Annotated in this window: 39 protein-coding genes and 1 pseudogene (1 of these 40 cut by a window edge); 18 read left to right on the top strand and 22 right to left on the bottom strand. The window is 64.0% G+C overall.

What is annotated here, in order from left to right; genetic code table 11:
* Nucleotides 1-124: 124 nt before the first annotated feature.
* Both BGP00_RS07445 and BGP00_RS07440 read left to right on the top strand, forming a co-directional pair.
* Nucleotides 125-880 (top strand): FCD domain-containing protein, encoded by a 756-nt coding sequence (locus BGP00_RS07445; protein ID WP_292693941.1) that lies wholly within the window; start codon nt 125-127, stop codon nt 878-880.
* A gap of 64 nt (nt 881-944) precedes the next feature.
* Nucleotides 945-2327, top strand: a complete 1383-nt coding sequence (locus tag BGP00_RS07440; RefSeq protein WP_292693944.1) for a glycoside hydrolase family 28 protein — start codon at nt 945-947, stop codon at nt 2325-2327.
* Here BGP00_RS07440 and BGP00_RS07435 read toward each other — a convergent pair.
* Nucleotides 2324-3106 (bottom strand): IclR family transcriptional regulator, encoded by a 783-nt coding sequence (locus BGP00_RS07435; protein ID WP_246870286.1) that lies wholly within the window; start codon nt 3104-3106, stop codon nt 2324-2326. The genes BGP00_RS07440 and BGP00_RS07435 overlap by 4 nt on opposite strands.
* A 257-nt stretch (nt 3107-3363) precedes the next feature.
* Here BGP00_RS07435 and BGP00_RS07430 point away from each other — a divergent pair, with 257 nt between their 5' ends.
* A complete protein-coding gene (locus BGP00_RS07430) occupies nt 3364-6294 on the top strand; it encodes a TonB-dependent receptor (RefSeq protein ID WP_246870285.1) in 2931 nt (976 codons plus the stop codon).
* Nucleotides 6295-6362: 68 nt separating this feature from the next.
* Here the strand turns inward: BGP00_RS07430 and BGP00_RS07425 are convergent, their stop codons facing one another.
* On the bottom strand, nt 6363-7583 hold the full coding sequence (locus BGP00_RS07425; protein WP_292693949.1) for a rhamnogalacturonan acetylesterase: 1221 nt from the start codon (nt 7581-7583) through the stop codon (nt 6363-6365).
* An 87-nt stretch (nt 7584-7670) separates the two neighbouring features.
* On the opposite strand from BGP00_RS07425, the gene BGP00_RS07420 reads away from it, so the two are divergent.
* From BGP00_RS07420 to BGP00_RS07400, 5 genes are all read left to right on the top strand, one after another.
* Nucleotides 7671-9215 (top strand): alpha-L-arabinofuranosidase C-terminal domain-containing protein, encoded by a 1545-nt coding sequence (locus tag BGP00_RS07420; protein WP_292693952.1) that lies wholly within the window; start codon nt 7671-7673, stop codon nt 9213-9215.
* Nucleotides 9212-10654, top strand: a complete 1443-nt coding sequence (locus BGP00_RS07415; protein WP_292693954.1) for a right-handed parallel beta-helix repeat-containing protein — start codon at nt 9212-9214, stop codon at nt 10652-10654. The genes BGP00_RS07420 and BGP00_RS07415 overlap by 4 nt, the downstream gene beginning before the upstream one ends.
* 85 nt (nt 10655-10739) lie before the next feature.
* Nucleotides 10740-11054 carry an L-rhamnose mutarotase gene (locus BGP00_RS07410; RefSeq protein WP_292693956.1) on the top strand — a complete coding sequence of 105 codons (315 nt, stop codon included), beginning with the start codon at nt 10740-10742 and terminating at the stop codon, nt 11052-11054.
* 11 nt (nt 11055-11065) lie between these two features.
* The gene (locus BGP00_RS07405) at nt 11066-14029 is read left to right on the top strand and encodes a beta-galactosidase (RefSeq protein WP_292693958.1); all 2964 of its coding nucleotides are present in this window, start codon (nt 11066-11068) and stop codon (nt 14027-14029) included.
* A gap of 69 nt (nt 14030-14098) precedes the next feature.
* The gene (locus BGP00_RS07400; protein ID WP_310015128.1) at nt 14099-15145 is read left to right on the top strand and encodes a glycoside hydrolase family 88 protein; all 1047 of its coding nucleotides are present in this window, start codon (nt 14099-14101) and stop codon (nt 15143-15145) included.
* Nucleotides 15146-15210: 65 nt separating this feature from the next.
* Here BGP00_RS07400 and BGP00_RS07395 read toward each other — a convergent pair whose 3' ends face one another.
* Nucleotides 15211-16011, bottom strand: a complete 801-nt coding sequence (locus BGP00_RS07395) for a rhamnogalacturonan acetylesterase (protein ID WP_292693964.1) — start codon at nt 16009-16011, stop codon at nt 15211-15213.
* Nucleotides 16008-17492, bottom strand: a complete 1485-nt coding sequence (locus tag BGP00_RS07390) for an MFS transporter (protein ID WP_292693967.1) — start codon at nt 17490-17492, stop codon at nt 16008-16010. The genes BGP00_RS07395 and BGP00_RS07390 overlap by 4 nt, the downstream gene beginning before the upstream one ends.
* Nucleotides 17493-17635: 143 nt before the next feature.
* Here BGP00_RS07390 and BGP00_RS07385 point away from each other — a divergent pair, with 143 nt between their 5' ends.
* Both BGP00_RS07385 and BGP00_RS07380 read left to right on the top strand, forming a co-directional pair.
* A complete protein-coding gene (locus BGP00_RS07385; protein ID WP_292693969.1) occupies nt 17636-18961 on the top strand; it encodes an oligogalacturonate lyase family protein in 1326 nt (441 codons plus the stop codon).
* A complete protein-coding gene (locus tag BGP00_RS07380; RefSeq protein ID WP_292693971.1) occupies nt 18958-20160 on the top strand; it encodes an SGNH/GDSL hydrolase family protein in 1203 nt (400 codons plus the stop codon). Before BGP00_RS07385 ends, BGP00_RS07380 begins: the two co-directional genes overlap by 4 nt.
* On the opposite strand, the gene BGP00_RS07375 is transcribed toward BGP00_RS07380, so the two are convergent.
* From BGP00_RS07375 to BGP00_RS07320, 12 genes are all read right to left on the bottom strand, one after another.
* Complete coding sequence (locus BGP00_RS07375) at nt 20136-21212, bottom strand: aldose epimerase family protein (RefSeq protein WP_292694003.1); 1077 nt, start codon at nt 21210-21212, stop codon at nt 20136-20138. The two genes, BGP00_RS07380 and BGP00_RS07375, sit on opposite strands and share 25 nt — an antisense overlap.
* A 38-nt stretch (nt 21213-21250) precedes the next feature.
* On the bottom strand, nt 21251-23926 hold the full coding sequence (locus BGP00_RS07370; RefSeq protein WP_292693973.1) for a Tat pathway signal sequence domain protein: 2676 nt from the start codon (nt 23924-23926) through the stop codon (nt 21251-21253).
* Nucleotides 23923-24552 (bottom strand): DUF6250 domain-containing protein, encoded by a 630-nt coding sequence (locus BGP00_RS07365; protein WP_292693976.1) that lies wholly within the window; start codon nt 24550-24552, stop codon nt 23923-23925. The genes BGP00_RS07370 and BGP00_RS07365 overlap by 4 nt, the downstream gene beginning before the upstream one ends.
* 17 nt (nt 24553-24569) lie before the next feature.
* Nucleotides 24570-27377: a TonB-dependent receptor gene (locus BGP00_RS07360; protein WP_292693979.1), complete on the bottom strand. Its 2808-nt coding sequence runs from the start codon at nt 27375-27377 to the stop codon at nt 24570-24572.
* Between the two features lie 308 nt (nt 27378-27685).
* Nucleotides 27686-28762 (bottom strand): CapA family protein, encoded by a 1077-nt coding sequence (locus BGP00_RS07355; RefSeq protein ID WP_292693982.1) that lies wholly within the window; start codon nt 28760-28762, stop codon nt 27686-27688.
* Complete coding sequence (locus BGP00_RS07350; protein ID WP_292693985.1) at nt 28759-29952, bottom strand: CoA transferase; 1194 nt, start codon at nt 29950-29952, stop codon at nt 28759-28761. Before BGP00_RS07350 ends, BGP00_RS07355 begins: the two co-directional genes overlap by 4 nt.
* Nucleotides 29949-31124, bottom strand: coding sequence for a CaiB/BaiF CoA-transferase family protein (locus BGP00_RS07345; RefSeq protein WP_292693986.1), 1176 nt, complete (start codon nt 31122-31124; stop codon nt 29949-29951). Before BGP00_RS07345 ends, BGP00_RS07350 begins: the two co-directional genes overlap by 4 nt.
* Nucleotides 31121-33421 (bottom strand): 2-hydroxyacyl-CoA dehydratase family protein, encoded by a 2301-nt coding sequence (locus BGP00_RS07340; RefSeq protein WP_292693987.1) that lies wholly within the window; start codon nt 33419-33421, stop codon nt 31121-31123. The genes BGP00_RS07345 and BGP00_RS07340 overlap by 4 nt, the downstream gene beginning before the upstream one ends.
* Nucleotides 33421-34659 (bottom strand): CaiB/BaiF CoA-transferase family protein, encoded by a 1239-nt coding sequence (locus BGP00_RS07335; protein ID WP_292693988.1) that lies wholly within the window; start codon nt 34657-34659, stop codon nt 33421-33423. Before BGP00_RS07335 ends, BGP00_RS07340 begins: the two co-directional genes overlap by 1 nt.
* A complete protein-coding gene (dctP, locus tag BGP00_RS07330) occupies nt 34652-35692 on the bottom strand; it encodes a TRAP transporter substrate-binding protein DctP (protein WP_292693990.1) in 1041 nt (346 codons plus the stop codon). Before dctP ends, BGP00_RS07335 begins: the two co-directional genes overlap by 8 nt.
* 4 nt (nt 35693-35696) lie before the next feature.
* Nucleotides 35697-37001, bottom strand: coding sequence for a TRAP transporter large permease (locus BGP00_RS07325; protein WP_292693992.1), 1305 nt, complete (start codon nt 36999-37001; stop codon nt 35697-35699).
* Complete coding sequence (locus BGP00_RS07320; protein WP_168604898.1) at nt 36998-37492, bottom strand: TRAP transporter small permease; 495 nt, start codon at nt 37490-37492, stop codon at nt 36998-37000. Before BGP00_RS07320 ends, BGP00_RS07325 begins: the two co-directional genes overlap by 4 nt.
* A 173-nt stretch (nt 37493-37665) precedes the next feature.
* Here BGP00_RS07320 and BGP00_RS07315 point away from each other — a divergent pair, with 173 nt between their 5' ends.
* From BGP00_RS07315 to BGP00_RS07300, 4 genes are all read left to right on the top strand, one after another.
* Complete coding sequence (locus tag BGP00_RS07315) at nt 37666-38130, top strand: MarR family transcriptional regulator (protein WP_168604897.1); 465 nt, start codon at nt 37666-37668, stop codon at nt 38128-38130.
* Nucleotides 38131-38359: 229 nt separating this feature from the next.
* Complete coding sequence (locus BGP00_RS07310; protein ID WP_292693995.1) at nt 38360-41008, top strand: TonB-dependent receptor; 2649 nt, start codon at nt 38360-38362, stop codon at nt 41006-41008.
* Nucleotides 41008-42765: a CocE/NonD family hydrolase gene (locus tag BGP00_RS07305; protein ID WP_292693996.1), complete on the top strand. Its 1758-nt coding sequence runs from the start codon at nt 41008-41010 to the stop codon at nt 42763-42765. Before BGP00_RS07310 ends, BGP00_RS07305 begins: the two co-directional genes overlap by 1 nt.
* 59 nt (nt 42766-42824) lie before the next feature.
* The gene (locus BGP00_RS07300) at nt 42825-45512 is read left to right on the top strand and encodes an alpha/beta hydrolase domain-containing protein (protein WP_292693998.1); all 2688 of its coding nucleotides are present in this window, start codon (nt 42825-42827) and stop codon (nt 45510-45512) included.
* A gap of 1 nt (nt 45513) precedes the next feature.
* Here the strand turns inward: BGP00_RS07300 and BGP00_RS07295 are convergent, their stop codons facing one another.
* Entirely contained in the window at nt 45514-46482 is a 969-nt protein-coding gene (locus BGP00_RS07295; RefSeq protein WP_292693999.1) for a hypothetical protein, read from the bottom strand.
* A gap of 192 nt (nt 46483-46674) precedes the next feature.
* Here BGP00_RS07295 and BGP00_RS07290 point away from each other — a divergent pair.
* From BGP00_RS07290 to BGP00_RS07280, 3 genes and pseudogenes are all read left to right on the top strand, one after another.
* Nucleotides 46675-47917 (top strand): annotated as a pseudogene (locus BGP00_RS07290) (aldehyde dehydrogenase family protein); the annotation flags it as partial.
* 95 nt (nt 47918-48012) lie between these two features.
* Entirely contained in the window at nt 48013-48555 is a 543-nt protein-coding gene (locus tag BGP00_RS07285) for a DUF3237 domain-containing protein (protein WP_292689720.1), read from the top strand.
* A complete protein-coding gene (locus tag BGP00_RS07280; protein ID WP_292689721.1) occupies nt 48542-49891 on the top strand; it encodes an MmgE/PrpD family protein in 1350 nt (449 codons plus the stop codon). Before BGP00_RS07285 ends, BGP00_RS07280 begins: the two co-directional genes overlap by 14 nt.
* Here the strand turns inward: BGP00_RS07280 and BGP00_RS07275 are convergent.
* Genes BGP00_RS07275 through BGP00_RS07255 form a run of 5 tightly spaced genes read right to left on the bottom strand, consistent with a single transcriptional unit; the run spans nt 49888 to nt 56833 of the window.
* The gene (locus tag BGP00_RS07275) at nt 49888-50655 is read right to left on the bottom strand and encodes a hypothetical protein (protein ID WP_292689722.1); all 768 of its coding nucleotides are present in this window, start codon (nt 50653-50655) and stop codon (nt 49888-49890) included. The two genes, BGP00_RS07280 and BGP00_RS07275, sit on opposite strands and share 4 nt — an antisense overlap.
* Nucleotides 50655-52154, bottom strand: coding sequence for a hypothetical protein (locus tag BGP00_RS07270; RefSeq protein WP_292689723.1), 1500 nt, complete (start codon nt 52152-52154; stop codon nt 50655-50657). The genes BGP00_RS07275 and BGP00_RS07270 overlap by 1 nt, the downstream gene beginning before the upstream one ends.
* Before the next feature lie 19 nt (nt 52155-52173).
* The gene (locus BGP00_RS07265; RefSeq protein WP_292689724.1) at nt 52174-54336 is read right to left on the bottom strand and encodes a TonB-dependent receptor; all 2163 of its coding nucleotides are present in this window, start codon (nt 54334-54336) and stop codon (nt 52174-52176) included.
* A gap of 53 nt (nt 54337-54389) precedes the next feature.
* Nucleotides 54390-55553, bottom strand: coding sequence for a Bcr/CflA family efflux MFS transporter (locus BGP00_RS07260; RefSeq protein WP_292689726.1), 1164 nt, complete (start codon nt 55551-55553; stop codon nt 54390-54392).
* On the bottom strand, nt 55550-56833 hold the full coding sequence (locus BGP00_RS07255) for an MFS transporter (protein ID WP_292689728.1): 1284 nt from the start codon (nt 56831-56833) through the stop codon (nt 55550-55552). The genes BGP00_RS07260 and BGP00_RS07255 overlap by 4 nt, the downstream gene beginning before the upstream one ends.
* A gap of 116 nt (nt 56834-56949) precedes the next feature.
* Between BGP00_RS07255 and BGP00_RS07250 the strand changes: the two genes are divergently transcribed.
* Nucleotides 56950-57671: the 5' portion of a LacI family DNA-binding transcriptional regulator gene (locus tag BGP00_RS07250; protein WP_168604886.1), read on the top strand. It continues 280 nt past the right edge of the window; only the first 722 of its 1002 coding nucleotides appear in the window; it begins with the start codon at nt 56950-56952; the stop codon falls past the right edge of the window.

The raw sequence follows: 57671 nt of genomic DNA, 5'->3' as shown, positions 1-57671 counted from the left end.
TTGGTCCTCACGGGGATCTGTTCCCGAATTGGTCTGCTTGTGCTAGAGAAGACTCTTGACCAATTTAAGTTGGCCTGTCAATTTCTAATTAAGCGGTAAGGCCATTTCGCGGAAGGTGACCTCAATGAACGATACCAGTCCCGCACAAGAGCGCCTCTATCAGGACCTTGCGCGGCGTTTGATGGATGAACTTGTCAGCGGCCGCTATGAAGTGGGCGACCGCCTGCCGGCCGAACGCGAATTGTCCGCGCAATTCAACGTCTCGCGCCCCACCGTGCGCGAGGCGGTGATCGCGCTGGAGGTACAGGGTCTGGTCGAGGTGCGCGTGGGTTCGGGCGCCTATGTGCGGCGCCTGCCCGGCAAGGGCGACATCCCCGGCTTCAACATTTCCGCCTTCGAACTGACCGAGGCGCGCCTGTTGTTTGAAGGCGAGGCCGCCGCTCTGGCCGCGACCACGATCACCGAGGAAGGTCTGGCAGAACTGGCCGCATTGGTCGAGGAGATCGAGAGCGAGAACAGCAATCCGCATGGCACGGAAAAGGCCGACCGCGCCTTCCACCTCGCCATCGCGCGGGCCACGCGCAACGCGGCCGTGGCCGAGGCGGTCGAGCGGCTCTGGTCCTTGCGCGCGGATTCGCCCGAAAGCGCGCTGCTGCACGAAAAGGCCCGCAGCGCCAACATCAAGCCCGTGGTCGAAGAGCACACCGCCGTGCTCGAAGCGCTGCGCGCCCGCGACCCCGCCGCCGCCCGCGCAGCCATGCGCAGCCACCTGGCCAGCGTCCTCGACAGCCTCCTCTTCGCCACCGAGGAAAAGGCCATCGCCGAAGCACGCCGCGCATCTCAAGCGCGCAGGGATCGATATACCAAAGCTACCAGTTGAGCGTTGCATTCGGGCGGGGTGATTGTACGATATATGGATAATAATTCCATATATCGGAGGATTCGTGACGCATCCCAACCGGCGTGAAGCCATCGCGGGGCTGGCCTTGGCGCCTTTGCTGACCGGGGCTGCGGCCCCCGCGCTGCGCATGGAGCAGGTGAGCATCAAGGCGCCGTTTCCGATGGAGCCGATTACGGTGCCGGATTTCACGTCGGCGCCGCGCTTTCCGATCACCCGTTTCGGCGCGCGGCCAGAGGATCGCCGCCGCAACACACGGGCCATAGCCCATGCCATTGCGGCGGCCAGCAAGGCGCGGGGCGGGCGTGTTGTCGTTCCCGCCGGGACGTGGGATGTGGGCGGCATCCGCCTGCTCAGCCATGTCGATCTGCATCTGGAGGAGGGGGCTGTGCTGCTCTTTTCGCCCGATCCGGCCGATTATCTGCCGCCGGTGCCCAGCAGTTGGGAGGGGGTGGAATGCATGAATTACGCCCCGCTGATCTATGCCTATGACTGCGAAAACATTGCCATCTCCGGGCACGGCAAGGTGCAGGCGCGCATGGATGTGTGGCAGCAATGGGCGGGGCGGCCCAAGGCGCATCTCGACGCTCTGATCGCGCTTTACCAGATGGCGCGCGCGGGCGTTCTGACCAATCAGCGCGACATGACCAAGGGCGAGGCCCATCTGCGCCCGCAATTCATCCAGTTCAACCGCTGCCGTCATGCGTTGATCGAGGATGTTTCGATTGAAAACAGTCCTTTCTGGACCGTCCATCTCTATCTCTCGCGCGATGTCGTGCTGCGCCGCGCCAATATCCGCGCGCGGGGGCATAACAATGACGGCTGCGACCCCGAAATGAGCCAGAACGTGTTGATCGAGGATTGCCGCTTCGACCAGGGCGACGATGCCGTCTCCGTCAAATCGGGGCGGGAGGATGATGCGTGGCGCCTGGCCACGCCTGCGCGCAACATTGTCGTGCGGCGATGCCATGTGCGCAATGGGCATCAGTTGATGGCCATCGGCAGCGAATTGTCGGGCGGGGTGGAGAATGTCTGGGTCGATCAATGCCGCGTGTTTCAGGAAGCACGGGGCGAAACCAACAGCGATTTCAACAATCTGCTCTATATCAAGACCAATGAGCGGCGCGGCGGATTTGTGCGCGGGATCCATATGACGAATATCGTCGCCGGGCCGATCAAGGGCGGGGTGCTCTCGATCGAGACCGATGTGCTTTATCAGTGGCGCACGCTGCTGCCCACCTATCAGCGCCGGTTGACGCCGATTGAGGGCGTGCATGTTTCGGGGATCAAGGTGGCGAGCGCTGGCTTTCGCGTGAACATCAAGGCCGAGCGCGAGGCGCCGGTGCGCGATGTTACGCTGTCCGACATTGCCATTGGCGGCGCGGCCGGGACCACGCTCGACAATGTTGCCGGTTTTTCCGAAGGTTAGGGCCGCCAGCCAATCGCCGCGCTGACATCGTCGGCGCATTGCTTGACCTTGTCGGCCAGCTCTCCGGCGATGTCATCGGTCAGATAATGGGCGGCGCTGGCGATGCTGATGGCAACGCAAATCGCGCCGCGCGCATTGCGTACCGGGGCGGCGATGGAGCGCACGCCATCGCCCAATTCGCTGTCATGGCGCACAAGGCCTTCTTCCTTGTATCCGCGCATCCGCTTCAGGAAATCGTCCAGATCGGCCTCGGTGCCGCTGTCGGAATGGGCCTGTTTCCAAAGCTTTTTCCAGCTCGCCTCGCTGTCATCCAGCATCAGCGCCTTGCCAAGGCCGGTCTCGGCGATCGGGCGGCGGTCGCCCGGCGCGGTGGCCACGCGCAGCCGCTGGCGCCCGGTCACGCGTTCGAGATGGCGCGACCAGTTGCCCTCGCGATTGCCGATGAAGACGCAAAAGCCGGTCTGGGCCGAAAGCGCCTCCATGCGGGGGCGGGCGATGCGGACATAATCGGTCTGCTCGCTGGCCAGTACGCCCAGTTGCAGCAGTTTGGGCCCCAGCGCAAAACCATCGGGCGTCACGGCCAGATAGTCGCGCGTACGCAGCGCATGGGCCAGACGATGCGCGGTGGTGCGGTTCATGCCCAGCTTGCGCGCCAGATCGACCGCGCGGATCGGCCCGTCGATCACCTCGTCCAGAATGTCGAGCGCGCGCATCAACGTTTGCGCACCCTTTACGGTGTTGCTGTCCGGGGTGGTTTCCTGGGTGTCGTCGTCGGCCATGGACTGCTTTTAGATCCTTTTGCCGCGAAAGCAATGGATGTGTGCGCAATGTGAAACGCCCGCGCGGTGTGTGCAAAATACAACAGGGGCGGATTTCCGTGAGAATTCACGCAACAATCCCGCAATGTGAAATTATCGTGCAATATATGCATTGACGTGCCCATATATCGGACTTATCCATCGCCCTAACGGGAAGCCCGGCGCTGCATCAGCGGCAAGCCGAGGCAAGGCCCGCAAATGGGATTATGGAGGGTACTTTGGGGCAGATTTCAGCAGCACAATTGCGTCTGGCGGCTTCGGGGCTGGCGATCATCGTGGCGGGGCTTGCCGCCGGGGCGCAGGCTCAGGCACCCGCGACGCCCGCGCCTGCCAAGGGCGACGAGCAGACGATCATCGTCACCGGGTTCCGTACCTCGCTGGCCGCTGCACTGAATGAAAAGCGCGCGTCGGCCGCCGCCATCGACACGATCAAGGCCGAGGACGTCGGCAAGTTTCCCGACTCAAACCTTGCCGAATCCATGCAGCGCGTGCCGGGCATCGCACTGGCCCGCGGCGATGGCGGCGAGGGCAAGAACATCTCGGTGCGCGGCCTCGGGCCGGGCTTCACCCGCGTCCGCCTGAACGGCATGGAAGGCACCGCGCAAACCGGCTCCTCCGACATTTACGGCGCGGGCAACACGGGTCGCAGCTTTGACTTCAACGTCTTCCCGACCGAAATCTTCTCCGAACTGGCCGTGCGCAAGACGCCCTCGGCCGATGTCGAGGAAGGCTCGCTGGGCGCGACGGTGGACCTGAAGGCCCCGCATCCGCTGGATTTCAAGAAGAGCTTTGTCGCCACCATTTCGGCCAAGGGCGTGTGGAACGAGGTGAGCAAAAAGCTTGATCCGCGCATCTCGGTGCTGTTGTCCAAGCAAAATGAGGAGGGCACTTTCGGCGTGCTCGCCACGGCCAGCTACAGCCATCGCAACATCCGCGAAGTGGGCTATTCGGCAGTCAACATTCTGCCCACCTATGTGAATGGCGGCTTCTGTTCGCCCATCGGCTATGCCCCGCAGAACCCGGCCACCAATGCGGCCAAGGGCACGGATGCGGCCAATTGCTCGACCGGCAATCCCCGCACAGGCAGCACGGCGGCCTATAATCTGATCCAGTCGATGACCGGCCCTTCGGGTCAGGCGGGCGGCGGCGTGTTCCTGCCGCGCATCCCGCGCTATCTCAATTCGCGCCAGGATGCCGAGCGCATGGGTGGCTCGCTGGCCCTGCAATGGAAGCCCGACGACAATACCGAAATCACCTTCGACGCGCTGTTCTCGCGTTATAAGGTCACGCGTTGGGACAATTACATCGATGCGCTCTCCTTTGCCCGCAATGCCAGCAACAACGGGCAGCCGATGACCTCGGTGGTCGATCTGTCGGTCAAGCCCAATGGTTCGCTGCTCTATGGCCTGTTCAACGGGGTGGACCTGCGCTCGGAAAGCCTGCGCGACAAATTCACCACCACTTTCGGTCAGGCCAATCTGAATATCCACCACAAGTTCACCGACCATCTGACCATCGACATTATGGCGGGCTATTCCAAGTCGATCTTTGACAATCCCGAGCGTCTGACGGTCAATCTGGACGCGATCGACACGCCCGGATTTGGCATTGATTTTCGTGGCGGCGGTTCGATCCCGGTCATGAAATATGGCATCGACGTGGCGAACCCTGCCAATTTCAATTATGCGCCCGGCCGCGCCGACGGCACTGTGCTGGGCAATTTCAACACGCGCAACTGGAAGGTGACGACCGACAATTATACGTTCGAGGCCAATTCCACCTATGAATTCAGCGACGCCTTCAAGATCAAGGGCGGGCTGCAATATCGCCAGAGCGCGTTCAGGAACCGCGTGCTGGGCGTGGCCCCGGCCAATCAGGCGACCACGGCGCTGCCCGCCGGGGCCTCGGTGGCCGATTTCACCTATCAGATCACGGGCCTCAACAATCTGCTGATCCCGGGCGCACTGCCCAGCTTCCTCGCCACCGATATTGACAAGTGGAAGCAGACGGTCGGCTTCAACAATTTCACCTTCTGCGGCGTGGAATGCGGCAATGGCTCGCCCGAAGTGCGCGAAGAGGAAAAGTCGGCCTTCCTGATGGGCCAGTTCAACCTGCCTGACACGCTGCCGATCCCGATCCGGGGCGACGTGGGCGTGCGCTTCGTCAACACGTCCCAGCACACGGTCGGCTATATTCCCACCACCGCTGCGGCTGGATCGGCCTATCCCACGGTGGCGATCCCGGCGATTGTCGATCGTTCGTACAGCGACTGGCTGCCCTCGGCCAATCTGGTGCTGGAATTCACGCCGCACCTGCTGGGCCGCCTTTCCGCCGCCAAGGTGATGAGCCGCCCCGAACTGGGCGTGCTGCCCTCGGGCGGGTCGGTCAATGCCGTCACGCGCACGGCCACCATCGGCAACCCCTATCTCGATCCGATCCGCGCGAGCACCTATGACGCTGCGCTGGAATGGTATTTCCGCCCCGGTTCGTTGCTCTCGGTTGCCTATTTCCACAAGGATATCAGCACCTATATCCAGTCGGTCAGCAGCCTTGTGCCCTATAACACGCTGGGCCTGCCCAATTCGCTGCTGACCGCGGCGGGCACGCAACCGACCGATCTGTTCACCGTGACGCGCTCGGTCAACACCAAGGGCGGACCGCTCAATGGGGTCGAGGTCAATCTGCAACTGCCCTTCACCTTCCTGCGCGGCTTTGCCAAGGACTTTGGCCTGCTGGCCAATTACACCCATGTCTCGTCCAAGGTGAATTACGTGCTGCAATCGAGCGGTGGCGCGGCCACGCTTTCGACCACGGCCAATCTGGTCAACATGTCGCCCGATACGGCCAGTGGGACGCTCTATTATGAAAACCGCAAGTTCAGCATTCGCGGCACGATCAACTATCGCGGCCCCTTCATCCGCCAGATCCCCTCGGGCGCGAATGACAGCGACATTCTGGGCAACAGCGCGACCACCTTTGTGGACGCTTCGTTCAGCTACAATCTGATGAAGGACATCAAGTTCACCATCGAAGGCCAGAACCTGACCGACGAGCATAACACGCTTTATATCGACAGCGGCCGTCAGGATCCTTTGTTCAACACCCGCACCGGCCGCACGATCACCGTGGGCGTCAACGCCAAGTTCTAACAGTTCCTCCCTACACGCTCCCCCGCGTGTTTCGGGGCCGCCGGACGAGGCATCCGGCGGCCCTTTTTTTAGTTCCCCAGCGGGCGTTGCGAAGAAACCAGCGCACTGGGCGGGATGGCGACATTTTCCGGGCGGGCCGGATCGAAAGGGGCCGAAGTGATATGCGGGGCCAGAGCAGGAATAGCGGCGCGGATGCCATCGGCGATGACGCGCGCGCTCATCCAGGCGCCCCAGGCATTATAATGCGTTTTATCGCGGCCTTCGTCATTGAACATCGCGGGCGCGCGATCCGGCTTCAGCGCTTCGTAAAGGGTGATGCTGGCGCGGTTGAGGTCGATCAGGGGGATGTGCATCTGCGCCGCCATCTCCCGCATCACCGCCGGATAATCGCCCAGCGAGGGGATGATCCGCCCGCGCGCATCAAAGTTGCGCCGCTCCGGACTGGTGACCAGTACCGGGTTGGCCCCGCGCCGCCGCGCCTCGGCGATATAGGCGTTGAGGTAGGCGCGATAGGTCGTGCCCGCCTCGGCATAGGTCTGGGGCCATTGCGCCTTCTGGTCATTATGGCCGAACTGGATGAACAGGTAATCGCCCGGTTTAATGAGGCTCAGCACCTTGTCCAGCCGCAGGTCGGCGAGGAAGGATTTGAGCGTCGCCCCGCTTTCGGCATAATTGGCCACCGCCACCGTATCATCCAGCATCAGCGGCAGGATCTGGCCCCAACTGGCCGTGGGTTCGCGCGGATGGTCGGCCACCATGGAATCGCCGACGAGGAAGATGGTCGGCCCCTGCGCGGGTTCAATCGTGACGGATCGCACGGCGGGCGTGCCGAGGAATTCCAGCGTCAGCCGGTCATCCCAATTGCGCTGAGATGCCTGATCGGGGCGCAGGCGGACGTGGTCGCCTCCCGGCGCATTTTCCGGCACCGCGCCAAGGCCCGCATTGTGAACATGGACAATAAAGCGCCGCGTCACGCTTTGCCCCCGCGCGGTTGCGGCGTTCAGCACCATCAGGCGGCGGTTCTCGGCCTTGACCGTCGTTTGGCCTGCGCTTTTGTCGCTGCCCAGATCGAGCGTGATGCGCCAATTGCCCTCGGGCAGAGGCAGGGAGAGGGCGCCATCGCTCTCATAGCCGCCGACACCGGGGGCATAGGGCGTGCCGGGCGCAATCGCGCTTTCCCCGCTGCGTGCCGGACCATCGAGGCGCCATACGCGCGCGGTTTGCGCGTGAGCCACAGGGGGCATCGCGCTGGCGCCCATTGCAGCCAGAAGCAGGGATAAACGTGCCATGGAACAAACATCTCCTAACCCATCTTGATTTTCTATATGTGAAATCTATTCTCACAATGTACGTAGCATAAAGGTCAGGGAGAGACCATGATTCGTCGATTGAGCCAACTTCTGGCATCCGCCGCCTTGTCGCTTTGCGCCGCGCCCCTGCTTCACGCCCAAACCCCCGCCGCCCTGCATGGCGAAGCGCCGGGGGCCACCATCGACCCGCGCATCTTCAGCCAGTTTGCCGAACATCTGGGTTATGGCATTTATGGCGGGATCTGGGTCGGGCCGGAATCGAAAATTCCCAATATCAAGGGCTATCGCCGCGATGTGGTCGAGGCGCTGCGGGCGCTGCATGTGCCGCTGGTGCGCTGGCCGGGCGGGTGCTTTGCTGACGAATATCATTGGCGCGACGGGATCGGCCCGCGCGCCAAGCGCCCGGTCAAGATCAACACCCATTGGGGCGGCGTGACCGAGCCCAACACATTCGGCACGCATGAATTCATGGACTTTGCCGAGCTGATCGGCGCGCAGGCCTATGTCTCGGGCAATGTGGGCAGCGCGCCTGCGGGCGAGATGGAGGAGTGGGTGCAATATATCACCGCTCCGCAAGGCACTCTGGCCGATGAACGCGCGCGCAACGGGCGCAAGGAGCCGTGGAAACTGCCCTATTTCGGCATCGGCAATGAGTTGTGGGGCTGCGGCGGCAATATGAGGGCGGACTATGCCGCCGATGTCACGCGCCGCTATGCCACTTTCGTCAAAGTCCCCTTTGGCACCAAAATCCAGAAGATCGCCAGCGGCGCCAATGGTCCCGATTACAACTGGACCGAGGTGATGATGCGCGAGGCCGGCCGGATGATCGATGGCATCGGCCTGCATTATTACACTGTGCCCGGCGACTGGAAGGGCAAGGGATCGGCCACGGATTTCAACGAAACCGACTATGCCCGCACCATGGCCAAGACTTGGAAGATGGAGGAACTGCTGACCAGGCACTCCGCCGTCATGGACAAATATGACCCGGCCAAGCGCGTCAATCTGGCGGTGGATGAATGGGGCATCTGGACCGATGTGGAGCCGGGCACCAATCCCGGTTTCCTCTATCAGCAGAACAGCCTGCGCGATGCCTTGCTGGCGGGGGTGAACATCAACCTGTTCATCCGCCATGCCGACCGCGTGCGCATGACCAACATTGCCCAGATGGTGAACGTCCTCCAGTCGATGATCCTGACCAAGGATGCGCAGATGGTGCTGACACCCACCTATCATGTGTTCGACATGTATCGCGGTTTTCAGGATGCGACGGCTCTGCCGCTTGATCTGCCCAAACTGTGGTACGGGCGCGATGAATGGGTGTCGCCCGCGCTGCATGGCGCGGCGGCGCGGGGCAAGGACGGCGTGGTGCATGTGGCCCTCGTCAACATTGATCCGGGCAAGGCGCAGCATCTGGAAATCGCGCTGTCCGGCGTCAAATCGACGGGCGTGACGGGCCGCATCCTGACTTCGGACCGGGTTCAGGATGTGAATGATTTTGCCAATGGCGCGCGGGTGCATCCGGTGGCGTTTACCGGGGCGAGCCTGCGTGAGGGCAAGTTGCTGGTCGATCTGCCCGCCAAATCGCTGGTCGTGCTGGACCTGCCGTGATCGCGGATCTGGGCGCTTTTGCCGATGGGCGCAGCCTTGCCCATGGCGCGATCAATGCCGCCATCGCCGCCGCGCATCAGCGTGGTGGCGGGGTGGTGGAATTGCCCGTCGGGCGCTTCCTGTGCTTCTCGATCCGTCTGCTTTCCGGCGTCCGGCTGCATCTGGGGCAGGGCGCAGTGATCGAGGCAGCGGACCCGACGCGCCACGGCGGCGCCTATGACCTGCCCGAGGACAATGGCCCGCAACTCTATCAGGATTTCGGCCACAGCCATTGGTGCAACAGCCTGATCTGGGCCATCGGCGCGCAGGATATCGCCATCACCGGCCCCGGCCGGATCGAGGGGCGGGGCCTGACCCGCAACGGCCCCGGCTCGCTCTGGCGCGCGCAGGCGGGTGAAAGGCCGCTCTCCATGGCGGCGATGAGCGAGGCCGAAGTCGGCGCGCTGGAGCAGAGCCATGCCGCGATGCGCGGGCTGGGCAACAAGGCGATCGGCCTGCGCGAATGCCGCAATGTCGAACTTTCGGGCTTTACCATTGCGGGGGGCGGGCATTTCGCCATCCTTGCCACCGGGTGCGAGGACATGGCGATCCGCCACCTGTCCATCGACACGGAGCGGGACGGGATCGACCTCGATTGCGCGCGCCGCTGCGTGGTCGAACATTGCCGGGTGAACAGCCCCAATGATGACGCCATCGTGGTGAAAACCAGCCTTGCCCTTGGGCGGCTGGCGTCATCGGAGGATATTGCGATACGCCATTGCACGGTCTCGGGCTATGACCTTTGCACGATGCTGGATGGCACGCGCGGGCGGACGCAGCAATTCGCCCCCGACCGCGACCGGGTGACCGGCCGCATCAAGATCGGCACCGAAACCAATGGCGACATTCGCCGTGTGACCATCGAGGATTGCCATTTCGAACGCAGCCGGGGATTGGCCATCGAATGCGTTGACGGCGCCACGGTCGAGGACATTACCGCCCGCCGCCTGACCATGCGCGAGGTGACTACTGCCCCGATCTTCCTGCGGCTGGGCGCCCGGCTGCGCGGGCCGGAGGGGACGCGGATCGGGGCGCTGCGCCGGGTGGAGATCAGCGATATTCGCGCCACCGGGATCGCCCATGAATTCCCCGCGATTGTGGCGGGCCTGCCCGGTCATCCGGTGCAGCAGGTGGCTTTGCGCGACATTGACCTGAGTTTCGATGGCGGCGGTACGGCGCAGGATGCCGCCCGCCAGCCTCCGCTGGTGCCCGATGCCTATCCCGAACCCAGCATGTTTGGCGTGCTGCCCGCATGGGCGCTGTGGATGCGCGATGTTCAGGATGTGACCGTCGAGCGTTTCGCCGCGCGCCATGCCGGGGATGATGCGCGACCCCCGGTGATTGTGCGTGATGCGCAGGGCCTGAATCTGCGGGAAATGCCGCATTGGCCGCCCGCCTGACCCATTTGGGCGATTGACGGCGATCCGTCCTGCGTGTATCACAATAAGCAACAAATGTGCATAATGCGGGATTTTGGAGAGGCCAGTGCAAAGGTTCGCATTCCGGATGCAATTGAAACCCGGCATGGTCGATGAATATCGCCGCCGCCATGACGAGATCTGGCCCGAGCTGGTCGATCTGCTGCGCCAGGCCGGGATCAGCGACTATTCGATCTTTCTGGATGAGGACACGCTGGCGCTCTTTGCGGTGCTGAGGCTTGCCGAGGAGAACAGGCGCGAGAGCTTGCCCAATGAGCCGGTGATGAAACTGTGGTGGGCCGCGATGGCGCCGCTGATGGAGGTCGAACCGGACAATCGCCCGCGCGAATGGCCGCTCATGCCGATGTTTCACATGGCCTGATGGGGGTGGCGATGCGTTCTCTTTTATTGGTTGGCGCGGCTCTGATCGCGGCCCCCGCTCTCGCGCAGGAAGCGCGTCCGACCGTCAATCTCAAGGCTCCGGTCAAGACATTCGGCCGCGTGTCCTTCGATGGCCGCTCGCTGATGATCGATGGGCAACGCACACCGATCTGGGCCGCCGAATTTCACCCCTATCGCCTGCCCAGCCCCGATCTGTGGCGCGATGTCCTGCAAAAGATCAAGGCCAGCGGGTTCAACACCGTCACCTTCTATTTCGACTGGGGTTATCACAGCCCCAAGCAAGGCGAGCTGGATTTCACCGGCATCCGCGACATGGAGCGCGCCATCACCATGGCCGGCGAGGAGGGGCTTTATGTCATCACCCGCGTTGGGCCCTATGTGAACGCGGAGCTGGCGCGGGGCGGCTTTCCCGGCTGGCTGAACAACCAGCGGGCGAGGGCGCGGACCGATGATCCGGAATATCTGAAGGCGGCGGATGAATGGCTCGCGGCCATCGACGGCATTGTTGCGCGCCATCAGATCAATGATGGCAAAGGCCCCGTCATCCTGCATCAGATCGAAAACGAACTTTCGCAGACCAGCCCGGCCCATCGCCGCTATATGGACCATCTCTATGCCGTGACGCGCAGCCACGGCATCACCGTGCCGATTTTTCACAATGATCCGGGCCGCAATGGTAATTGGGCGCCCGATGGTTCGCCCGTGCCGGGCGTGGTCCATGGCCCGGTCGATATGTATGCCTTCGATGGCTATCCGGGCGGCACCTGCACCGCGCAGGGCAAGATTGCGCGTGGGAATGGCGCGCCTGATTGGGGCTATTATGGTATCGGCGGGGCCAAGGGTGGGGCGTCGGCCTCGCCCGACACACCGGGCTTTATGGCGGAAATCGGCGGAGGCTGGTTCGATTATTGGGGGTCGGACGGGATCTATGCCTGCAATGCGGGACAGACGGGGCCGGGCTATGGCCGCCTGTTTTACGGCACGAATTTCGTCAACGGCATCGGGTTGCAAAGCATCTATATGGGCTATGGCGGCACCTCATGGGGCTGGCTGCCCGCGCCGGTGGTGTTCACCTCCTATGACTATGGCGCGGCGATTGCCGAGGACCGATCCCTGCGCGAAAAAGCCTTGGCGTTGAAGCCCATCGGCGGCACTCTTGCGGCGCTGCCGGAGATTGCCGCGATGGTCCCGGCGGACAAATTGACGCCATCTTCGGACGCCATCCGCCTCTATCACAATCGCAGCCCTGAAACAGATGCCCGCCTGATTCTGGCCGCGCATCAGCCGGGGCATCTGACGCAGGATACCAGCTTTACCTTCGCCGCCGATCTGCCTGATGGGCATTATCAGATGCCGCAGATCCGGCTGAACGGCTATGATGCGAAATGGATCGTGGCCGGGGCCAATGTCGCGGGGCAGCGGTTGGTTTACACGACCAGCCAGATCCAGACCGCGCAGAACGGCCTGCTGCTGCTGATCGGCCGCGCGGGTGAGGGCGGACGGACCGTGCTGCGCTACAGCGCCAAGCCCGCGATCAAGGCGCCCGATGGGGTCGCCGTCTCTTGGGATGCGGCGTGCGGCGATCTGACGCTGGATTACACCCATGGCGCGCTCTCCACGGTGGAGATCAGCGGCGGCGGGCGGCCTGCGCTGAGCCTGCTGCTGGGCGATGATGCGGCGGGCGGGGCTTGCTGGGATGCCGATGGCGTGCTGGCCTGCGGGCCTGCGCTGGTGCGCCATGCGCGGGCCAAGGGCGGAGCGCTCGCGCTGACCGGCGATACTACCGCTCCCGCTTTCTTGCGCGTGTGGACCCGGCAATCGCGCATCACATGGAATGGCGCCCCGGTGGCCATGCGGCCTGCGGCGGGCGGATCGTTTGAATCCATCGCGCCCATTCCCGGTCCGGCCCCCATTGCGCTGCCCGCGCTGACCGACTGGCGCATGGCCGAGGGCACGCCCGAGGCCGCCGCCACATTTGACGACAGCGCATGGCAGGCCATCGACCACCGCGCCGACGCCACGCAAAGCCAAAAGCCCGCAGGCCAGCCCACACTGACCATGGATCCCTATGGTTTCCACGAGGGCGATGTCTGGTATCGCGCCCATTTCGCCGGTTCCGCCGATGCCCAGCGTCTCAGCCTGACCTATGGCGCGGGCGGGGCGGGGATGGTTCAGGTGTTCCTCGATGGCCGCCTGATCGGCCAACAGGATCTGCCCGCCGCCATGCCGCGCCCGATCACGACGGGCAATCTGACGGTTCCCATGCCCGATGCCGCGCGCGTATCGGGCGATCATGTCCTGTCCGTCATGGTGCGCAACAATGGCCATAACTGGGACCTGACCGCGATGGACGAGCATAAGGAGGGGCGGGGCCTGATCGCCGCCTCGCTCGAACCGCTGACGGGGCCTGCCTTTGCCGTGCCGCTCAACTGGCGGATACAGGGCCGCAGCGGCGGCGAGGATTTCACCGACCGCGCGCGCGGCACGCCCAACAATGGCGGCCAATATGGCGAGCGCATGGGCTGGCATCTGCCCGCTTTTGACGATCATGCGTGGCGCGCCACCGGGGCCGCTCTGCCGCAGGGATCGGCGGGCACGAACTGGTATCGCACCCATGTCACGCTCAATGTTCCGCGCGGACAGGACGCCACCATCGGCCTTGCCTTTGGCGACACCGCGCGGCCGCGTTCATCGGCGCAATACCGGGTGCTGATCTTCGTCAACGGCTGGAACATGGGGCAATTCATCGCCCATGTCGGGCCGCAGCGGATCTTTCCGCTTCCACAGGGCATCCTCAACCATCACGGGGCCAACAGCATCGCCCTTGCCGTCACCAGCGACGGCGCACCGGCCAATGCGCCCGAGAATGTGCGCCTCGTCACAATGCAAAATCGCCGCGGCGGGCTGGAGGTGGCGCAGGTTGCCGCCCCTGCCGGCCTCGCGCCCATCCGTTGATCCATGGAGAATAGTGTGTCCGCAACTCTTCCTGCACGTTCCGATCTGATCGGGCTGATCCATCGTCTGATGGACAATCTGGTCTCGATCCATGATGAAACCGGCGAATTTCTGCTGCGGCTCGAGGATGGCCGCGTCATTGACACCAAGGGCTGGAACGGCTGGGAATGGACGCATGGCATCGGCCTGTTCGGCATGTGGCGCTATTATCAGCAGACCGGCGATGACAAGGCGCTGACCATCATCCGCCAGTGGTTTGCCGACCAATTGCCGCGCGGGACGACCAAGAACATCAACACCGTCTCGCCCTTTCTTACGCTCTCCTATCTCTATGAGCGCGAGCCGAATGCCGACTGGCTGGCCCAGATTCAGGAATGGGCCGACTGGCTGATGGCGCCCGATGGCCTGCCCAAGACCGAGGAGGGCGGTTTTCAGCACATCGTCTATAATGACGAAAACCCCGGCGAGATGTGGGACGACACGCTGATGATGAGCGTGCTGCCGCTGGCGCGTTTTGGCCTGCTGCTGGATCGCCCCGATTATGTCGAGGAGGCCAAGCGCCAGTTCCTCGTGCATATCAAATACCTGTTCGATACGAAAACCGGCCTGTGGTTCCATGGCTGGGATTTCAACGGGCGGCACAATTTTGCGGGCGCTCTGTGGGCGCGGGGCAATTGCTGGATCACGATTGCTATTCCCGAAATCATCGAATTGCTCGGCCTGCCCGAAGGCGATGCTTTCCGCACCTTCCTCGTCGATACGCTGGCCGCACAGGTCAAGACTTTGGCCGCGACGCAGGCGGAGAATGGTCTGTGGCATACGCTGGTGATGGACCCGACCTCCTATCTGGAAGCCTCGGCCACGGCGGGTTTTGCCTATGGTATCCTCAAGGCCGTGCGCATGGGCCTGCTGGACGCAAGCTATGAAACGGTGGGCCTTAAAGCGGTGCAGGGCGTGATCGACCATATCAACGCGGATGGCGAATTGACGCAGGTATCCTTCGGCACTGCGATGGGCGATACGATGCAGTTCTATAAGGATATTGCGCTGACCTCGATGCCCTATGGGCAAAGTCTTGCGATCTGCGCTTTGGCCGAGGCGCTGCACCGGCGGTAAGTAGCCGGACGAAAAAAAAGGGGCGGCGGACCTGATCTGGTCCGCCGCCCCTTTTGTTTGGCCCATCAATGACAGGCGTATTTGCCCAGCGGCGTCTCACGCTCCAGATCGAGCCGCTGCGCCAACACCGCACGCGCGGCGGGTACCGACAGGCCCGAGAGCTGCTCTGCCACCAGATCGGCCATGGTCCGCGCGCCCAGTTCCGTAAAATGCGTGTCATCCTTCAGCCCGGCCGCAAAGGCGGGATAGGCCCCCGGCGCCAGGTTCATGTAATAGACGACCGACTTGTCCGCCCCCATCCGGTCGAGCAGATTGCGCGAGGCGCCCTCAAGGTCGATCAGCGGCGTTTGAGTCGTGGAGGCCAACTCGCGCATCACGGCGGAATATTCGGCAAAATCGGCCCGCGCCTTGCCCGCCGCGTCAAACGACCGCCGCGCCACCGGCGTCACCAGCACGGGAAAAGCCCCATGCCCCCGCGTTTCCCAGATGAAGCGCAGCAGATTGTCGCGATACATCGCCGGATCGGCAAAGCGTTCGGGCTTGGCCTTGGTGGCGTCATTATGGCCGAACTGGATCAGCACGGTGTCGCCCGCGCGGATCTCGCCCATCATCCGGTCCCATCGGCCCTCGTTGATGAAGCTTTTGGTCGAGCGACCGCCAATGGCGCGATTGACCACCACCGCATCGCCCGACAGGCCGCAGGCGAGGAATTGGCCCCAGCCGCCTTGAGGGTATCGTTCGGGCGCATAGGTCTGGACCGTGGAATCCCCCGCGATCAGGATGCGCGCCGGTTCGGGTTTTGGCGCCGGCTTGGGCGTGGCGGCGACAGACAGGCTGGCCGCAGCCAGCAGCAACAGATGTTTCACAATTTTCCTCCCACCGGATTGTTGCCCCACAGGCTCTCATAGTCCCAGCCTGTCAGGTCCTGAACCACTTCGCGCGCATGGGGGCTGGTCGGTTCGCGCCCGCCGCCGCGCAGATGTTCGATCTCGCCCATCAGCACGTCATGCGTGGCGCGGCTGAGACGGAAGCGGCGCGAGACGGCGATACCAAAGCCCAGCATCGCCCATGTGCCGATGCCCATCACCAGCACCAGCGTCAGCACCGCGCCATGGCTCTGTACGTCCGCCTTGGGCACGAAACCGCCCGCATCCATCAACAGGCCCACCAGCGCCACGGCGGCGGCCTGTGTTGCCTTGCGGATAAAAGTCATCACGCCCGCAAAGGAGCCTTCGCGGCGGCGACCGGTGACGATCTCATCCACATCGGCCATGTAATTGTAGGTGGCCCATGGAATGTAGTTGAGCGCCCCGCGCCCGAGGCCCACCAGCCCCATGCCGATCCAGATCCACCCCGATGCGGCAGGCAGCCCCGCCCACCACAGCGCCAGCAGCGCCGCCACGCCCAGCGCGAAACACGCCGCCGCCATGCGATAGGCCAGCGCGGGGCTGGAGCGCAGCGCCATGCGGATGGCCAGCATCACCGCGCCCAATTGCACAATATACATCGTGCCCAGCAGGGCGGAGGCCGCCTGCGTCGATCCGGCCAGCGCAAAGATCACGAAGAAGGTGAAAGCCGCGTTGAAAATGTCCTGCGAGATATATCCGCCCAGATACATGCCCAGATGCAGCCGGAACGCCCGAATGCGCAAGGTGGACGACAGATTGCGCCACAGATGCAGCAGCGGGGATCCGGCGGCGGGCTTGGGCGGCGTGGGGCGCTGGCGTTCCCAACTGAAGGCATAGAGGAAGCCCGCCGTCGCCATGAACAGCGCGGCAAAGATCGCCCCCATGATGAGGAACGTGTTCGCACTGTCGCGCCCCAGCCAGTTGATCAGCCAGAGCGGCAGGAAACCGGCCAGAATCGCCGACCCTTGCGCAAACAGAATGCGCACCCCGGCAAACTTGGCCTTGGTGGCAAAGTCGCTGGCCATTTCGGCGGCCAGCGTTTCATAGGGGATGATCTCCAGCGCATAGGTCAGTTCGAACAGCACATAGGAAACAAGGTAATACCAAAAGGTCTGACCCGGCAGCCACATCAGCGCGAATGTTGGCAGCAGGGGAATGGCGGCCAGCACGAAAAACCGCCGCCGCCCGAACCGCCGCCCCAGCGCGTGCCGGTCGAAATGGTCCGAAATATGCCCGATCGTGGGCGAGACAAAGGCGTCGAGAATGCGCGCCACGGCAAAGATCAGCGCAGCCTGTCCGGCTGAGAGGCCGCAAAACCGCGTGTAGAAGATCAGCACCCATGCCGAGATCACCGCCATCGACCCCGCGCCCAGCACGTCATTCGCGCCATAGGCCAGGTAATTGACCAAACGGACCGGTCTTGCCGCCGGTTGCGCCATCACGCCTTCCTTTTCCCTTGGGGCCGGAATGGCGTATCACCATGCGGCGCAATTATTCATATTGTGGACTTCGTTTATACTATGTAAAACCGCATCGACAAGCGGCAATCATAGCGCCGCACCGATTCATGGGAGATTTTCGGATGCGTTTCCGCCTTTTGACGGGTCTGCTCGCTACCTCGCTACTGGCCCCCTTTGCCTTGGCCGCCCCCGCCATCGCCAAACCGGCCAAAGAATGGATCGACCCCGCCACCGGCCACCGCATTGTGCGCATCAGCACTCAGGGCGGAACCTCCAATCTCTATTTCACGCAAAGCGCCTTTACCCCCAAGGGCGACAAGATGGTCATCAAGACCCCCGACGGGATCAGCGTTGTCACGCTCTCGGACTGGTCGATCAAATTGCTGGTGCCCGGGCCGCATCTCAACCTGCTTTTTACCGGCCATATCAGCCGCAACGCCTATTACGCCACCCGCGCGCGCGACGATGCGGGCGGCGCGTTTCAGGTCTATGCGGTGGATGTGGACACCGGCAAGGCCAAGAAGGTGGCCGATGTGGCGGGCGGCTCGATCGGCTCGATCAATGCCGATGAAACGCTGCTGCTGGGCCAATATACTTTGCCCCCCGCCAAGGTGAACCCGGACGGCACGCTGGTCCGTGCGGATCAGGGCAACAATGCGGTGGCGGGCGGCAACACCTATGCCGAAAACCGGCCCGACGGCACGCCCTACACCTATGCCGATGCAAAAACTCGCTCGCTGCACCGCCGGTTGAAGGCCGGTTTCCCGATGGAGGTCTTTACCCAGAACCTCGTCACCGGCGAGCGCAAGACCATCGTGGCCAGCAATGACTGGCTCAACCATGTGCAATTCTCGCCCACCGATCCGGGCCTCATCATGTATTGCCACGAAGGGCCTTGGCACGAGGTGGACCGGATCTGGACCATCCGCACCGATGGCACCGGCAAAAAACTGGTCCACACCCGCACCATGAACAATGAGATCGCGGGCCATGAGTTCTTCAGCCCCGATGGCGAGACGATCTGGTACGATCTGCAAACGCCTCGAGGCCAGGTGTTCTGGCTGGCGGGCTATAATGTGCGGACCGGCAAACGGACCTGGTATCATCTGGAACGCAACCAGTGGTCGGTGCATTACAACCAGTCGCCGGACCTCAAACTCTTCACCGGCGATGGCGGAGACAGCGAGATGGTGGCCCATGCGCCCGATGGCAAATATCTCTATCTCTTCACCCCGCGCATGATCCCCGACGATGCCGAAATCCCGACCGCCGACGCGGACAAGCTGATTGTGCCGGGCACCTTCGATCAGGAAAAGCTGGTCGATATGCGCGCCAACAATTACAAGACCGAACCCAACATGACCTTTACCCCGGATGGCAAATGGATCATTTTCCGCGCAAATTTCGAAGGAACCACTCACACCTATGCGGTGGAAACCGCCAAGTGAAGGGCGCTTTGCTGCTGGCCGCGCTGCTGACCAGCGCTTCGGCCCATGCGGGCGTGGCGCGAAGCTGGGGCGTGGCGATGCAGGCGGCCCCGGCGGCGGACGCACCCAACGCGCCGCCCTCGATTGCCGATGCCACGGTGCGCCAGGTCCTGCGCCTGTCGGCGGGCGGAGACCGGCTGCGCCTTGTGCTGGACAATCAGGACAGCGCGAGCGCTTTGACCATCGACCATTTCGCCGTGGCGCTGGTCGATGCGCGCGGAGCGGTGATCCCCGGCAGTACCCGCAGCATCAGCTTTGGCGGGCGGCCCGGCGTGACCATCCCGGCCCATGCGCCGATGATCAGCGACTGGCTGCGTATGCCGGTCAAACCTCTGAGCCGGATCGCAGTGACTTTCCATGTCGCGCCGGGACAGGTGTTGGGCGCGTTCCATTCCTTTGGCGCGGCAAAGACGCAACTGGCGCCCGGCGATCAGGTGGAAAAGCCTGAATTGTCCGAGGCCGCCACGGTCGAGCGGCGCTTTGTCATTTCCGGCGTCGATGTGGGGGCCAAGACGCCTTTGCGCACCATCGTCACCTTTGGCGATTCGATCACCGATGGCGTGCGGGCCACGGTTGATTCGGATCTGCGCTGGCCCGATCAATTTGCCGCGCGTCTGCAAAAATCGGGCCTGAACATGGGCGTGGCCAATGTCGGCATTTCGGGCAACCGGATGCTGGCCGATGGGGCGGGGCTTAATGCGCTGGCCCGGTTTGACCGCGATGTGTTGGCCATTCCGGGCGCGGACCATGTGATCGTGCTGGAAGGCGTCAATGACATTGGCGCGGCATGGCGCGAAAAGCGGCATGAGAGTTTCGACACCGAGGCCGTGATCAACGCCTATCGCCAGATGGTGATCCGCGCCCATGACCATGGCATCAAGATCATCCTTGCCACGATCCTGCCTTATAAGGGTGCTGGCTATTGGTCCGAATGGGGCGAGATGCAGCGCCAGAAGATCAACACATGGATCCGCGAGCAGAAGCAGAGCGACGGCATGGTCGATCTGGACGCGGTGATGCGGGACAAGGTCGATCCGCTGGTGATGAACCCGGTGTATGATTCAGGCGACCATCTGCACCCCAATGACAAGGGCTTTGCCGCGATGGCCGATGCTGTGCCTTTGGCGCTGCTGCGTCAGGGCAGGACGCCCACGCGATAGACCATCACATGCACATAAGGTCGGCCCGGATCAACGCGGGCCGACCCGAATTGCGGGAAATGCGGCGTATCAGGCGGCAGTCCCGGCTCCAGTGCCACACCATCGCCCATGCGATACAAATGTCCAGCTTTGCCCGGTTTGCTGCCGTCGAAATAATTGCCGGTATAAAGCTGGACCGAGGGCTGGGTGGTCCACATTTCCAGCCAGCGGCCTGATGCGGCATCCGTCATACGCGCGGCCAGATGGGGCAGGGCGGTCAGCCCCGCATCCAGCATGAAACTGTGATCATATCCGCGCGCCTGTACGATTTGCGCATCATGGCCGTCGCGGATCGCGGCATCGATCAAACGCGGGCGTCGAAAATCAAACGCCGTCCCGCCCACATCGCGTAACACTCCCGTGGGCAGATTGCCCCGCGCCACCGGCACCATACGGCTGGCCGGGATCATCAGCCGCGCCATGGTCGCTGCCCGCCCCGCGCCTTCGCCCGACAGGTTGAACAGCGCATGGTTGGTGATGTTGACGATGGTGGGCTTGCTCGTTTCCGCCTCAAACCGGATGGTCAGCGCGCCTTTGGCATCCAGCCGATAGGTGACGGAAACCCTCAGCTCCCCCGGATAGCCGCTGTCGCCATCGGGGCTGGTATGGGTCAGGCGGACCATGGCATCCTTGCCGCCTTGCACCTCGGCCACATCGAACACTTGCCGGTCAAAACCCAGCCCGCCGCCATGCACCGAATTCGGCCCCGCGCCATTGCGCCGCAGATGGTATGTCATGCCATCCAGCGCAAATTCCGCTCCGGCGATCCGGTTGGCATAGCGCCCAACGGTGGCGCCCAGATAATCCTGATGCGCCTCGTATTCGGCGGCGCTGTCATGGCCCAAGACGATATCGGCGCGGCGCCCATGGCGATCCGGCGCGATCAGACTTTGCAGCGTGGCGCCATAGGCCAATATCCGCGCCGACACTGCGCCACTGCTCAGCACGATGGCCGCCACATGCCGCCCATCGGCCAGCGCGCCGCCATCCTCCACACGCGCGGTTGCCGCCATCGCGGGCGAGGCCGTGAGCAGCAGAGCCAGCGCGATCCTCAATGGCGTGGTTCCTGCGGGCTGTTGCGATGGGCGGGGATATGGGCAGAGTCGATTTCCGGCCCTGCCAGCGCCAGCATCTGGATCGCGGCCAGCCCCCATTGCGCGGCGGCATTGGTGGACAGGCGCGGCCATTCGACCTGATTGCCCAGATGCACGCGCGGATCATGATCCCATGTGCCAAGCCCTTCATCGCCGGAGAAGAATTCCTCCACCGCGCGCGCCATCAAGCCTCGGTCATGCCGCGCGCGGGCGGCATAGGCGGTCATGCGCGAATAGGCCTCGCGCAGATTGCGCGCGCCAAAGGGCGGACCGAATTTGGCGAGGAAATCGGGCTTGGGCGCATTGTACCATTGGCAGAACGTGACCCATGCCTGCGCATAGGCGGGAATGTCGATCAGGCTGATGATCTCTGCATTGATCTCGGTCGCGCCGAAGACGGAGGAGAGATGGCTGATGCCGATCGTGTCGCCTTTGCCAAGGAACCGATGCGTGGCCGGATCATAGGGCGCGCCGCCCACCAGCCAGCCATATTTCATCGCCCCGATACTCTGCATCCCCGCCGCGATCCGGTCACGCCATTGCGTATCGCCGGTGCGCTCCCACTGGGTCAGCCAGGCGCCCACCACGGCGGTCCAACTGGGGCCGAAACCCATCTCGAATGTGCCCTTGGGCCCGGCATAGGGTTTCGCACCCGGCACCTTGCGGCCGATTTCCACATGGTCCAGCGTCCGGTCGCTGTCCACCAGATCGGCGATCAGATCACCCACCCGATCATCGGCGGTGAGGTAAAAATAGATCCGGCGATAGATGGCATTGGACACGCGCGGCTGTTTCGAACTGTCGCCCCAATGCTGCACCCCGTGGCGCGTGCCCAGCCCCTTGAAGCGGCCAAGGTGATAGGTGTCGACCTCGCTGGTGTGGCGCGTCATCGCCTCGGCCAGACGGAAGGGCTGGGCCGCCCCGGTGCGCAAAGCCTGATACCACAGCCAAAGGTCGGGCGATAACTCGCTGTTGTCCCATGCAAAGCCGCCGATGTCATAGCGCCACTGATGCCGGTCGGCGTCATAGGTGTGCATGATGTCGCCATGGTTCCAGAAACCATACCAGCCGCGCCGGTCCACTTCGCCCGCATAGAAATCGACGAGGCGTTCGAGCTGATCCTCGACAATCGCGCGGTTACGGCTGGAGCGGTCCGGCAGGGACCAGTCACCAAACACGCCCGCCTTGTTCAGATGCTCTGGCGCGGCCATCATCCGGGGCGAGGCGGCATTGGCGGCCGCCATTGTCTCAATCATAGCATTCTCGGGCGTCGCCTCACAGGCCCAGAGCGTCAGCTCATGCGTCTTGGCAATGCCGGTCGCGCTGCCCCAGCCGGGTTCGTAATCCTCATAGGTGATGTCGAGGCCAGCGTTTTGAGCGTCATACCCCTCCATCCCGTTGACCCCGCGCCAAGGGCGCAGGTCCATCGGTTCGGCGCGCGGGCTCCACAGCCATGCGGTGAGATGGGCGGTATTGCTGGTCGCATCGCGCACCGACAAGGCGCTGGGGCAGGTTTGCCAGAACCAGCGCTGGGCAATGGCCGCGCCGCCGCTCGGCCCGCCGACATAGGCAAGGCCCGGCGCGCGATGGCCCGATGCCGAGGCCACCCATGCCATATTTGCCTCGGTCCGCTTTTCGATGCGGAACCCGTCGGCATTGGCCTGTTCCAGCCAGAAGTCGGACCATGTGGGGATGTACTGCAATTTGTCGCGCACCGCCGCGGCCATTTGTGCGACGGGCGGCGTGGCGCGGCCCGCGATTTGCGCGGCGCGGAAGGCAGCGCCCGGATCGCGGCGCAGGCCCGTCAGCGGGCGGACGGCCTCGGCAAACAGGGGGCCATCGCTGGCCATGCGGATATGGCGATCATGGGGCGCATCGCGCATCGGCACGGCGACCGAGAGGCCCAGCGCGGCAATCGCATCGCGCGCCGGATCGCCGTTATAGATGAAGCTGTGAATGATGCGCAGATGCCGCGCCCCGGCATAGGCGTAGAAACGCAGGGTGAAGGGCAGGGTGGCCTCCTGCCCCTGCCGGTGGACGCCCTCGACCTTGATGACCGCGCGCACCGGGCCGCTTTGCTCCAGCGTCAGGCGCGTGACCGTGGCGGCAAAGGCCCCACCCATTTGCCCCACCAGCGAGACCGGCCCCATCACCGCCCGCCCGCCGATGCTGACCGAGCGGATCACGGCATCGCCTGATTTGGCGAAATCCCATGTCACCCCGGCGCAGGTGAGGCGGAGGCCATCGGCGGCCTGTTCAATGCGGATCGGATCGGCGGAGGCGGGGCCAGGCGCACCGGGGGCCACGGTGATGCCATCGGGCACGGCATCGCCCATGCTGGCGGGCAGGGCATGGGCGCTCCATTTGATCGAGCCATCGGGCCAGAAGGCGGTGGGCCAGCTTTGCGCCGGGAGGGCCGCGCCGCCTGCGGCCAGCGTAAAGCCCGAGCGCCGCGATACCGCCCCGCGCGGCCATGCCACGCCGAAACTATGGCCCAGATCCATGGCGGGGCGGCCCTCCAGCCAGTGCACCGGTGCCGGGGAAGGCGCGGGCGCGGCATGGCCAAGGCGCGGGGCCAGCGCGGCGGCGGGGATCAGGCTGGCCAGTTTGAGGGCATCGCGGCGGATCATCATCGTTGAGCCTTTATGCTGATATGGCGGAAGGCCCAGTGGCTCCATGTGGTGCGCAGGCCAAACCAGCCGGAAGTGTAGGGGGTAGGGTCGGTCAGGGTGAAGAGGCGAGATCCGTCGCGCTCCACGGCGATGGTCGCGCCATCGGCGATCAGGGTGATATGCGTCCAGCGGCCCGGCGCAAGGCGCGCATCGCCCCGGTCATGCTCGGGCAGCAGCGGGCGCACCCTCGGCGTCGCCACATAGCGGCGCAGGCGGGTGGTGGTGTTGCGATTGCCGCCGATGCCCACGTAATAGGTTTGCAGGGTGTCGTAATCCTCGAACCGGCCGGAACGGGGGGCTGGATCGGAGCCGTCCTTCTCGCGCGCCATCCAGAAGGCGTTGAGGTCGCTGACCGTATCATTGGGGCCGCCATGGGCGATGGGCATGGCGTCAAAACTGATGCGCACCGCGCCCGAAAGGCGACGGCGATACCACAGCGTCAGGCCCAGCGGCGTGTCGATTTCGATGCCGCCATGGGAGAAGGCAACGTGGGCCGGGGCCTCTGCCTCGATACGCCAGTCTGCCGGGCGGGCATCGGCCACGCCCGGCAGACAACAGGCGGCGCAGAGCAGGAAAGGAAATCTCACGCGCCGCCTGCCGGGCGTCACATCTTGGCCCGGACGCCGAAATAGACCCGGCGGCCATAGGTTTCGACGGTGGAAACGCGATAGGCGCTTTCCTCGTCCTCGATGCGCTGGGCATTGGTGATGTTCACCAGATCGACAAAGGCGGTGAAATGGTCGCCGATGCGATAGCTGATCGAGGAATCCCATTGGCCATAGGGGCGGCCAAAGGCGTTGAGATTGTCGCGCTCCGGCCCGATATTATAGCGCGAACGCCAGTTGTACGAGATGCGCGCGTTCAGACGGCCATCGTCATAGAAGGCGGACAGGTTATAGCTGTGGCGCGACAGGCCGGGGAAGCCCAGCGCCTGACCGCTGTAATAGCCTGTCGTGGTAAAGCCGCGATCCTTGGCATAGGTGTAATTGGCCTGAAGCCCCATGTTCTTGAACAGGCCTGGCAGGAAGTCGAAGCCATAGACGAGGCCCGCCTCAAACCCGTTGATCTGAACCGGGGCGGCGCTGTTGTAATAGGTCGAGATGGTGAAATCGGTGCCGTTGTAATTCTCGGTCGTGGCCACCTTATAGGGGAAGCCCTGAATATCCTTGCGCCAGAAGGTGGCCGACAGATAATTCACCCGCGAGATATACCATTCCAGCCCAAGGTCATATTGCTGGGCGGTATAGGGGCTGAGCTTGGGATTGCCGCGCGATCCGGTCTGGGCAATTGTGTTGAGCGACATGGAGGGCGCGATCTTGGCCAGATCGGGCGCGGCGGCCACCGATGTGGCCGTGGCGCGGAAGATCAGCTTGTTGGGCACCAGCTCATAGCGCAGATTGGCGCTGGGCAGCACATAGGTGTGATTGCCGGTAAAGGACACCGGGGCGAAAGTGCCCGCGCTGGTGTTGATGTTATAGCCCGAGGCGATGGTTTCCATGCGGATCACGCGCGCGCCCACCACCACGGCCAGATTGCGGTCAAACGGGGTAAAGCCCCATTTGGTCGAGACATAACCGGCCCAGTTCTTCTGCTTCACATCATAGGTGTCGCCCGGCGACCAGTTGTTGGTGGTATAGGTGGTGGGAATACCCGCCGCATTGGCGATTCCCATGTTCATGTTCAGCCAGCGCTGAATATTGGTTGAGCCGATATTGCCGGTCGAAAAGAAGTTGTGATCGCCAAGATCGGCATATTTTACATAGGACTGGATCTGCGAGAGGATCGCGGCATTGGTCCCGGTCGAGGTGACGGCATCGACCGCCGTGCCCGTGACCCATGTGCGCGTCTTGATATCGCCCACGCCCGGCGTTGCGGTATAGCCCTCATAGGTGACGGTGCCGTCGTGATAGATCGAGTTGAGATCGGTCACGCGGCGCTGGACGCCGAACTTGATCTGTTTCAGGAAGCCGCCGACGTCATAATCGCCGTCGAACTGGAAATTGCGTTCGGTCTGGACGTTCAGGCGCGGCTTGTGCTGGATCTGCAGATTGTTGATGCCCGCCGGATTGGTGGGGTCGGTCGACAGGCTGATGTTGGGGGCGCCCGCCGAATTGCGATAATCCACCGTCACCGAGGTCAGGCCATATTGCGTGCCCACCACGTCGATTTCATCATTGAAGGCCCGCGCCCAGGAATAGCCGCCGCGTGCGCGCAGGGTCAGCTTGGGGCTGACATGCCATTCGCTGCCCAGCGTGCCGGTATAGGTCTGGCGGTCGATCGTGCCGTTGATGTTGCGATAGGACACGCCCAGCGCATTGGTGCTGTTCGGATTGGCCACCGGGGTTTGCTGGAATTGCACATAGCTGGCCGCGTTGCCCGCGTTGACACTGGTGTCATTGCTGAGCGAGAGAGCCGAGGTCAGGGCCGAAAACGTGTTGATCTGCATAAGCTGCGAGTTCAGCGTCTGCTGCCCGCGCGTATAGGTGTTGTCAAAGAACAGGCGGAAATTGTCGGACGGGCGCCATTCGACAATGCCGTTCATCGCATAGCGTTCAGTGCGTTCGCGATACATCGCATAGCGCGGAATGTCGGGATAGAAATCGCCGGTGCCGTCATTGTTCAGATCAACGCAACCGGTCTGCACCGTCTGGCTGCATTGCGCGGCCGTGGCGCCCACCTTGCGGATCTGGCGCCAGCCCGTCGTCTTGGCCTGATCGTACCACAGGCTGCGCTTTTCATAGGTGGCCGAGAGCAGCACGCCCAGCGTGTCATTGGCAAACAGGTGGCTGCCGATCAGCGCGAATTTGGGGTCGAGCCGGTCGCCCAGCGTACCGTAAACGCCCTGAACCGATCCGGCCAGATAGTCCTTTTTGGTGTCGAACGGGCGGCGGGTGATGATGCGCACCGTGCCGCCCAGACCGCCCTCGGTCATATCGGCGGTGGCGGATTTGACGACTTCGAGGCGGCTGATGAATTCGGCCGGGATATCGCGGAATTCGACCGCCGGATTGGTGGCCGACCCTGCGGCTGGCCCGGCGGCGGTGGAGAGGGTGGATTGCCCATTGATTTCAACGCGGATCAGCCCCGGATCCACGCCGCGAATGGACACCGCAGATCCTTCGCCGCCCGCGCGACTGATCTGGACGCCGGTGATGCGTTGCAGCGCTTCGCCCACGTTCTTGTCCGGGAATTTGCCCACATCCTCGGCCGAGATCGCGTCCACTACCTGATCGGAATTGCGCTTGGTGTTGAGCGCATTGGCAAGGCTTTGGCGAATGCCGCTGACGATGATGTCGGCGTTGGTGGCGGGGGCGGGCGCGCTTTGCGCATGGGCCAGGCCGGGAGAAACGAGCGCGATGACGAGCGCGGCGGACGCGGGTGAGCATCGCCAAAGGTGAGCCTTTGAAGCCATGGTGGACAACCTTCCCTGTTATCATTCTTAATATTGCTCAATATGAACTTATCGAGCGCATTATGAACCTATCGCCAAGATAATCACTTTGCAAGCCGGAAGGCGAAATATTGATGGTGGGGCGATAATTTTTGAAATCACACGATAAATCATCGCTCCGGCGCCGGATCCCTGTGCTCGCACTGGGCCTTTATGTGGCGGTTAATCTCACTTTGTGAAACTTTTCCAATATCGGAGTCGCCCTGATGCCCCAAAACAAAAGAACCCGGCATGCCCTGCCGGGTTCTTTCATGATGATGCTCTGGCTTTTAGCGCAGAATTGTGGGGGGCAATCCTGCTTTCTGCCCAATGGCTTCAATATAGGCCAGCACCGCCTGCGCCCGCTCGCCCGCCGGAACCGGCCGCCCCGGCGGCTCGAACCAGATCGGGATAGCGCGCAAATCCAGCCTGCCATCCTCATGCCAGAGGATTTCGCCGATCATCCCGTTCACCGCCTCGGGATGAAACGGGGCGAGGGGGTAGGCCGGATCAGGCTCAAACCCGAACAGTTTCTTGCGCCGCTCCACCCATTCGGCGCGGGCCGGATGATCCTGCGCGGGCGAAAGCGCATGGGTGACGACGCACCCATTGCCCAGCCCATGAAACACAGGCGCGCCATCAATAACCTCGATCCCGCGCGCGATATGGGCATGATGGCCCACCACCACGCCCGCGCCCGCCGCTACCGCCGCTGCGGCAAGGGGGCGTTCATAGGGCGCCAGATCAGCGGGACGATGCGTGACCCCCTTGTGCAGGGCGACGATGACCAGATCGGATGCCGCCCGCGCCGCGCGGATGTCGGCCTCCATTGCGGCCTGCGATGCCGGGTCGATATGCACCAGTTCGGCCTGCGGGCGGCTTGCGCTGCCATCTTGCGGCGTGATGCGGACATAGGCGCAGCCCGGCTTGCCTTCGCCCGCCCAGCTCAATTCGGGCCCCACGCAATTATAACTGAGCAGGGCGATCCGGCGCGCGCCCGCCGCGATGAACACCGGCGCGCGCGCCGCGTCCAGATCCACGCCCGCCCCGGCATGGGCTATCCCGTTGCGATCCAGCCCCGCCATCGTTTCGGCCAGCCCCACCGGGCCGCAATCCATCATATGGTTGCCCGCCATGCTGACCGCCGTGATCCCGGCGCGGGCCAGCGCGTCCAGATGCGCCGGATCGGCGCCGGGCGCGGGCACATCGCCGGGCACCTCCTCCTGACAGGTCGTATAGGGCACCTCGAGATGCCCGATCACTACATCGCCCCCGCGCAGGATCGGCGCAATGCCCGACAGCCAATGGTCCGGCTCGGGCACATCAAGGATGAGATCGCCCAGCAGCAGAATGCGGGTCGCGCTCATCCGATCACCCCTGCATCGCGTAAGGCCGCAATCGTGGCCCCATCCATCCCCATCTCGCCCAGCACCGCATCGCCATCCGCGCCCAGCACCGGCACCGCGCCCGCATCGCCGCGCGCGCAGAAATCCGGCCCCATGCCAAGACCCAGCACCGCCAGCGGCCGATCATGCCCCGGCAATTGCGCGTGCGAAATCAGCCCGCGCTGCGCCATATGGGGGTGGCTCAAAATGTCGCCGATCTCGCCGATCCGCGCGGCGGGGACGCCCGCCTGCGTCAACCGGTCATCGAGTTCCTGCGCCGAATATTTCAACATTTCCTGCGTCAGCCAGCTCTTGAGCGCGGCGTAATTTTCCACCCTCGCGGCATGGGTGGCAAATCGCGGATCGCGGATCATCTCGGGCGCGCCAAGTGCGGCGAACAGCGCCTCGATCTGATGCTGATGATTGGCGCCAAGGGCAATCCAGCCATCGCCGCAGGCATAATATTCCGCCGTCGCCACAAGGCGAAACCCGCGATTGCCCGTCCCCTTGGGTGAGGCCCCGGTATAGTCCCAGACGGAGGCCGCAGCGCCCATGATCTTGAGCGCGGCATCCAGCATCGCCACATCCAGCTTCTCGCCCGCGCCGGTCCTGTCTCGCCGCCGCAGCGCCGCCAGCACGCCCATCGCGCCCAGATAGCCGGTGAAACTGTCCACCACCGGAATGCCGATTTTCAAGGGGCCATCGGCGGTGGCATTCATCATCGCCATGCCCGATGTGGCCTGCGCAATATGGTCATAGGCGCCGCGATCCTGCAAATCCCCGCTTTGTCCAAAGCCGGAAAGCGAGAGCCAGATCAGGCGCGGATTGAGCGCGGACAAAGCCTCATAGCCCAGCCCCAGCCGCGCCATCACGCCGGGGCGGAAATTTTCCGCCACCACATCCACCTGCGCTGCCAGATCGCGCGCAATGGCCACCCCGCGCGGGTCTTTCAGGTTCAGCGCCAGACTGCGCTTGCCCGCATTGACCGCGGCAAACGGCACCGACATGCCCGGCAATCCTGCATGTTCGGTGTAGTGGCGGAAATCGTCGCCCTTTTTCGGCGGCTCGATTTTGATGACCTCGGCCCCCAGTTGCGCCAGCGTCATCGTGGCGGTCGGCCCGGCGATGGCATGGGTGAAATCCAGCACGCGAATGCCCGATAGCGGCATCATTGTCTCTCTCCTGCATCCAGCGCCCCGCTGGCGGCAATCATGGCCGGGTCAAAGCCCAGTTCTGTCAGGATCGCCTGATTGTCGGCCCCGGCGTGCACCGCAGGGCGAGGCGGCACGCTGCGCGTCTCTGACAGGCCAAAGGGCAGGCTCAATTGCGTCACCGGCTCTTGTCCGGGCAGGGGCACCTCGATGATCCGCCCGCGCGTGCGGTGGTGGGGGTGGGCAAGCGCCTCGGCCATCGAATAGACCGGCATGGCTTGAGCATCGGATTGTTCCAAAAGCGCGGCCCATTCGTCCCGCGTTCTGGTTCGCATGATCGCGGCGATCTGCGCCTGCATCATCGGATGCTGATCGGCGCGGTGCTGCAAGGCGGCGAAATCGGGCCGCCCGATGGCCTCGCAAAAGCGCCGCCAATAGGCCGGCTCCATATCGGTGGTGCAGAGGAATTGCCCATCGGCGCATTCCCAAACCCCGCCCTTGGGGTGCCACTGGCCCGGCGGTGGCGCGGCGCCGGGATCGTCATAGCGCCCCATCGACACCGCCAGCAGCGGCAGGCACGCGTCCGCCATCGCCACATCCACATGCTGTCCGCGCCCGCTGCGATCGCGCGCGGCAAGGGCCAGCAGCATGGCAATCGTCCCTTGCGCGCCGGTCAGCACATCGGCCACCTGCAAACCGGGCAGGGAAGGGGTAGGCAGGCCGTTGATACGCGACAAAGCCCCTGCCAGCGCCAGCGCCAGCGGATCATGCCCCGCGCGGCCCGCCAGCGGCCCGCTCTGTCCGGCAAAACTGACCGAGAGATAGACAAGGCCAGGATTGAGCGCGAGCATTCGCCCCGCGCCATATCCCATGCTTTCCATCACGCCGGGGCGGTAATCCTCGATCAGCACATCGGCCCGCGCGATCAGCTTTTCCAGCACCGGTTTTGCCGCCTCATGGCCGGGGTTGATCTTCAGGCTGCGCTTGCCGCGCGTATAGGAGGGGCGGGCGCGGCGGCGCAGGGCGGCGGCCTCATCCTCGTCGTGGCCAAACATCGCCTCGGCCTTGGCCAGTTCGCGCGGGTGTTCGATGCGCACCACATCCGCGCCCATGTCGGCCGCCACCCATGACGCATAGACGGCTGGCAGAAAGCGGCTGAAATCGACCACTTTGAGGCCGGTTAAAGCAGTCATCTTTGCGCCGCCCTTTGGCCCGCCGCGCCCTCGATAAAGCCGGTGATCGCCGCCTCGATGGCCGCGCCATCCTCGCCCTCGCGGTTGAAATTGTCGGCGGTCAGCTCCAGCACCGGAAAGCCCGCTTCGCGCAGCGCCCGCACGACGAAGGGATCGGCGTCCGACAGCGCCACAACGCCGTCAATCGTATGGGTCTGCGCCTCATGCACATACCACGGTCCGGCCCATGTCGGCATGCGCAACTCATCGCCCATGGTGATGCAGCGCGAGGCCAGCGCGCGCAGAGCATCCTTGCCCTCAATATCGCGGATATAGCCATCGGCGGCCAGCGCCAGATACATCGACCAGACAAAGACCGCGCCATGGCTCTCCTCCCATTTCTGGTAGAAGCCCATCTCGCTCCACAGACCCCGGCCCACCCACATCAGGCGGACTTTCTCGCCGGGGCACGCGGCAAGGCCCGCATCGACCCGCGCCTTGACCTCTTCATAAAAGGCCAGCGCCGCATCGCGCGCCCATTCTGTTCCGCGATGCCACTGCGGCACCATCGTGGCGGGCATGGAATCGACAATGCCGATGGGGGCGGGCACGGTCCGGGCGATCAGGTCGCGCGTCTTGCGGTAATAATCCTCCTGCTCATTGACCAGATCCATCACAGCGCGAAACCGTGCCTCGTCAAAGCGGCGGCCGGTCTTGGCCTCGATAGTGGCGATCACCTCGCGCAGTTCCGCCGTCATCAGGTCGATGCGTTCGGGTTCGAGCGCTTCCTCCCAACGGTCGGGCAGACGCGCCCACCAGTCGCCATAGAGATCCATGCGCGGATCATTGCTCTTTTCATAGACGAAGGGCGCCGCGCCCGTCACCTGCGCCCATTCGGCAAAGATGCGCGCGGTAGGATCGCTGGTAGCGACAGCATGGACGAAATCGGGCTGGGGCAATCCGCCCCAAGGCGCGTTTTCAGCGTCATCATCAAAGGCGGCGGCGATGCCCTGCGCGGAATAGGCCTCGACATTGGCGGGGTAGTGATGCTCGCGCAGCAGGGTCTGGTATCGGCGCGATTGCTGTTTGGCCGCGACGATGGAGGCCCACCATTGGTTGACGACAAAGGGTATGTCCATGGCGCGCAGGATTTCCTGCGGGGCATTGGCATTGGCCATGGCAAAGGGGCTGCCCGCCGCGACCTTGGCGCGCAGGTCGGCAAACCATTCGCGCTGATAGGCGTTGAAACTGGCGACGGATTCAAGGGATTTGCGGCTGCGCTTTTCACCTTTGGGCGGCGCGGCGCGGGTCGGTTTGGGCGCGCGGGGCGGTTCGGCTTGCCCACGCAAAGCCCGCAGGAAACGCGCGTCGGGCAAGGCATCGCAGCGCAGCGCAGTAAAGGCCATATCAGGCAGGGCACGGCGGATCACGGCCTCTTGCCATGGCGCGGCCTCATCGCCGCCGATGGACAGGTGCAGCACAGCATCCGCCCCGCAGGCCGTGGCCGCCGAGGCGATCCGCTTGGCCCCCGCCATGTCGATGCGCGGCGGGCAGGGGGCATGGGCGAAAGGCTGACCCCATGCGTGATCCTCGCCCACGATCAGCCAGCCTTCCGCCTCGATGGCCTGATAGAGTTCGAGGCCCTCATGCGGGGTGCCGGTGATGAACAGGCGTTTGCCGGGGATCTCTGGCGCCGCTACCAGTTCCACCAGCAATTCTTCGAGCGCGGAGTTGTAATCCGCCGGGTGGAGAATAGCCGAGGCGCCGATCACGGCCAGCGCATCGGCGCCGCTGATCTTGCCCCGCCGCCGCGCCTCGCCCAGCGCGTCGAGCAGATGGGCCTGATGGGCGAGCAGAGCATGAGCGTCACCAGCCGGAGCCGTGCCAAGCCCCGCCAACCAGTCGCCCATCTGCGCCATGCGCGCCTCATTATAGGCCATGGATGCAGCGCGCGGCAGGTGCAGCAAATCGAGGAAATGCATGTGCCGGGGCACTGCTTCCCCCTGCCGCCCCAGTTCTCGCAGGGCGGCGAAGATCTGCGGCTGTTCGCCATCCGCGGCGGTGATCAGCAGCGGCGTGTCATCCCATGACAGCAGCACTTCCAGCAGGCATTTGCCGCGATGGCCCATTGCCGCATGGCCCATCACGGCATCGGCGCGGGGCGTGGCGGCAAGGCGCGGGGCGACCAGACGCACAGGCTGAAACCCGGCGCCCAGCAGCGCGGCGCGCGGCGCATCGAACCCCAGCGTGCGGATGATCGGCGCGCGGGTGGGGGCACTCAAAGGATCGGCATAGACCTGATGGAAGAAGGCAAGCATCAGATGACGCCTTCGCTTTTTAGCCGCGCCACATCGTCGGGCGAGAGGCCGAGATATTGCGCGTAAACATCCTCATTATGCTGGCCGATATAGACCGGCAGCGCATCGTCGAAACCGGTGCTGGCGGCGGAGAACTGGATCGGGATGCCCGCCGTGCGCAGATCGACATTCGAGCCATAGGTGGGATGTTCGATCGCCATGGTTTCGTGACGCTCGACCACGCGCGGGTCGACCAGAGCGTCTTCCGGGTGGCGCACCGGGGCGACCGGCACGCCGCGTTCCTCCAGCAGGCGGCAGACCTGCGCCACGGGTAACTGTCGGCTCCACGCATTGATCGTGGCTTCCAGCACCTCGGCATTGGCCACGCGCGCGTCGCGGTTGGCAAAGCGCGGGTCATCGCCAAGCTCGCGCTGGCCCATTGCGTCGAACAGGCCCCGGGCAAGGGGCTCATGCACCGCGACCACGGCCACATAGCCATCGGCGCATTCAAACACGCCAAAGGGCGAGAGCCGCTGAACCGTCAGGCCCGTACGCGCGGGCATCCCGGCGGCGGCCATGGCGGACCAGTTTTCGATGGCGACGAAAGAAGTCAAAGCGCCCAGCATGGAAACATCGACATGCTGACCCACGCCGGTGCGGTGGCGCTGTTCAATGGCGGCAAGGATACCGATGACGGTGAAGACCGGCGCCAGCATATCGGCAATCGGAATGCCGATGCGCACCGGCGGATGGCCCGGCTCGCCGCTGGTGAACATTGCACCCGACAATGCCTGAATGATCACATCCATCGCCTTGCCCGAACGGTCGTTCGCGCCAAAGCCGGATAGCGAGGCGAAGACGATGCGCGGGTTGACCTGCGCGCAGGCTTCATAGCCCACGCCCAGCCGGTCGGCGGTGCCCGCAGTGAAATTCTCCACCACGATATCCGCCTTGGCCACCAGCTCCATGAACAGCTTCTTGCCCTCTGGCCGCTTCAGATTGAGCGAGACGCCATATTTGCCCCGCGCCCGCGTGAGGTGCGAGAGCGAAATGTCATCCTCATGCGCGCGCTCGACCATGATGCCGTCGCGGCCCAGATAGGGGCTGTTTTCGCGGGCAAGGTCGCCGCCCACCGGCTCTTCGATCTTGATGACCTTGGCGCCCAATCCGGCCAGCAGCAGCGTCGCATAAGGCCCGGCCAGCGCGCGGGTGAGATCAAGAACGGTCAGCCCTTCGAGAGGGCGGGTCTGGTCAGTCATGGGGCATATCCTTGGTGCAGCGGGTCTGGCCGCTGGCAATGAGGGCTTGGGCGGCGCGGAACACCGGTTCTCCATCGATGCCCACGGCCGAAAGGCGGCGGGCCTGATCGAGGGCAAAGCGGTTATACAGCGCATCGAAACGGGTCTGGTCGGCGGCGGGCAGGGGGATGATGGTCACCCCGTGGTCGCGGGCAAAGGCGATTCCTGCCTTTTCCGCCCGTGCATTGTTGGCGTTCAATTGCGCCTCCCACTTGGGCTTGGCGGCATAGAGCACATTTTGCAGATCGGGCGGCAAGCGGCGCCAGGCGATGTCGGACATGGCCCGCGCGGGATATCCGCCCCGGCTGAGCCGCAAAGTGGTGAAGTAATGCGCCACTTCCGAGAAGTGCAGGCTCTTGATCGTGTCGGCGGGCGCCACCACGCCGTCGATCACGCCTTTGGCCAGCGCGGAATAGACCTCGGCCATCGGCATGTTCACCGGATCGGCGCCCAGCGCGCGCAGCACGTCGATGCTGTCGGTCTGCGCGCGCAGGCGCAGGCCCTTGAGGTCTGCCAATGTGCGCACCGGGCGGTTGCGCGTCATGATGCCGGGAAAATTGCCGCCCTGCACCGCCAGCACTTGCAGGCCCGGCAATTCATTCGACAATTGCGGGAAACGCGCGGCCAGACAGTCATAGATGCTGACCTGATCCTCCATGGTTTTGACGCCGCCGTAAAAGCCCGCCTGCGCGCGCTGCAGATGGACCCCGCCGCGCGTGTAGATCGGCGTGATGAGGCCGATGTCAGCCAATCCGTGGCGGATTTCGGTGATGCTCATGTCCGAGGAAATCAGCGCGCCCGACCAATAGGGCTTGAAGGCGATGCGCCCGCCGCTGTCCTTTTCCACCTGATGCATCCAGGTGATGTCGGCCTTGCTGAAAGGATGCGTGGGCGGATAGGGGCTGGCATAGGTCAGCGTATATTCGGCTTTGGGCGCGGGCGAGGAGCAGGCGGTCAACAAGGCCACAAGCCCCAGAGTGAGAGTTTTGCGCATGGGATCAGGCCCCCATCATCTTGGGCAGCCAGAGCGCCATGGCCGGAAAGGCAATGATCGCGCCCAGATGCAGAAAATCGGCAACGAGGAAGGGGATCACCCCGCGAAAAATCGTGCCCAGCGAGAGGTCCTTGGCCACGCCCTGAAGCACGTAGATGTTGAGGCCCAGCGGCGGGTGGACAAAGCCCAGCTCCATCGTGCGGACAAGGAAGATGCCGAACCAGATCGGGCTGTAGCCCAGCGCCTCGGCAATCGGCAGGAAGATCGGCGTGGTCAGCAGCATCAGCGCCACACCGTCAAGGAAACTGCCCAGCAGGAGCAGCACCAGCGTCATGACGATGATGGCCAGAACCGGGCTGGCATGAAGGCCGATGACCGCGCCGGACATGGCCTCGGTGATGCCGGTGATCGAGATGAAGGTGGCGAACAGCATCGCCCCGATGATGATGACATAGATCATCCCCGCCGTGCGCAAGGTGGCATGGGCGGCCTGTTTGAGCGCGGCCAGCGCAAAGCCCCCGCGCAGCGCCAGCAGGACCAACGAGGCGACGACGCCCACCGAGGCGGCCTCGGTCGGCGTGAACCAGCCGATCATCAGCCCGCCGATAACGAAGGTGATCATCGTGACAATATCGGCGATCTTGCCCAGCGCGCGCAGGCGCTCGCCCCATGTGGCGCGCGTGCTGGCCGGACCAAGGGCGGGGTTGATCGTGCAAAGGATGATGATGGTGACGAGATAGGAGATCGCCTGCGTCGCCACGGGAATGAGCGAGGCGGCGAAGAGTTTGCCGATGGATTGTTCGGCGATGATGCCAAACACGATCAGCGCGCCCGAGGGCGGGACCAGCGAGCCTAGCGTGCCCCCGGCGGCCAAAGCGCCTGCGGCAAAGCCGGGATTATACCCCGCCTTGCGCATTTCGGGCAGGGCGACCGAGGAAATCGTGGCGACTGTGGCCAGCGACGAGCCGGAAATCGCGCCAAACCCCGCGCAGCCGCCGATCGAGGCCAAAGCCAGCCCGCCCCGCCGATGGCCGACAAAGCGCGCCGCCACGGCAAAGAAATCGCGGCTGGCCCCGGCGGCGAAACAGATATGCGCCATCAGCAAAAACAGCGGCAGCACGCCCAGTTCGTATTTCGAGATCACCTCATAGGAAACGACACCGGCCTTGATGAGCGCGGCCTCGGGCGAAATCATCACCGCCATGCCGCCGATCCCCGCCAGCATCAGCCCGATGCCGATGGGAATGCCCCCCGCCAGCATGGCCAGCAGCAAGGCAATGCCGATCCCGCCGATCAGTTCGGGGCTCATGCCTCGCCTCCATCATTGCGCAGGGCCTGAAGCAGAAAGAGTCCGGCGATGGCGAAACTGGCCAACAGCCAGAGGGCGCGCAGCCAGCGGATCGGGATCTGCAGCAATTCGGTCATTTCATACCCGTTCCACAGGTCGCCCATCACCCATGCCGTGCCGATGGCCACGCCCAGAAACACCGCCGCGCTGACCACCGACATGATCCGGCGCAGCAGGGCGGCGGTGGGAGGGGACAGGCGGGATGTGACCATGTGAACGCTTGCATGGTGGCGCTCAAGCGTGGCGTAAAGCATTGCCCCGGCGCCCAGAAAGACGATGCCCGTCTGCGTCAGTTCAATCGAGCCGAGCAGATGCAGCCCCAGATGCCGCCCCGCCACAGCGATGAAATCGGACAATGCGGCCAATCCCAGCCCCGCCGCGCCCAGCCCATAGGCAAGGCGGCGCAATACAGAAGGTCTGGTTTCATCGCCATGCGGCGGCGGTGCGGGCATCTTGCTCTCTTCCCTTGGTGCCGGCTTGCTTGAACGGCCGGATCTTTGCGGCGGTGGCCCGTATTGGCATCACGTTGACATCATCCTGTGTCAGGCGTCTAATGGCCGAGTCACCGAGAAGGTAGATTAATTCAATCGTTGAATATGTCAACTAAATGGGATCGGGTTTGCGGATGAGTAAGGCAGAGACGGCAACGGGCGTGAAACTGGGGCGGCTGGGCGATTATGTCGGCTTTCGCCTGCGCCGGGTGCAAAACCAGCTCTCGCGCGATTTCGTCAATGCCACGGCCAATCGGGGGCTGCGCTCGGGCCTGTTTTCCTCGCTCGCGCTGATCTCGGCCAATCCGGGTATTTCGCAGGCCGAGCTGTCGCGTGAAATCGCGATGGACAAGTCGGTGACGGTCAGTTTGCTCGATGATCTGGAGCGTCGGGGCTGGGCCACGCGCAAGCGTTCGACCCAGGACCGGCGGCGTCACGCGCTCTATATTACCCCTGAGGGCGAGCGCGAGCTGGAGGAAATCTTCGCGGTTGTCTCGACCACAGAGAATGCTGTGCTGCACCAGCTTTCTCCTGCCGAATTGATGTTGCTCAGCGAATTGCTCGACCGGATGTATGCGGTGTGCGTGCGCGAAGAGTGAGGGGAGGGAATGCTGCATCGCGGCAAATTGATCCGAAAAAAATATAGTTGACTCATTCAACCAATTTACGCATCTTCATCCTCAAGAACGCATAAGTTCCGTCTGGCAAGGCCGAATCCGGCCACCAGCTTGTGAGGAGAGGAAAGGTGCCCGGCATCATGCGACACAGCGCATCCATCTCGCTCAGCGGACCATTTCTGTAATCGCTTGCAATTCTCGGGAGGATGCCATGAACCATCGTAAGTTCCGCGCAGCCGTGCTCGCCAGCACGGTTCTGGCCGGGGCGCTGTCCGCGTCCGCGGCATCGGCGCAGGGGGCGCAGGAAGCGGCCAACAACGCCGACATTATCGTCACCGGCAGCCGTGTCCGCGGCGAGGCCCCCATCGGTTCGACCGTTACAGCCCTGTCGAATGCCGACATCGCCGCCACGGGCCGCGTCACCATCGACCGCGCGATCCGCGATCTGCCGCAGGTGTTTGACCTTGGCGTGTCGGAAAATTCGCGCGGGCAATCGGGCGGCGCGGGCAATATCGTCTATTCGAACTCGATCAACCTGCGCGGGATCGGGCCGAATGCCACGCTGATCATCGTCGATGGGCACCGCGTCACCAACAACAGCCGCTCGATCGACCCGTCCACCCTGCCGACGCTGGGCGTTGAACGGATCGAGGTCGTGGCGGACGGCGCATCGGCCATTTATGGTTCGGACGCGGTGGCGGGCGTGGTCAACCTGATCCCGCGCCGCAGCCTCAACGGGCTTGAAGTCACCGCGCGCGGCGGCATCGCCTCGGACGGGGCGTATAATGAAAAGATGGCCGGGGCCGCCTATGGCCGCAAGTTCGACCGGGGCCAGTTCATGGTCGCCTATGAACATGTGGAAAAATCAAACCTCAACGGTTCGGACCGCCCCTTCTTCACCTCAAACCAGACGCGCTTTGGCGGCAATGACTATTCGGTCACGCGCTGCAACCCCGGTACGATCACGGCGGGCGGCGTCAATTACGCCATTCCGGCGGGCGGCGTCACCAGCCCCTCGCAATTGACCGCAGGCACCAGCAACCGCTGCGACGATCTGCAGGGGCAGGACCTGATCCCGCGTCAGAAGTATGATTCGGCCAACATGACCGGCAATTTCAAGGCCACCGACTGGCTCGAATTCTTCGTCGATGGCTTCTATTCCTATCGCTCCTTCTATCGCCTGCCTGCCTACAGCAGCGCGACGCTTACCGTGCCGCAGACCAATGCCTTCTTTGTGCGGCCCACGGGCTTTACCGGCACCTCCTATACGCTGGGCTATAATTTCTCGGGCGATGTGGCGCGCAATGCCAGCTATGGCCATTCGGAAAGCTGGCAGATCACGCCGGGGGTAAAGATCAAGCTGCCAAAGAACTGGCAGTTCGAGGCCTTGGTGGGCAAGGGGCGCACCTATGACATTTCGGTCAGCACGCTTGGCACGAACAATGGCGCGCTGAATGCCGCGCTGGCCAGCAGCAATCCGGCCACCGCCTTTGACCCCTATGGCCTTGGCCGCACGTCGGCCGCCACCCTGGCGGGCATTTTCAATCAGGTCTTCTATGCGCCCACCATCGGCCGCTTTGTCGGCTATGAGGCGCGGGTGAACGGGCCGCTGTTCAATCTGCCCGCCGGGCAGGTCAAGCTGGCCGCCGGTTATGAAGGCCAGGAATTCAACGTCTCGCTGGGCAGCCAGCGCGGCAATCCGGGCGTCCCCTATACCTGGACCAATCCGGGGCGGCGGGTGGATTCGGCTTATGCCGAAGTGGTGATCCCGGTCTTTGGCCCGGACAATGCGATGCCGGGTCTGCAAAAGCTGGAGATCGATGCGGCGGTTCGCTACGACAAATATTCCGATGTCGGGCAAACCACCAATCCCAAATTCGGCGTCAACTGGAAGCCGGTGGAAAGCCTGACCCTGCGCGGGTCCTATGGCACGTCCTTCCGCGCGCCGACCTTGCCGCAGATCTACGGCAATTCGAACGGGCTTTTCGTGCAATCCTATCAGAACCCCACCGGCGGCGCGCCGATCACCGGGGTGGCGCTGTCGGGCGGCAATATCAACCTGAAACCCGAAACCGCCACCACATGGTCGGTGGGCGCCGATTTCCAGCCGACGCGACGGACCAAGTTCTCGCTGACCTATTTCAACGTGGATTACAAAAATCAGGTCATCGCGCTGCTTTCGGATCTCTCGCTGCTCAACCGCGTGGCGCAATATGACGGCACCGGGCTGATCACGCAGGGCGCTGCGGCGGGCGCGCTGGCCGCGCAATATGTGGCGCAGGGGTTGACCGTTTCGGGCGCTTTCCCCGGCGGCAGCCCGAATAATGTGACCCTGTTCGTCGATGGGCGCAGCCAGAATCTGGGCCGTTCGATCACGCGCGGCCTCGATTTCACGGCCAGCCATGTGATCGACACCGACAAGGCAGGTCGCTTCACGCTGGCCGCCAGCGGAACCTACAATCTGGGCTTCAAGACGCAGCAGGCACCGGCGGCACCCTTTATCAGCCAGCTCAACCTGATCTTCCAGCCGTTGCGTTTCCGCGCGCGGGCCAGTGTGAATTGGGAAATGGAGCGTTGGGGCATCCTGCTGCGCGCCACCCATGTGGGCGGATACACGAACAATGCGATCAGCACGCCGCAGGCGGTGAAGAGCTACACCCCGATTGATGCGGTGATCAATTTCAAGGTGGGCGAGCAGGCGAATCCGTTCAATCTGGGGCTGGAAATCCGCAATGTGTTCAATATCAAGCCGCCCTATGTGAACATCGCGCCCAGCTCGAACGGCAGCGGCGGCTATGACGCCACCGCGTCCGACCCGATCGGCCGCCTGATCGCGGTCAGCGCGCGGAAGAAGTTCTGATGCGGTCCGTGTTCCTTGCCGGTGCCATGGCGCTGGCCGGAGCCGGGTCTGTTGTGGGGGGAGTGGCGGGGGCGCAGGCTCCCGCCGCTCTGGCGCCTGCGGCAGCGGCATCCAGCTTCGGGCACTATCAGCCGCCCAAGGCCTATAATTCCCAGATCAGGCAGAGCTTTTACGTGCGGATGCGCGACGGGACGCGTCTGGCCGTCACGGTGGCGCGCCCGGCGGTGGATGGCAAACCGGCCGAGGGGCGTTTCCCCGTCATCTGGCACCACACTTTGTCCGCCACGCAGGAGGCCGCCGATGGCACTGGCCCGCGCGCGGCAGGGTTTCGCTCGATACCGGGCCTGACCGATTACGGCTATGTCGTGGTGCAGGTTGCCCGGCGCGGCAATGGGCAGAGTTTCGGCACGATGCGCGGCTATCACGAGCGCAACGAGGATGCCGACGCCTATGAAATGATCGACTGGTTGGCAGAACAACCATGGTCGAACGGAATTGTCGGCCAATATGGCTGTTCAAACACCGGCGATGCGGCGGTCCATGCGATGACGGGGGGCAACCCGCATCTGAAAGCCGTGTTTGCGGGCTGTTTCAGTTGGAACAAATATGACGCGATGCGGCGCGGCGGGATCTTCGCTCAATGGGGCACCGGCCCCACGCGCACCATCGAGCAGGACATGGCCATCACCCCCATTGATGGCGATGAGAACAAGGTCCTGCTGCGCAAGGCGGCCGAAGAGCATCAGCGCGCCACGCCTTTGTTCGAACTCTGGAAATCGCTGCCCTATCGCGACAGTTGGGCGCCCAGCGTGCAAAGCACCTTCTGGTCCGAGGGCAGCGCGTCCTCCTATGCCAATCAGATGCGGCGGTCGGGTACTGCGCTGTATGTCGTGGGCGGATGGCGCGATGAATTGCGCGATCAGGGGCTGATCGCCTTCCTCAATATCCCCGGCACGCGTATCCTGATCGGTGACTGGCTGCATTGCCAGAACGATGGCTTTGGCCTTGTCGAGGAGGCGCATCGGTTCTTTGACCGCCACCTGAAGGGCATCGACACCGGCATCGACCGCGATCCGCCGATCCATTATTACACCGTCGGCGCCGATGAATGGCGCAGCGCCGCGCAATGGCCGCTGCCGCAGGCGCCGCAGACCAGCTTTGCCATCACCGCGAAGGGGCTGGAAACCGATGCCATCAAACCGGCGCCGCTCTCCACCAGCTTTGTCGTCGATTACGCCACGCCCTGTGTGGGTGAGGGCGGCGGCCCCACGATGCAGCCATGCCATCCCAAGGGTGCGGGCTTCTCCGTGGCGGGCAAGGCGCTGACGGCGCCGGTCGAGGTTACGGGCCATGGACTGGCCGATGTCTGGATCGCGGCCGACACGCCCGATGCCAACCTCTTTCTCCTGCTTGAGGATGTCGCGCCCGATGGCAGCGTCAAGGTTGTGACCGAGGGCCGCCTCAAGGCGTCGCTGCGCAAGACCGACAAGGCGCCATGGGCTTTGCCCGGCCTGCCGTGGCATCGCGCCTATGCCGAGGATGCGCAGATGCTGAAACCGGGCGAGCCGGTGCGGATGCAGTTCGACCTGATGCCCACCTCCCATGTCTGGGCCAAGGGGCATCGCATCCAGTTCACCTTTGCCGGATCGGATTACCGCGAAAGGGCCCGCAGCGCCAATTCGCAACCCGCGCGGATCACTCTTATCAGCGACGCCGGACATCCCTCCAGCGTCAGTCTGCCTATCGTGAAACCCTGATCGGGTCGCGGCGGGGCCGGGTCAACCGGCCCCGCTTTTGTATCAGGAAAACAGATCGCATGCATCTTCGCCACGCCTTGTTCGCCACGGCCATGATGGCCGCTCCCGCCGCCGCCCAACCTTTGCACTGGAGCGCGCCCGTTCCGCAAACCGCCAGTTCGCAAATCTTCGCGCCGCTTGTCCTGAACGGCACGAAGGAGGCCGAGGCACTGGCCCGTGCCGGTTATGTGCAGGAGGAATATTTCATCAACGGCAAGGGCGCGATCTATACCGAAAAGGAGGACGGCTCTCTGGCGGTGCGTCAGGGCGATGTTTCCTATGCCACGCGCATTATCCTGATCCGCCCGCGCGATTCCAAGCGTTTCAACGGCATCGTCCATCTGGCGTTTCAGCATCCCAATCTGGCGGGCACGCAATGGGGCCGGATCGACAGCCTCGTGCTGCGTTCCGGCGCGGTCTATGCCATGGCCATCAACGGCAGCGACGCGCCCAGCCGCAAGGCATCCACCCCCGCCACGCCCATCGCCACCACCGACTTGCCGCAATGGTTTGATGCCAAGCGCTATGCCGGGTTCAACATCCCCAAGGACGATGGCATCCGCTGGGACATCATTGGGCAGGTGGCCGCCGCGCTGCGTGATCCGGCCAAGGGCAGCCCGCTGGCCGGGTGGAAGGTGCGCCGCGTCTATGGGTCGGGCTGGTCCTTTCTGGGCAGCCAGTGGCGCAGCTGGATCAATTTCGGCTTTCACGACCGCTATCGCCGGCCCGATGGCTCGCCGGTGATCGACGGCTATCTGATTGGCATTTCGGCGGGCGCGGTAGATGCGGGCCATGTGCCTTTGAACTCGACCGATCCGGTGAAGGACCGTCATCAGCAGAAGTTGCGCATGATCGACGCCCCCGTCATCGAACTGACCAGCGAGATGGAGGCGATCACCAATATCCATCCCCTGCGCGAACAGACGGATGCGGCCAAGGGCGGCTATCGCATCTATGAACTGGGCGGGGTCAGCCATGGCGACAGCGGCGTTACGGGGCAGGTGCGCCCCTCGACATGGCAATTGCTGGCGCGCCGCCATGCCGGGGTAGAGCCGGTGCCGGTCTGCTCGGTGGAGGACAGCGACAGCCCGATGCGCGATGTGGCGCAGGCCGCACTGGTCAATATCGACCGCTGGGTTTCCACCGGCACGCCCGCGCCCCATGCCGAACGGATGCAGGTGGCGGGAAAGGATTACGCCCGCGACGCCTTTGGCAATCCCATCGGCGGGGTGCGCGTGGCGCAATTGGATGTGCCGCTGGTCCGCTATGGCGAGCCGCCCGCTTCATCCTGCGGCGGCAAGATTCCCCGGCGCAATCTGAAGCGCCTGCCCGTCGATCCGGCGCTGATTGCCCAGACCTATCCGGGTGGGCGGGCCGAGTATCTGGCCAGGTTTGATGCGCGGGTGGATGCGCTGGTGGCGGGCCATTGGCTGCTGGCCCCCGATGCGGCGGCGGAAAAGCGCGAGGCGCGCCGCTTTGCCGATCAGGCTTTTGGGCCGGGGCGGGGCGCAAAGCCGGAAACCGCCGAGGGCACGTTGAAATCGGGCGCGAAATGGGCGGCGCAGGTTCCTGTTAACTGGAACGGCACGCTGCTGGTTTGGGGCAGGGGCTATTCGGCGCGGTTGGGCGCGCCTGAGCTGGCGCCTGCCAATGCCAAGGCGCTGTTGCTGGAAAAGGGCTATGCCTTGCTGGCCAGCGATTATGGCGCGGCGGGCTGGTCACTGGCCGAGGCGGTGCCCGCGCAGACGCAGGCGATTGCCGCATTTGCCCAGATCTATGGCCGGCCCAAGCGCACCATCGCATGGGGCAATTCGATGGGCGGCCTTGTCACCACCGCTCTGGCCGAGGCGGCAAAGCCTGCGGTGGATGGGGCGATTGCGTTCTGCCCCTCGATCGGCGGTGCGGTGGGGATGATGAATATGGCGCTGGACGGGGCCTATGCGTTTCGCACTCTGACATCCGCCGATGGCCTGCAACTGACCGGCATCACCGATGATATGGCCAATGGCCAAAAGGTGGAAGGTGCCGTGCAGACCGCGCTGACCACGCCGCAGGGCAGGGCGCGTCTGGCGCTGGCGGGCGTGCTGGGCGGCATTCCGGGTTGGACCCGCCGCGATCATCCCCGCCCCGCCGATGGCGATATGGAGGCGCAGGTCGATGAAATCGGCGCGGCTTTCACCATGGGCATCTTCCTGCCACGCGCGGATCAGGAAAAGCGCGCGGGCGGAGTGTTTTCATGGAACACCGGCGTGGATTACACCGCGCAATTGGCGCAATCGGGCCGCCGCGCCTTTGTTGAGACGCTTTATGCCAAGGCCGGGCTGGATCTGAAGGCGGATCTGGCGCGGCTGAATGCGGGCGTGCGGGTGGCCGCCAGACCCACGGCGGTCAATTACATGATGGCCCATTATACGCCCACCGCGCGTCCTTCGGTCCCGCTGCTCTCGGTTCAGGCGATGGGGGACGGGGCAACCTCGCCCTCGCTGCAGCGCGCCTATGGCGAGGCGACCAATCCGGGCATGTTCAGCGCCATGTGGCTGGCCCAAGCCGGCCATTGCGGCTTTTCGGGCGAGGTGCTGGTGGCATCGCTGCGCCAGATGGAAAAGCGTCTGGACAGCGGCGTATGGGATAATCCGGCGACCGGATTTGTCGCCCATACGCCCGCGCCGATGCTGCGGCCCTGTATCCGGGGCCGCAACTGTCGGTGAATTAATCCATATGTTTGCGCTCGATGCTCCATCCGGGCGCAACGCAAAGGCGACAGGCCGGGCCGGTAAAGGTCCGGCCTGCGCTTTTATCCCCGCGCAATTGCCATTCCAGCCAATCGACCGAAACCTGCGCCACCGCGCCGCCATAGGGTTTATAGAAAGTGCCACCATGGCCCACAGGCAGGTTGACCAGCACGGCGGGAACATGCTCGATCCGCGCGTAATCGTCGGTGCCGTTGGGATAGGCGATATCGCCCGGCCCGCCCAGAATATAGATGATCGGGGTGTGAATATCCTTCAGCAGCGCCTTGGTCACATTGATCCCGGCGATCGGATTGCTGCCATCGGCAAAGACGCCGCTGTTATGGATCAGCACGGCATGAATGCGCGGATCGCGGGCCACTTCGAGCGCCTGCAGTCCGCCGCAGCTATGGCCCGCAACGGCGGTTTGCTTCGGATCGATATGGCCTTGCAGCGGGCTGCCCGCCCGCGCATTTTCCTTCAGCGCCCAGTCGAGGCCCGCCAGCACATCGGCGCTTTTGGTGGGCGAATCCAGACGGCGCGGGGCGCCGGGGGCGGGTTCGGGCAATTTCTCGGTGGCGGTGGGGCCGGACATGATGCGCCCCGGCGCGATCACAACATAGCCATGGCTGGCGATTTCCAGCAGGTGTTGCCGCGCGCTGGCGCCATCTTCCTGACATCCGCCATTGCCCCAGACCAGCACGCCCAGTTTTGCGGAAGGCATGGCGGCGGGGCGATAGATCACGTGATTGGGCAGGCTGGGGCTGACCTCCATGATCGCCGGATAGGGGCCGGAGCCGGGAATATTGGGCAGATTGCGCGCGGCGATACGTTCGGCTTCCTGCTCGGGTGTCAGGGCCGGGGCGCGGGGCGGCGGCGGTGTCTGTGCGATGGCGGTGCCGGCAAGGCTCAGCAGGGCGGCCGCGAGGGGCAGGCGGTAAGAGGGCATCCTTGTCTCCTTTGTAGCGGGGCGATGTTTGCCGATTTTTCAAACAATGACAACGCTTGCATTGCCAGGTTTGCATGGCAAAATCACTTTTTTCCGTGTTGGATGGCGGCTGGGTGCTTGCACCGCGCGGATAGATATAATATTGCTATCAATAATAGCAGAATGTCAGGATGCTTTTGAAAGGCTGAGCGCATGGAATTCACGAGATTGAACCCGGTGACGGGCGAAGTTGCCTCGTCGGCAGTGGCGATGCAGGCGGGCGAGATGGCGGGAATCGCGGCGCGTGCCGCTGCGGCCCAGCCCGCATGGGGCGCCATGGGCCCGAATGCCCGCCGCGCGGTGCTGCAAAAGGCGGCCGATGCTCTGGCAGCCAAGAAGGATGAGTTCGTCGCCGCGATGATGGGCGAGATCGGTGCGACCGCCGGTTGGGCGATGTTCAACCTTGGCCTTGCCGTCAGCATGGTGCGCGAGGCCGCCAGCCTGACCACCCAGATTTCGGGCGAAGTGATCCCCTCTGACAAGCCCGGCTGCCTTGCCATGGCGCTGCGCGAACCGGTGGGTGTGATCCTAGGCATTGCGCCGTGGAATGCGCCGATCATCCTTGGCGTGCGCGCGATTGCCACGCCTTTGGCCTGCGGCAATGCGGTGATCCTGAAGGCCAGCGAACAGTGCCCGCGCACCCATGCGCTGATTATCGAAGCCTTTGCCGAGGCCGGTTTCCCCGAAGGCGTGGTCAATGTCGTCACCAATGCGCCTGCGGACGCCGCCGATGTCGTGGGCGCGCTGATCGACGCGCCCGAGGTCAAGCGCATCAATTTCACCGGCAGCACCGCCGTTGGCCGCATCATCGCCAAGCGCGCGGCCGAACATCTCAAGCCCTGCCTGCTCGAACTGGGCGGCAAGGCGCCTTTGGTGATCAGGCCAGATCTGCATGTCGACCGAGCGGATCATCGTGGTGGATGCCGTGGCCGATGAATTCGCGGCCAAATTCGCCGCCAAGGTCAAGACCTTGACTGCAGGCGATCCGCGTCTGGGCAACACGCCGCTGGGCGGGGTGGTTGATGCCAAAACGGTGGCGCATTGCCTTTCGCTGGTTGACGATGCGGTGGCCAAGGGCGCGGTGTTGCTGACGGGCGGGGAAACCACGCTGAATGTCGTGATGCCCGCGCATCTGGTGGACAAGGTGACGCCGGACATGAAGCTGTTCCGCGACGAAAGCTTCGGCCCGGTGGTCGGCATCATCCGCGCGCGTGACGAAGCGCACGCGATCGAGCTGGCCAATGACACCGAATATGGCCTGTCGGCGGCGGTCTTCACCAAGGACATCGCCAAGGGTCTGCGCCTTGCCAAGCAGATCAAGAGCGGCATCTGTCACGTCAACGGCCCGACCGTGCATGACGAAGCCCAGATGCCCTTCGGCGGCGTCGGCGCCTCCGGCTACGGCCGCTTCGGCGGACGTCAGGGCATCGACAGCTTCACCGAAACGCGCTGGATCACCGTGGAAACCCAAGACGGGCATTTCCCCATCTGATGGGCAAGGGTCTGATTGCGGCGGGCCTTGCGCTCGCCGCTTCGTCCGCGTTGGCAGAGGGCGCGTCGGCTCAGGCGCCCGCCGCGCCCGCGCCCACGCTCGATTATGCGTTCACGGCGCGCATCACCCTTGCCGCTCCGGTTGAACAGGGCGAGGTGGCTGGTGGCCGCAAGCGCTTTATCGCCATCACCGGCGGCACGGTCGATGGGCCGATGCTGAAGGGTACGATCATGCCCGGCGGCGGCGATTGGCAGACAATCATGCCCGGTGGCCTGACCAAGGTCGAGGCGCGCTATTTTATGAAAAGCGCGGACGGCACGGTGATCGAGATCACCAACCCCGGCGTGCGCGTGGCCAGCCCGGAAGTGACCGAGAAACTGGCCAAGGGCGAGAAGGTGGACCCTTCCGCCTATTATTTCCGCACCACGCCGCGCTTTGATGTGAAGGCGGGGCCGCAGGAATGGCTGGCGCGCTCGGCCTTTGTCGCGCGGGGCATTCGCATGCCGGATCATGTCGTCATCGACTTCTATGTCGTGCGATAAAGCATTGTCGGATCGGCTTTCCGCCTTTGTCGCGGATTGCCGGTTTGACGATTTGCCGCCTGCCACCTTGCGCTCTGCGCGCTGGGTGCTGCTGGATGCTTTGGGCGTGATGCTGGGGGCCAGCGGCATGGCGGGCGAGGTGGCACCCTTTGTCCGCGTGGCGGCGGGTGATGGCCCTTGCCGCATCCTTGGCACGGGGATGAGCGCGACAGCGCCGATGGCTGCATTGGCCAATGGAGCTATGGCTCACGCGCTCGATTACGAGGATGCGCTGGACGGCGCGCCGATCCATCCCAATGCCAGCCTTGTTCCCACCTTGCTCGCTCTGGCGCAGGCCGAGGGGGGCGTCGATGGACGGCGTTTCCTGACCGCGCTGGCGGTGGGTTGCGATGTCGGGTGCCGGATGGCGATGGCGCTGCGGCAAAGGATAGAGATGGGCGGGTGGTATCCGCCGCCGATTCTGGCCGGGTTTGGCGCGGTGGCGGGGGCGGCTTCCCTGCTGGGCCTTTCGGCGGCCCAAGTGCGCGATGCTCTCTCGTTGATGCTGTGTCAGAACGTGATGCCTGGTGAGATCAAACATTCGCAGGGCACCGTGATCCGCGCCGTGCGCGAAGGTTTTCCGGCGCAGGCGGCAGTGCTGTCCGCCTTGCTCGCGCGTGAGGGCGTGGCCGGGTTTGAGCAGCCTTTGGAGGGTAAGGGCGGCTTTTACGCGCTCTATGCCGGGGGGCGATATGATGCTGGCGATCTGCTCGACGGGTTCGGGCAGAGGTTCTGGATCGAGGCGCTGACTTTCAAGCGCTGGCCGTCATGCCGGGGCACCCATGCGATGATCGAGATGGCGCGGGCGATGCAAGTCGCGCCCGGCGATATTGCCCGCATCGAGGTGGGCGTGGATACGATCCAGACCATGCTGTGCGAACCCTTGGCGCGCAAACAGGCACCGGCTACGGCGATTGATGCGAAATTCTCCATTCCTTTTACGCTGGCGCTGGCTTTGGTGCGCGGGGATGTGGGGCTGGATGATTTCGATGCGGCATCGCTGGCCGATCCGGCGGTGCTGGCCATGGCGGCCAAAGTGTCTCCGCGCGTTCTGGAGGAGGCAAACTGGCATGGCGCCGGCGGACATCTGACGCTGCATCTGCACGACGGGCGCAGCATCAGTGCGCAGCAGGAAGATGCGCTTGGCTGTCCGGCAAGGCCGCTGGGCGAGAAGGCGCTGGTGGCCAAATTCATCGACGGCGCGGCGCGGGCGAAAGTGCCGCCCGCCGATCCGCAAGGGCTCGCGCGGGCGATCCTTTCGCTGGAGGGATGCGCGGACGTTGGGGCGTTGTTTTAGAACAGCGCCCTGATTTCCACGCGACGGCGCGACTGGCTGGGCAGGCCGTCGGCGTCTTTGTCCTGCGTTGCGCTGCCGCTGGTGTCGGCGGCGGTTTCGATCGGCATGCCCGGCATCAGGCGGCGCAGCGTTTCGGCAATCGTCTCGGCGCGCTGGGCGGCCAATTCCGCCGGTTCGGCCATGGCGCGCCCGGAAATCACCTCGGGCTGCATGGCGGCAAAACCGGTGACGATCAGCTTTTTGGGATGCGCGGCATTGATCCAGTTGCCGGCCTGTTCAATCAGATAGTCGCCGTATTGATAGATCAGAAAGTCATTGCCGAATTCGAAATAGACGGGAAACACGCGCTCTGCATAGGGACCGGGCGGGACCGGGCGTGCCACCGATGAGGGCGTGATATTGCGCTTGGGCAGCACGAAGCGGCGGCCCGGAAAACCCTCTGCGGGCAGCATATGGCGCGTGCAGGGCGTGTCATACAAGCGACTGGTGCGCACCGCGTCCAGAACCATACCGCCGCAGGGCGTGGTCGGGGCGGCGGTTACGATCCCCTCCACCATCACCGCATAGTTCCAGTCGGGCTTGTGCGGGCTGAGCGAGACGTCATAGCGCACGCCCGTTGCCGGATCGTCGGAGAGCCAGCAGCCCGATTTCTTGCCGCTGTCGGCATCGCGATAGATCGGGCAGGCGATGAAGCGGACCGTTTCGGCGGCCGCCGCCGACAAGGGCGCAACCAACGCGGCCGCGGTGAGAAAAAAGCGAAACATCACAATGCACTCATCATATTGGTGAGATCCTGCTTTTCCTGCTCGGTATAGCCGATGTTGTAGCGGCGGTCGTAATAATCGACGATGCCACGCAGATCCTTGGCCAGACCATTGGAGAAATAGGGCGCGCGGGCGGCCAGCCCCCGCATGGATTGCAGCGTGATCTTGCCCACATCGGCGCAGCGGCCTGTGGTCATCGCAAAGCCGGGGTCCATAGTATAGATCACGCGGCCATAATGGGGATGCGGCGTTTTCAGACAGGTGATGCGGAACAGCGGCAGATCGCGCCACGGGTCGGCAAAAGGCATGGTGGTGGTGCCCAGATCGACTTGCCCGGGGGCCACGTCATTGCCCATCTGGCTCATATTGTGGCAGAAAACGCAGGAATTGCGGACCGGATTGCCAAAGCCGATGCGCGAATTGATGCCCGCCGTATCGGTGATGAGGAACATTTTGTCGCGGAACACCCGCGCGCCGCGCGCCACCGATTGGCGGAAGGCCAGTTGCTCCGGCGTCAGCGCCTTGGCGTCCTCGGGGCTGATCTTCTCCCACTTGGCGAACTCGCTCCACACCGGAATGCCGATGCTGCCCAGCGCGCCGGGCTGCGAGTTCTTCAGCTTCATCGGCCCGCCCTCGGCGCCCATACTGTCGAGAGCGCCGGCCTTTTTGCTGACCTGTTGGGCGGTATAGACGCGCATTTCAAAGTCGCGGATCTGGGCGATCTGCTTGGCGTTCAGCCCGCGCGCAAATTGCAGATGGCCATGCGCGGCATCCTCCATCTGCATCCGCAGATTGCCTGCGCGATTGTCGGCCATGATATTGCCCGACATCATCGAGCCATCGTCAGGATCGCGGGGCAGGGCGAAACCCTGCTTAGGATCGAAGGGAAAGCCGACGGCGAGCAGATATTTCATATTCGCAACCGGCCGCGCCCGCCGATAGACCGAAATATTGCCCGCCCCCGGCCCATAATTCGGCCCCGAATTGCAACCATTGGGGTCGCGCATCACCTCGATGGTGAAGTCGGGCGTGACAGGCCGCCCGTTCCATTGCCGCACCGGCCAGGGCAGTTGAATGCGGAACAGGCCGCGCTCGATCAGCAGCGAATGGGATTCCCGCTTGTCCTGCGGCAGGCTGGGGCAATTGGCGCCGTCGATGGCGGCGAAAAGCGGGTCTTTGCCGCCTGTCTTGCTCCAGCGCTCCGCCGCCGTGGCCGCCGAAATGCTCATCGCATCGGCAGGCTGATGACAGGTGACGCAGGCGCGGCCATTGGCGCCCAGCGGCTCGAAGAAAGGATGGCCCTTCGTCGCCACCGGCCCGCCATCGACCAGCACGCGCAGGGTGCCATGATCGTTGGGATAATCGAGACTGGCGGGGAACACGCGCCCTTCGCCCGGCGACCACCAGCGTTCCGGATGACGCTCCGGCGCGGCGGCGCCCAACTGGCCAAAGATCGCCGCCCCCGCGACACCGGCCACCATCAGGCTGATCTTGCGCATGATCCCCGCTTCCTCTTGCTTATTTGCCGAACACGGCCTTCAGGCGCACGCCCCAGGTGCGCGGCGCGCCATAGATGATCCCGCCATCCGCGCTGGACGAGTTCTGGATCTGTGAGGCGATGTAGAGCTTGTTCGTCAGGTTCTGGACAAAGGCTTCCACCTGCCAGCCATGGTGGAAATCAAAGGTCACGCGCGCATTGAGCAGGTCGCGCCCCGGCACCAGCGTGTTGATGCTGGGGAAGGGCGTGGCGTTCTGGCTCGACACATGGCTCCATTGAAGACGCGGGGTGGCGGTGATGTCGCCGCCCAGCGGGATGGCATATTGAATGCCGCCGTTAAGCGTCAGCTTGGGCGAGAAGGGCAGGGTGCGCCCCTGCGGCACAAAGCGCAGGTTGGTGGGGCATCCGGCATCGGTTCCGGCCGCATTGGTGTCGGAAATACAGGCCGCATTGCTGAATTGCGCGTCCAGAATGCCCGCACCCATATTCAGCCCCAGAGCGCCAAACTGGCCGGTCACTTCCAGTTCGGCCCCCTTGGCATGGCCGCCCAGCGCGTTTTGCGTGACGGGCAGGCCGCCCACGAGGCTGGAAAGCTGGATGTCCTTGTAAACCGAATAGAACACATCGCCATTGACCCGCAGATGGCGGTCGAGGAATTGGGTCTTGAAGCCCGCCTCATAGACGAAATTGCGCTCTGGCATGAAGTTGGGCGTGTTGGGCGTCAGGTTGACGCCGCCCGCCTTGTAGCCCTTGGACGCTGAAACATAGAGCAGCCCGTCGCGGCCAAGATGATAATTCACCCCCACCTTGCCGGTAAGCTGATTGGTCGAGATCGATGAGGTGAAGGGCAGGGTGAAACCGGCCCCCGGCACGGCAAAGCGGGTATAGACCTGACTGTCCCAGCTATAGCGTCCGCCGACCACCAGTTCGAGCTTGTCGTTGAAATGATAGTTGATCTGGCCAAAGCCGGAATAGGTGGTGTTTTTGGCGGTGGTGATGATCGTGCTGGTGCTGCTGACGAAATCGCGCACGTTATTGTTGTCGCGCAGCAGCGTGACCGGCACCTTTTCATCCATGAAGAACGCGCCCAACACCCATTGCAGCGGGCCCTTGTCGGTCGAGAGCAGGTTGAATTCCTGAATGAAGGTCTGGAACTGGGTGCTCGACTGGCTGACGCGGCCGATATTGCCGGCGGGCGGGCGCGGTGCGGCCGTCGCGGTGCGGTCGCCATCGGTCTGGTCCAGCGTCTTGCCGTCCTGCCAACTGGTCAGCGTGCGGAACTGCACTTTGTCGGTCAGATCGACGCGGGCATCCATCGCCAGACGATAACCATGCTGGTTGAGGTAGGAGCGTGCGTCCTCCTCGATCTGGAACGGGTTGCTGGTGACGGCGTCATTGCGGTTTTTCACGGCAATATTGTCGCTGCGCGAATTGAAATATTCGGCGCGCAGGTTGAGGTCGAGCGTGCCGTCCATCCCGCGCACGCGCAGATTGCCGCGCACCGCATCCATCTTCAGATTGCCGGGCTGGCTCTGCGCATTGGCGGCGATGTTCTTGGTATAGCTGTCGCGCTCTTCATGCACATAGGCCAGACGCAAGGCGACATTCTCGCCGCCGATATTGGCCGCCGTTTCCGCGCGATAGCGGCCGTAATTGCCCGCCGTCAGATTGGCCATGGTCGAGAGCGAGTCAAATTGCGGCTTGGGCGTGCGGACATAGATGGCGCCGCCGGTCGAATTCTGGCCGGTCAGCGTGCCCTGCGGTCCGCGTAGAACCTCGATGGAAGCGATATCATAGAAGCTCATGCCGATGAATTGCTCATGCGGGATCAACTGGCCGTCGATGTAATAGGCAACGCCGGGGTTCGAGGTGGGCGCGCTTTGTGCAATGCCCACGCCGCGAATGTTGACGAAGGTCGAGCGGTTGACCGTGTTGATCGCAATCGAGGGCGCAACCTGCTGAATATCGGCCAGATTGCCCACGCCCTTGCGTTGCAGATCCTCGGCATTCAGCACCGTGGCCGAGATGGGAACCTGTTGCAGGCTTTGCTCGCGCCTTTCGGCGGTGACCACAATATCGGCCAATCCGGTGTCCTTGGGCGCGGTTTGCGCCAAAACAGGCGTGGCGGTGCTGGCCAGCAAAAGCGCAAAAACGGGCGCGTGGCGGCGGCGAAACTGGATCATGACATCCTCCCTTTATCTCTTTGCCGGATATTTATGAAAGGGCTTGCATTCTGTCAAGATTGTTCTGTCTCATACGCTTTTGCCGGCTGCGATCCGCACCAGCCCGCCCCCGCGCAGACTGCCGCCGTGGTCAGCATCGCCAGCGCCAGACGCCATGACGACATCGGCGCGATCAGCCCCAGCGCCAGCGTTGCCCCGGCGCTGGCCAGCATTTGCGTGGCGCCCGCGATGCTGGTGGCGGTGCCTGCCATGCTTTCCTCGGCAAAGACGATGATGGCCATGGCCGATGGCCCAGCCACCCCCGCGCCCAGCCCCACCAGCACAATCGGCCCGATCAGCGCGACGGGCGAATGCAGCCCGATTCCCGCCAGCAAGCCCGCCCCGCAGGCCCCGACAAAGATCAGCCCCGTCCCGATCGCCAGCCCATAGCCCCCGCGCGATACATGCCGCACCATCCGCGTACCGCCAATCGAGGCCGCAGCCACGACCAGCAGCGCGATCCCGATTTGGCGCGGATCAAGCCCTTCATCGCGCAGCAGAAAAGGTGCCGAGGCAAGGAACATGTACAAAGTACTGCTGGCCGAGGCCATGGCCAGCGTGGAGAGTGTAAAGCGCGCATTGCCCAGCAAACGCCGCAGATCAGGCGCGGCCTTGGCGGCGGAAACCGCACGCGCGCCATGCGGCAATCGAGGCCCCACCAGCGCCAGTACCCCCAGCGCCACCAACGCCAGCACCATAGGTATCGTCCTCCATCCGCCCAACGCGGTCAGAAACCCGCCCAGCACCGGCGCGAGCGCAGGCGAAATCAGCACGATGGTCATCAGCGTGGCCTGCCGCGCGGCGGCCTCGTCCCGCCCGAACAGATCGCCCACCATCACGCGCGCCGTGACCACGCCCGCCGCGCCGCCCGCCGCCTGCACTGTGCGCGCGGCCAGCAGCATCGGCAAGGACCCCGCCAACGCGCAGCCCAGCGCCCCCAGCCCATAAAGCGCCAGCCCCGCCAGCAGCACTGGCCTGCGTCCCAGCCTGTCCACCGCAGGCCCGGCCACCAATTGCGCCGCGCCAAGGCCGATCATGTAAATGCTGATCGCCAGTTGCGCCCCATGGGCATTGGTCGCGAAATCACTGGCCAGTTGGGGCAGGGCGGGGACCAGCATATGGATCGCCATCGAGCCCAGCGCCGCCACCATCGCCAGCGCCAGCATCGTACCGTTCATGCCGCGCGCGCCATCTGTCGCCGCGCCAGTATCACCAGTCCCGCGCACATAATCGCCAGCCCCAGCAGCAGTAATGTCGGCGGCAGGAACGAGCCGGTCGCCTGCTTCAAAACCCCCATCAGCGGCGGCACGGTCGCGCCCGCCAGACTGCCCGCCATGTTGATGACGACAATGCCCATGGCCAGACTTTGCGGCGCCAGCATCCGCGTGGGGATCGCCCAGAAAGCCGCCACGGTGCAGCCCGTGCAGGCCCCGCCAAGGATCAGGCAGACAAGCCCCGCCGCCCCCGCGCCCAGCCACCATGCGCAGACCAGCAGCACCCCGCCCAGCAAGGCCGGGATGGCAACATGCAGGAACCTCTCCCCCGTACGGTCCGAATGGCGGGCGTTCAGGATCAGGCCGATCGCGCTGGCCGCATTGGGCAGGGCGACGATGATTCCCGTCTCGGTCGAGGTCAGATTGCCCATGCCTTTGACCACCTGGGGCAGCCAGAACATGATGCCGTAATTGCTGGCCAGAATACAGAACCAGATGGCGGCGCAGGTCCAGCCCACCTTGCTGCGCAGCACGGCCCAGCGCTCGCCGCCCGAGGGTGCCTTTTGCGCGCCGCGCACATTGGCGCCGATCCATGCGCGCTGCTCGCTGTCCAGCCAGCGCGCGCGATCTGGTGTGTCGGGGAACCAGACATAGGCAAACACCGCCAGCGCCAGCGCGGGGATTGCCTCGGCGATGAACATCATCCGCCATGGCGCGATGCCCGATGGATTGGCCCAATCAAGCAGCAGGCCCGAGACCGGCGCGCCGATCACCTGCGCCACATTGATCGACATGATCGGGATCGCCAGAATGGCCGCGCGATGCCGCTCGCTGGCCCAGAGGCTGAGATAGAGCATCAGGCCCGAGGACAGGCCCCCTTCGGCAAAACCGATGGCGATGCGCAGCGCGTAAAGCTGGCCATTGGTGTGGACCAGCGCCATGGAGGCCGAGCAAAGCCCCCAGATCGCCGTGATCGCCGCCAACCAGCGGTGCATGCCGATAGCCTCATAGAGCAGCACGCTGGGATATTTGGCCAGCATATAGCCGATGAACAAGACCCCCGCGCCAAACCCGTATTGCGCGGGCGAAAGGCCCAGATCGCGGTTCATGGTCAGCGCGGCAAAGGCGACATTGGTGCGGTCGATCGCCCCGATCAGGATATAGAGCGCGCATGGCACCACCAGCCGCGCGATGACCTTGGCGCTGATGGTCTGTTCCAGCGCGCTGTTGGTGGATTGTTTCATGTGCTCTCCCAGATGCTTTGTTCTATGTGATAGCGCTTGCATAGTGCCGCGTCGAGCCTCTTTGCACCCATCATGCCTGCTTGTGAGAGGCGGTGCGCGCGGCTAAGTGTAAGCGCATGAACGAGCCTTCCACCCGCAATCCCACGCTGGACGATGTTGCCGCGCTGGCATCGGTTTCGACCGCCACAGTCAGCCGCTATCTCAACAATCCCAAGGTGGTGGCCGCCGCGACCGCCGAACGCATCCGCGAGGCGATTGCCCAGACCGGCTATATTCCCAATATGCTGGCGGGCGGACTGGCTTCGTCGAAATCCAAGATGGTTTCGGTGCTGATCCCGCATCTGACGGATTCGATCTTCAACGACACGATCCAGACCATGGCCGAGGAACTGGCCGGCGCGGGCACCACGGTGATGATGGGGCTGACCGGGGTGGCGCCCGAACGCACCGATGAGATGATTTTGGCGGCGATGGGGCGGCGGGTCGATGCGATCATTTCCACCGCGCCGCTGGGGCCGCAGACGCGCGAGTTGGTCGAGCGTTTTCCCGGCCTGTTCATCCAGATCTGGGAATTGCCGGAAAATCCGCCGGGGATCGCGGTGGGTTTCTCACACCGCGATGTGGGCCGCGATGTGGCGCGGTTTCTGCAGTCGCGGGGCTATCGCCGCCCCTTGCTGGTGACGGCGGAGGGGACGCGCGCGCGTATCCGTTCGGACGGTTTTATCGAGGAATGGCAGGCGCTTGGCGGCGGCGAAGTGGCGCAGGCACAGGTCGATATTCCCTCGCGCTTTGGCCATGCGCGGCGGATCTTTGCCGATATGCGGCGGATGGCGGAATT

It is taken from the genome of Novosphingobium sp. 63-713 (assembly GCF_001898925.1).
In the GTDB taxonomy this organism is placed as follows: Bacteria; Pseudomonadota; Alphaproteobacteria; order Sphingomonadales; family Sphingomonadaceae; genus Novosphingobium.
The sequence above is the reverse complement of the archived record's forward strand: the minus strand, read 5'-3'. Positions and strand labels throughout refer to the sequence as shown.

Bases quoted from the DNA above. Each gene is read 5' to 3' on its own strand.
- BGP00_RS07445 (WP_292693941.1), top strand. From the start codon at position 125: ATGAACGATACCAGTCCCGCACAAGAGCGCCTCTATCAGGACCTTGCG.
- BGP00_RS07435 (WP_246870286.1), bottom strand. From the start codon at position 3,106: ATGGCCGACGACGACACCCAGGAAACCACCCCGGACAGCAACACCGTA.
- BGP00_RS07425 (WP_292693949.1), bottom strand. From the start codon at position 7,583: ATGGCACGTTTATCCCTGCTTCTGGCTGCAATGGGCGCCAGCGCGATG.
- BGP00_RS07420 (WP_292693952.1), top strand. From the start codon at position 7,671: ATGATTCGTCGATTGAGCCAACTTCTGGCATCCGCCGCCTTGTCGCTT.
- BGP00_RS07405 (WP_292693958.1), top strand. From the start codon at position 11,066: ATGCGTTCTCTTTTATTGGTTGGCGCGGCTCTGATCGCGGCCCCCGCT.
- BGP00_RS07400 (WP_310015128.1), top strand. From the start codon at position 14,099: ATGGACAATCTGGTCTCGATCCATGATGAAACCGGCGAATTTCTGCTG.
- BGP00_RS07390 (WP_292693967.1), bottom strand. From the start codon at position 17,492: ATGGCGCAACCGGCGGCAAGACCGGTCCGTTTGGTCAATTACCTGGCC.
- BGP00_RS07385 (WP_292693969.1), top strand. From the start codon at position 17,636: ATGCGTTTCCGCCTTTTGACGGGTCTGCTCGCTACCTCGCTACTGGCC.
- BGP00_RS07375 (WP_292694003.1), bottom strand. From the start codon at position 21,212: ATGGCGGCAACCGCGCGTGTGGAGGATGGCGGCGCGCTGGCCGATGGG.
- BGP00_RS07370 (WP_292693973.1), bottom strand. From the start codon at position 23,926: ATGATGATCCGCCGCGATGCCCTCAAACTGGCCAGCCTGATCCCCGCC.
- BGP00_RS07360 (WP_292693979.1), bottom strand. From the start codon at position 27,377: ATGGCTTCAAAGGCTCACCTTTGGCGATGCTCACCCGCGTCCGCCGCG.
- BGP00_RS07355 (WP_292693982.1), bottom strand. From the start codon at position 28,762: ATGAGCGCGACCCGCATTCTGCTGCTGGGCGATCTCATCCTTGATGTG.
- BGP00_RS07350 (WP_292693985.1), bottom strand. From the start codon at position 29,952: ATGATGCCGCTATCGGGCATTCGCGTGCTGGATTTCACCCATGCCATC.
- BGP00_RS07345 (WP_292693986.1), bottom strand. From the start codon at position 31,124: ATGACTGCTTTAACCGGCCTCAAAGTGGTCGATTTCAGCCGCTTTCTG.
- BGP00_RS07340 (WP_292693987.1), bottom strand. From the start codon at position 33,421: ATGCTTGCCTTCTTCCATCAGGTCTATGCCGATCCTTTGAGTGCCCCC.
- BGP00_RS07335 (WP_292693988.1), bottom strand. From the start codon at position 34,659: ATGACTGACCAGACCCGCCCTCTCGAAGGGCTGACCGTTCTTGATCTC.
- dctP (WP_292693990.1), bottom strand. From the start codon at position 35,692: ATGCGCAAAACTCTCACTCTGGGGCTTGTGGCCTTGTTGACCGCCTGC.
- BGP00_RS07325 (WP_292693992.1), bottom strand. From the start codon at position 37,001: ATGAGCCCCGAACTGATCGGCGGGATCGGCATTGCCTTGCTGCTGGCC.
- BGP00_RS07320 (WP_168604898.1), bottom strand. From the start codon at position 37,492: ATGCCCGCACCGCCGCCGCATGGCGATGAAACCAGACCTTCTGTATTG.
- BGP00_RS07315 (WP_168604897.1), top strand. From the start codon at position 37,666: ATGAGTAAGGCAGAGACGGCAACGGGCGTGAAACTGGGGCGGCTGGGC.
- BGP00_RS07310 (WP_292693995.1), top strand. From the start codon at position 38,360: ATGAACCATCGTAAGTTCCGCGCAGCCGTGCTCGCCAGCACGGTTCTG.
- BGP00_RS07305 (WP_292693996.1), top strand. From the start codon at position 41,008: ATGCGGTCCGTGTTCCTTGCCGGTGCCATGGCGCTGGCCGGAGCCGGG.
- BGP00_RS07300 (WP_292693998.1), top strand. From the start codon at position 42,825: ATGCATCTTCGCCACGCCTTGTTCGCCACGGCCATGATGGCCGCTCCC.
- BGP00_RS07295 (WP_292693999.1), bottom strand. From the start codon at position 46,482: ATGCCCTCTTACCGCCTGCCCCTCGCGGCCGCCCTGCTGAGCCTTGCC.
- BGP00_RS07285 (WP_292689720.1), top strand. From the start codon at position 48,013: ATGGGCAAGGGTCTGATTGCGGCGGGCCTTGCGCTCGCCGCTTCGTCC.
- BGP00_RS07280 (WP_292689721.1), top strand. From the start codon at position 48,542: ATGTCGTGCGATAAAGCATTGTCGGATCGGCTTTCCGCCTTTGTCGCG.
- BGP00_RS07275 (WP_292689722.1), bottom strand. From the start codon at position 50,655: ATGTTTCGCTTTTTTCTCACCGCGGCCGCGTTGGTTGCGCCCTTGTCG.
- BGP00_RS07270 (WP_292689723.1), bottom strand. From the start codon at position 52,154: ATGCGCAAGATCAGCCTGATGGTGGCCGGTGTCGCGGGGGCGGCGATC.
- BGP00_RS07265 (WP_292689724.1), bottom strand. From the start codon at position 54,336: ATGATCCAGTTTCGCCGCCGCCACGCGCCCGTTTTTGCGCTTTTGCTG.
- BGP00_RS07260 (WP_292689726.1), bottom strand. From the start codon at position 55,553: ATGAACGGTACGATGCTGGCGCTGGCGATGGTGGCGGCGCTGGGCTCG.
- BGP00_RS07255 (WP_292689728.1), bottom strand. From the start codon at position 56,833: ATGAAACAATCCACCAACAGCGCGCTGGAACAGACCATCAGCGCCAAG.